The sequence below is a fragment of the Glutamicibacter sp. BW78 genome (genome assembly GCF_002332245.1).
Lineage (GTDB): Bacteria > Actinomycetota > Actinomycetes > Actinomycetales > Micrococcaceae > Arthrobacter_H > Arthrobacter_H rhombi_A.
Window position 1 is genome coordinate 222,035 of record NZ_NRGU01000032.1, and the last position, 56,701, is coordinate 278,735.

53 protein-coding genes and 2 pseudogenes (2 of these 55 cut by a window edge) are annotated in these 56,701 nt (G+C 63.3%); 31 read left to right on the forward strand and 24 right to left on the reverse strand.

Annotated features, from left to right (window positions below):
* Window positions 1-323, forward strand: partial view of a M20 family metallopeptidase gene (locus CIK75_RS09720; RefSeq protein ID WP_096223965.1) — the 3' end only. The gene continues 940 nt to the left of window position 1, outside the view; 323 of the gene's 1,263 nt are visible here — the last part of the coding sequence; its start codon lies off the left edge, out of view; it ends in the stop codon at window positions 321-323.
* Here the strand turns inward: CIK75_RS09720 and CIK75_RS09725 are convergent, their stop codons facing one another.
* A complete protein-coding gene (locus CIK75_RS09725) occupies window positions 324-776 on the reverse strand; it encodes a hypothetical protein (RefSeq protein ID WP_086995997.1) in 453 nt (150 codons plus the stop codon). It lies immediately after the preceding gene.
* Between the two features lie 385 nt (window positions 777-1,161).
* On the opposite strand from CIK75_RS09725, the gene CIK75_RS09730 reads away from it, so the two are divergent.
* From CIK75_RS09730 to lhgO, 6 genes are all read left to right on the forward strand, one after another.
* Window positions 1,162-2,799 (forward strand): ABC transporter substrate-binding protein, encoded by a 1,638-nt coding sequence (locus tag CIK75_RS09730; RefSeq protein WP_096223967.1) that lies wholly within the window; start codon window positions 1,162-1,164, stop codon window positions 2,797-2,799.
* 147 nt (window positions 2,800-2,946) lie between these two features.
* Window positions 2,947-3,873, forward strand: a complete 927-nt coding sequence (locus tag CIK75_RS09735; protein WP_086996003.1) for an ABC transporter permease — start codon at window positions 2,947-2,949, stop codon at window positions 3,871-3,873.
* Window positions 3,866-4,858: an ABC transporter permease gene (locus CIK75_RS09740; RefSeq protein WP_086996006.1), complete on the forward strand. Its 993-nt coding sequence runs from the start codon at window positions 3,866-3,868 to the stop codon at window positions 4,856-4,858. Before CIK75_RS09735 ends, CIK75_RS09740 begins: the two co-directional genes overlap by 8 nt.
* Window positions 4,859-4,869: 11 nt before the next feature.
* Window positions 4,870-6,561 (forward strand): ABC transporter ATP-binding protein, encoded by a 1,692-nt coding sequence (locus CIK75_RS09745; protein ID WP_241895390.1) that lies wholly within the window; start codon window positions 4,870-4,872, stop codon window positions 6,559-6,561.
* Window positions 6,562-6,647: 86 nt separating this feature from the next.
* The gene (locus CIK75_RS09750) at window positions 6,648-7,160 is read left to right on the forward strand and encodes a DinB family protein (protein WP_096223971.1); all 513 of its coding nucleotides are present in this window, start codon (window positions 6,648-6,650) and stop codon (window positions 7,158-7,160) included.
* 19 nt (window positions 7,161-7,179) lie between these two features.
* Complete coding sequence (gene lhgO, locus CIK75_RS09755; RefSeq protein ID WP_096223973.1) at window positions 7,180-8,385, forward strand: L-2-hydroxyglutarate oxidase; 1,206 nt, start codon at window positions 7,180-7,182, stop codon at window positions 8,383-8,385.
* A 14-nt stretch (window positions 8,386-8,399) separates the two neighbouring features.
* Here the strand turns inward: lhgO and CIK75_RS09760 are convergent, their stop codons facing one another.
* On the reverse strand, window positions 8,400-8,984 hold the full coding sequence (locus tag CIK75_RS09760; RefSeq protein WP_086996016.1) for a TetR/AcrR family transcriptional regulator: 585 nt from the start codon (window positions 8,982-8,984) through the stop codon (window positions 8,400-8,402).
* Window positions 8,985-9,079: 95 nt separating this feature from the next.
* On the opposite strand from CIK75_RS09760, the gene CIK75_RS09765 reads away from it, so the two are divergent.
* On the forward strand, window positions 9,080-9,886 hold the full coding sequence (locus CIK75_RS09765) for an SDR family oxidoreductase (RefSeq protein WP_343251897.1): 807 nt from the start codon (window positions 9,080-9,082) through the stop codon (window positions 9,884-9,886).
* Between the two features lie 33 nt (window positions 9,887-9,919).
* Complete coding sequence (locus CIK75_RS09770; protein ID WP_086996021.1) at window positions 9,920-10,678, forward strand: helix-turn-helix domain-containing protein; 759 nt, start codon at window positions 9,920-9,922, stop codon at window positions 10,676-10,678.
* A gap of 31 nt (window positions 10,679-10,709) precedes the next feature.
* Here the strand turns inward: CIK75_RS09770 and CIK75_RS09775 are convergent, their stop codons facing one another.
* Window positions 10,710-11,177 carry a pyridoxamine 5'-phosphate oxidase family protein gene (locus tag CIK75_RS09775; RefSeq protein WP_179204228.1) on the reverse strand — a complete coding sequence of 156 codons (468 nt, stop codon included), beginning with the start codon at window positions 11,175-11,177 and terminating at the stop codon, window positions 10,710-10,712.
* Window positions 11,178-11,234: 57 nt separating this feature from the next.
* The gene (locus tag CIK75_RS09780) at window positions 11,235-11,669 is read right to left on the reverse strand and encodes a hypothetical protein (RefSeq protein WP_086996266.1); all 435 of its coding nucleotides are present in this window, start codon (window positions 11,667-11,669) and stop codon (window positions 11,235-11,237) included.
* A gap of 92 nt (window positions 11,670-11,761) precedes the next feature.
* Between CIK75_RS09780 and CIK75_RS09785 the strand changes: the two genes are divergently transcribed.
* The gene (locus CIK75_RS09785; RefSeq protein WP_086996025.1) at window positions 11,762-12,715 is read left to right on the forward strand and encodes an acyl-CoA thioesterase; all 954 of its coding nucleotides are present in this window, start codon (window positions 11,762-11,764) and stop codon (window positions 12,713-12,715) included.
* A gap of 149 nt (window positions 12,716-12,864) precedes the next feature.
* Here CIK75_RS09785 and CIK75_RS09790 read toward each other — a convergent pair whose 3' ends face one another.
* From CIK75_RS09790 to CIK75_RS09815, 6 genes are all read right to left on the reverse strand, one after another.
* Window positions 12,865-13,635, reverse strand: a complete 771-nt coding sequence (locus CIK75_RS09790) for a YggS family pyridoxal phosphate-dependent enzyme (RefSeq protein ID WP_198962423.1) — start codon at window positions 13,633-13,635, stop codon at window positions 12,865-12,867.
* Window positions 13,636-13,869: 234 nt separating this feature from the next.
* Window positions 13,870-14,445 (reverse strand): DNA starvation/stationary phase protection protein, encoded by a 576-nt coding sequence (locus CIK75_RS09795; protein WP_096223979.1) that lies wholly within the window; start codon window positions 14,443-14,445, stop codon window positions 13,870-13,872.
* Between the two features lie 46 nt (window positions 14,446-14,491).
* Window positions 14,492-15,046: a type 1 glutamine amidotransferase domain-containing protein gene (locus tag CIK75_RS09800; protein ID WP_096223981.1), complete on the reverse strand. Its 555-nt coding sequence runs from the start codon at window positions 15,044-15,046 to the stop codon at window positions 14,492-14,494.
* Between the two features lie 187 nt (window positions 15,047-15,233).
* Window positions 15,234-16,454: a formaldehyde dehydrogenase, glutathione-independent gene (fdhA, locus tag CIK75_RS09805; protein ID WP_096223983.1), complete on the reverse strand. Its 1,221-nt coding sequence runs from the start codon at window positions 16,452-16,454 to the stop codon at window positions 15,234-15,236.
* Between the two features lie 118 nt (window positions 16,455-16,572).
* Complete coding sequence (gene glpK, locus CIK75_RS09810) at window positions 16,573-18,090, reverse strand: glycerol kinase GlpK (RefSeq protein WP_096223985.1); 1,518 nt, start codon at window positions 18,088-18,090, stop codon at window positions 16,573-16,575.
* 212 nt (window positions 18,091-18,302) lie between these two features.
* Entirely contained in the window at window positions 18,303-20,120 is a 1,818-nt protein-coding gene (locus CIK75_RS09815) for a glycerol-3-phosphate dehydrogenase/oxidase (protein WP_096223987.1), read from the reverse strand.
* 421 nt (window positions 20,121-20,541) lie between these two features.
* Here CIK75_RS09815 and CIK75_RS09820 point away from each other — a divergent pair, with 421 nt between their 5' ends.
* The 5 genes from CIK75_RS09820 to CIK75_RS09840 all read left to right on the forward strand — a co-directional run bounded on the left by CIK75_RS09820 (window position 20,542) and on the right by CIK75_RS09840 (window position 25,211).
* Window positions 20,542-21,183: an ABC transporter permease gene (locus CIK75_RS09820; protein ID WP_086996053.1), complete on the forward strand. Its 642-nt coding sequence runs from the start codon at window positions 20,542-20,544 to the stop codon at window positions 21,181-21,183.
* A complete protein-coding gene (locus tag CIK75_RS09825; protein WP_086996056.1) occupies window positions 21,176-22,489 on the forward strand; it encodes an ABC transporter ATP-binding protein in 1,314 nt (437 codons plus the stop codon). Before CIK75_RS09820 ends, CIK75_RS09825 begins: the two co-directional genes overlap by 8 nt.
* Window positions 22,486-23,277 carry an ABC transporter permease gene (locus CIK75_RS09830; protein WP_096223989.1) on the forward strand — a complete coding sequence of 264 codons (792 nt, stop codon included), beginning with the start codon at window positions 22,486-22,488 and terminating at the stop codon, window positions 23,275-23,277. The genes CIK75_RS09825 and CIK75_RS09830 overlap by 4 nt, the downstream gene beginning before the upstream one ends.
* A gap of 2 nt (window positions 23,278-23,279) precedes the next feature.
* Entirely contained in the window at window positions 23,280-24,311 is a 1,032-nt protein-coding gene (locus tag CIK75_RS09835; RefSeq protein WP_343251898.1) for a glycine betaine ABC transporter substrate-binding protein, read from the forward strand.
* 90 nt (window positions 24,312-24,401) lie between these two features.
* On the forward strand, window positions 24,402-25,211 hold the full coding sequence (locus tag CIK75_RS09840) for a glucose 1-dehydrogenase (protein WP_096223992.1): 810 nt from the start codon (window positions 24,402-24,404) through the stop codon (window positions 25,209-25,211).
* A 56-nt stretch (window positions 25,212-25,267) separates the two neighbouring features.
* On the opposite strand, the gene CIK75_RS09845 is transcribed toward CIK75_RS09840, so the two are convergent.
* Together CIK75_RS09845 and argE are read right to left on the reverse strand one after the other, a co-directional pair.
* Window positions 25,268-26,590, reverse strand: a complete 1,323-nt coding sequence (locus CIK75_RS09845) for an MFS transporter (RefSeq protein WP_086996066.1) — start codon at window positions 26,588-26,590, stop codon at window positions 25,268-25,270.
* Complete coding sequence (gene argE, locus CIK75_RS09850) at window positions 26,587-27,765, reverse strand: acetylornithine deacetylase (RefSeq protein ID WP_086996068.1); 1,179 nt, start codon at window positions 27,763-27,765, stop codon at window positions 26,587-26,589. Before argE ends, CIK75_RS09845 begins: the two co-directional genes overlap by 4 nt.
* Window positions 27,766-27,931: 166 nt before the next feature.
* On the opposite strand from argE, the gene CIK75_RS09855 reads away from it, so the two are divergent.
* On the forward strand, window positions 27,932-28,225 hold the full coding sequence (locus tag CIK75_RS09855; protein WP_086996071.1) for an antibiotic biosynthesis monooxygenase: 294 nt from the start codon (window positions 27,932-27,934) through the stop codon (window positions 28,223-28,225).
* Window positions 28,226-28,450: 225 nt separating this feature from the next.
* Window positions 28,451-29,479: an MIP family channel protein gene (locus CIK75_RS09860; protein WP_218778258.1), complete on the forward strand. Its 1,029-nt coding sequence runs from the start codon at window positions 28,451-28,453 to the stop codon at window positions 29,477-29,479.
* Window positions 29,480-29,612: 133 nt separating this feature from the next.
* Here CIK75_RS09860 and CIK75_RS09865 read toward each other — a convergent pair whose 3' ends face one another.
* The 3 genes from CIK75_RS09865 to CIK75_RS09875 form a co-directional block, all read right to left on the reverse strand.
* Window positions 29,613-30,317 (reverse strand): hypothetical protein, encoded by a 705-nt coding sequence (locus CIK75_RS09865; protein WP_086996075.1) that lies wholly within the window; start codon window positions 30,315-30,317, stop codon window positions 29,613-29,615.
* A 127-nt stretch (window positions 30,318-30,444) separates the two neighbouring features.
* Window positions 30,445-30,918 (reverse strand): hemerythrin domain-containing protein, encoded by a 474-nt coding sequence (locus CIK75_RS09870; RefSeq protein WP_086996077.1) that lies wholly within the window; start codon window positions 30,916-30,918, stop codon window positions 30,445-30,447.
* Window positions 30,915-31,394 carry a carboxymuconolactone decarboxylase family protein gene (locus tag CIK75_RS09875; RefSeq protein WP_086996080.1) on the reverse strand — a complete coding sequence of 160 codons (480 nt, stop codon included), beginning with the start codon at window positions 31,392-31,394 and terminating at the stop codon, window positions 30,915-30,917. Before CIK75_RS09875 ends, CIK75_RS09870 begins: the two co-directional genes overlap by 4 nt.
* A gap of 167 nt (window positions 31,395-31,561) precedes the next feature.
* Here CIK75_RS09875 and CIK75_RS09880 point away from each other — a divergent pair.
* Window positions 31,562-32,216 (forward strand): annotated as a pseudogene (locus CIK75_RS09880) (FCD domain-containing protein).
* On the opposite strand, the gene CIK75_RS09885 reads toward CIK75_RS09880, so the two are convergent.
* On the reverse strand, window positions 32,129-32,611 hold the full coding sequence (locus tag CIK75_RS09885; RefSeq protein WP_158225936.1) for an amidohydrolase family protein: 483 nt from the start codon (window positions 32,609-32,611) through the stop codon (window positions 32,129-32,131). The pseudogene CIK75_RS09880 and the gene CIK75_RS09885 sit on opposite strands and share 88 nt — an antisense overlap.
* 12 nt (window positions 32,612-32,623) lie before the next feature.
* On the opposite strand from CIK75_RS09885, the pseudogene CIK75_RS09890 reads away from it, so the two are divergent.
* A pseudogene (locus tag CIK75_RS09890) lies at window positions 32,624-32,911 on the forward strand (SDR family oxidoreductase); the annotation flags it as partial.
* Window positions 32,912-33,084: 173 nt separating this feature from the next.
* Complete coding sequence (locus CIK75_RS09895) at window positions 33,085-33,726, forward strand: DNA alkylation repair protein (RefSeq protein WP_241895398.1); 642 nt, start codon at window positions 33,085-33,087, stop codon at window positions 33,724-33,726.
* 131 nt (window positions 33,727-33,857) lie between these two features.
* Here the strand turns inward: CIK75_RS09895 and CIK75_RS09900 are convergent, their stop codons facing one another.
* From CIK75_RS09900 to CIK75_RS09915, 4 genes are all read right to left on the reverse strand, one after another.
* Window positions 33,858-34,367, reverse strand: a complete 510-nt coding sequence (locus CIK75_RS09900) for a hypothetical protein (protein ID WP_096223995.1) — start codon at window positions 34,365-34,367, stop codon at window positions 33,858-33,860.
* A gap of 83 nt (window positions 34,368-34,450) precedes the next feature.
* Window positions 34,451-36,412, reverse strand: coding sequence for a hypothetical protein (locus tag CIK75_RS09905; RefSeq protein WP_143413313.1), 1,962 nt, complete (start codon window positions 36,410-36,412; stop codon window positions 34,451-34,453).
* Window positions 36,409-36,795 carry a hypothetical protein gene (locus CIK75_RS09910; protein ID WP_096223998.1) on the reverse strand — a complete coding sequence of 129 codons (387 nt, stop codon included), beginning with the start codon at window positions 36,793-36,795 and terminating at the stop codon, window positions 36,409-36,411. The genes CIK75_RS09905 and CIK75_RS09910 overlap by 4 nt, the downstream gene beginning before the upstream one ends.
* A 122-nt stretch (window positions 36,796-36,917) precedes the next feature.
* Window positions 36,918-38,042 carry a hypothetical protein gene (locus tag CIK75_RS09915; protein WP_086996094.1) on the reverse strand — a complete coding sequence of 375 codons (1,125 nt, stop codon included), beginning with the start codon at window positions 38,040-38,042 and terminating at the stop codon, window positions 36,918-36,920.
* A gap of 254 nt (window positions 38,043-38,296) precedes the next feature.
* Between CIK75_RS09915 and CIK75_RS09920 the strand changes: the two genes are divergently transcribed.
* The 6 genes from CIK75_RS09920 to CIK75_RS09945 all read left to right on the forward strand — a co-directional run bounded on the left by CIK75_RS09920 (window position 38,297) and on the right by CIK75_RS09945 (window position 44,429).
* Complete coding sequence (locus CIK75_RS09920; protein ID WP_096224000.1) at window positions 38,297-39,472, forward strand: CoA transferase; 1,176 nt, start codon at window positions 38,297-38,299, stop codon at window positions 39,470-39,472.
* A 71-nt stretch (window positions 39,473-39,543) separates the two neighbouring features.
* The gene (locus CIK75_RS09925; RefSeq protein ID WP_096224064.1) at window positions 39,544-39,936 is read left to right on the forward strand and encodes a VOC family protein; all 393 of its coding nucleotides are present in this window, start codon (window positions 39,544-39,546) and stop codon (window positions 39,934-39,936) included.
* 479 nt (window positions 39,937-40,415) lie between these two features.
* On the forward strand, window positions 40,416-41,480 hold the full coding sequence (locus CIK75_RS09930; RefSeq protein WP_096224002.1) for a LacI family DNA-binding transcriptional regulator: 1,065 nt from the start codon (window positions 40,416-40,418) through the stop codon (window positions 41,478-41,480).
* Between the two features lie 186 nt (window positions 41,481-41,666).
* On the forward strand, window positions 41,667-42,542 hold the full coding sequence (locus tag CIK75_RS09935; protein WP_096224004.1) for an ABC transporter permease: 876 nt from the start codon (window positions 41,667-41,669) through the stop codon (window positions 42,540-42,542).
* Window positions 42,543-42,579: 37 nt separating this feature from the next.
* Window positions 42,580-43,605, forward strand: a complete 1,026-nt coding sequence (locus tag CIK75_RS09940) for an ABC transporter substrate-binding protein (RefSeq protein WP_096224006.1) — start codon at window positions 42,580-42,582, stop codon at window positions 43,603-43,605.
* Window positions 43,606-43,667: 62 nt separating this feature from the next.
* Complete coding sequence (locus CIK75_RS09945; protein WP_241895391.1) at window positions 43,668-44,429, forward strand: ABC transporter ATP-binding protein; 762 nt, start codon at window positions 43,668-43,670, stop codon at window positions 44,427-44,429.
* Window positions 44,430-44,754: 325 nt separating this feature from the next.
* Here CIK75_RS09945 and CIK75_RS09950 read toward each other — a convergent pair whose 3' ends face one another.
* On the reverse strand, window positions 44,755-45,708 hold the full coding sequence (locus CIK75_RS09950) for a hypothetical protein (RefSeq protein WP_096224009.1): 954 nt from the start codon (window positions 45,706-45,708) through the stop codon (window positions 44,755-44,757).
* A 145-nt stretch (window positions 45,709-45,853) separates the two neighbouring features.
* A complete protein-coding gene (locus CIK75_RS09955; RefSeq protein ID WP_096224010.1) occupies window positions 45,854-47,749 on the reverse strand; it encodes an FAD-binding monooxygenase in 1,896 nt (631 codons plus the stop codon).
* A 337-nt stretch (window positions 47,750-48,086) separates the two neighbouring features.
* Here CIK75_RS09955 and CIK75_RS09960 point away from each other — a divergent pair, with 337 nt between their 5' ends.
* Complete coding sequence (locus CIK75_RS09960; protein ID WP_086996108.1) at window positions 48,087-49,646, forward strand: LTA synthase family protein; 1,560 nt, start codon at window positions 48,087-48,089, stop codon at window positions 49,644-49,646.
* 49 nt (window positions 49,647-49,695) lie between these two features.
* On the opposite strand, the gene CIK75_RS09965 is transcribed toward CIK75_RS09960, so the two are convergent.
* Window positions 49,696-50,718 (reverse strand): LLM class flavin-dependent oxidoreductase, encoded by a 1,023-nt coding sequence (locus CIK75_RS09965; protein ID WP_096224012.1) that lies wholly within the window; start codon window positions 50,716-50,718, stop codon window positions 49,696-49,698.
* 104 nt (window positions 50,719-50,822) lie between these two features.
* On the opposite strand from CIK75_RS09965, the gene CIK75_RS09970 reads away from it, so the two are divergent.
* Genes CIK75_RS09970 through CIK75_RS09985 form a run of 4 tightly spaced genes read left to right on the forward strand, consistent with a single transcriptional unit; the run spans window position 50,823 to window position 56,216 of the window.
* Entirely contained in the window at window positions 50,823-51,419 is a 597-nt protein-coding gene (locus tag CIK75_RS09970) for a TetR/AcrR family transcriptional regulator (protein ID WP_086996114.1), read from the forward strand.
* A gap of 2 nt (window positions 51,420-51,421) precedes the next feature.
* A complete protein-coding gene (locus tag CIK75_RS09975; RefSeq protein WP_096224014.1) occupies window positions 51,422-53,155 on the forward strand; it encodes an ABC transporter ATP-binding protein in 1,734 nt (577 codons plus the stop codon).
* Window positions 53,152-55,188: an ABC transporter ATP-binding protein gene (locus tag CIK75_RS09980; protein WP_096224016.1), complete on the forward strand. Its 2,037-nt coding sequence runs from the start codon at window positions 53,152-53,154 to the stop codon at window positions 55,186-55,188. Before CIK75_RS09975 ends, CIK75_RS09980 begins: the two co-directional genes overlap by 4 nt.
* Entirely contained in the window at window positions 55,185-56,216 is a 1,032-nt protein-coding gene (locus CIK75_RS09985; protein WP_096224018.1) for an LLM class flavin-dependent oxidoreductase, read from the forward strand. The genes CIK75_RS09980 and CIK75_RS09985 overlap by 4 nt, the downstream gene beginning before the upstream one ends.
* 27 nt (window positions 56,217-56,243) lie before the next feature.
* Here CIK75_RS09985 and CIK75_RS09990 read toward each other — a convergent pair whose 3' ends face one another.
* Window positions 56,244-56,701: the 3' portion of a Crp/Fnr family transcriptional regulator gene (locus CIK75_RS09990; RefSeq protein ID WP_143413315.1), read on the reverse strand. Its footprint extends 226 nt past the window's final position; 458 of the gene's 684 nt are visible here — the last part of the coding sequence; its start codon lies beyond the right edge, outside the window; its stop codon occupies window positions 56,244-56,246.

Genomic DNA, 56,701 nt, shown 5'->3' on the forward strand with positions numbered 1-56,701 from the left:
TGGATTACCTCCCGGAATACCCGGTCACCGTGAACGACCCCGCCGAGACTGCTGCCGCGACGCAGGTCATCCGGGAGCTTTTCGGGCCGGAACGCCATGTGGAGATGCCCCACCCGTTGGGTGGTTCGGAGGATTTCTCCCGGGTCCTGGATCTGGTGCCCGGTTCCTTCGCGTTCCTGTCTGCCGTGCCCGAGGGCGTCGACCCGGCCACTGCCCCCTATAACCACTCCGCGCAGGCCGTTTTTGCCGACGACGTGCTCCCCGATGGAGCGGCGCTGTATGCGGCCCTGGCGATCAGACGGCTGGCCCGCGGCAAGGGCTGATCAGGGCCGGGCCTCGTGATGGCGTTTGCCGTGGGTCCGGCGTTCCTCCTTCATCCGGGCCTCGTGCAGATGCCTTTTGCCGCTGGCGAGTTCGTTGCGGGCCGCGGCTTCCTGCCGGCGAAATTCCGTGTAATAGCCGTCGTCGTAGTCCTCGATGATCTGGAACGTCCAGCGTCCCTCGATGACGTTGCGGCCCACCAGTTCCTCCTCCAGGCGCGTGGCCACGTCCTCATGACCGGCGGAGCGGAGCATCTCCACGGCCTCGCCGAGGGCAAGATCGGCGCCACCGGTCTTGCGGTGGAAGTTATAGAGGCTTCCGCGCGCGTCCTCGACCAGCTCCAACGCCTCGGAGAGCTTGCCCAGCGCCTCCACGGTCGCGGCATCGACTCCATCGGGGATCCGGTGTTCCGGTGCGGGGCGGTCGTGGTCCTCGGTCCTGTGGTCCTCGTCCATGAGGGCTCCCTTCTCCGGCGGGTGGATCGTCGGTGGGTTCGAGCCTACGGGTCACCGACGGCTCTGTCAGCGGTAGATGTCAGGAGGAGCGGCGGGCGAAGCTCAGATGGCTGGTTCCGGCCTGTCATCCCGCCCATCGAACAGGGCACCCTGCACAGCGACCGGGAGCTGCCTCTGGGGGCTTCCGTGGGCGATATCGCCCGGGGTGGCAGGGTGTGCTGTGACACCCCGGCCGATGATTGGGGTCACATTCAGTGGGCTGAATGCTTTAGGCTACTTGTTAACAAGTGCTTCACAACACGATGAGGGCTTGAAAATACCGACAAGTAGCCGAAGCGGTGTCATGGGTAATCCACCCCGCCGTCCGGCATCACAAGGAGCAAGAATGCGTTATTCGCGCACTTCAAAAATCCTCGGCGTCGCAGCAGCAGTTGCGTTGAGCCTGAGCGCCTGCGGCGGCGGAGGCGACAACGCCGCCGATGGTGGAGGGGACACCAGCCGGGTCATCGTCGTTGATGGCGCCGAGCCACAGAACCCGTTGATTCCCACGAACACCAATGAGGTCGGCGGCGGAGCCGTCCTGGACCTCATCTTCGCCGGCCTGATCAGCTACGACGCTGATGGCAAGCCGCAGAACGAGATGGCCGAGTCGATCGATACCGACGACTCGCAGAACTACACCATCAAGCTCAAGGCCGACCAGAAGTTCACCAACGGTGATCCGGTCACCGCCAGCTCCTTCGTCGACGCCTGGAACTACGGTGCTGCAGCGAAGAACGCCCAGCTCAGCGGATACTTCTTCGAAAGCATCGAGGGCTACGACAAGGCCAGCGCCGAAGGCTCGAAGATCGATGAGATGTCCGGCCTGAAGGTCGTCGACGACACCACGTTCACCGTGAAGCTCAAGCAGCCCGAATCCGACTTCCCGCTGCGTCTGGGCTACAGCGCGTTCTATCCGATGCCGGAAGAGGCGCTGAAGGACCCGAAGAAGTACGGCGAGAACCCGGTCGGCAACGGCCCGTATGAGTTCGACGGCGAGGGCGCCTGGGAGCACGAAACCCAGATCAAGCTGGTCCCCAACGAGGACTACGATGGCCCGCAGAAGCCCAAGAACGGTGGCGTGACGTTCAAGATCTACCAGAACGACACCACCGCCTACCAGGACCTGATCTCCGACAACCTGGATGTCCTCAAGACCATCCCGACCTCGGATATCAAGAACTTCAAGAACGACTTGGGTGACCGCTCCATCGAGTCGCCGTACGCCGGCAACCAGACGATTGCCATCCCGTACTACTTGGACAACTGGAAGGGCGAGGCAGGCAAGCTGCGCCGTCAGGCCATCTCCATGGCCATCAACCGTGAAGAAATCACCGACGTGATCTTCAACGGCGGCCGCACCCCGGCGAAGGAATTCACCGCACCGGTGCTCGACGGCTACTCGGATTCGATCCCGGGCAGCGAGAACCTTGACTACGATCCCGAGAAGGCCAAGGAACTGTGGAAGAAGGCCGAGAAGATCGAGCCGTACGACACGTCGGAGAAGCTGACGATCGCGTACAACGCCGATAAGGGCGACCACAAGACCTGGGTCGAGGCCGTGGTGAACAACATCAAGAACAACCTCGACATCAAGGTCGCCGGCAAGCCGTACGCCACCTTCAAGGAGGTCCGCACGGATGCGACCGCGCAGAAGCTGACCGGTGCCATCCGCTCCGGCTGGCAGGCAGACTACCCGTCGCTGGCCAACTTCCTGGGCCCGATCTACACCACGGGTGCCGGTTCCAATGACGCCGTCTACGAGAATAAGAAGTTCGACGACGCCATCAGCAAGGGCCTGTCCGCCGATAACGTCGAGGACGGCTCCAAGGCGATGAACGAGGCCCAGGAGATGCTCCTGGAGGACCTCCCGGCCATCCCGCTGTGGTACCAGGTGGCCCAGGGCGGCTGGAGCGACAACGTGGACAACGTCGAGTTCGGCTGGAACGGCGTGCCGCTGTACTACGCCATCACCGGCAAGTAGGGGACAGAACACCCCTCAGTCACACGCGGGGCCCGCTTTCGTATCACGGGGGCGGGCCCCGCATTCCTGCCTCACCCAAAAGGTAAAAAGCATGTCAAACTCCCTACGCCCCGATCGGGCGTCTTCAGCACGAAAGGCCCACCGCTGATGGGCAGATTCCTCCTCCGCCGACTGTTGCAGCTGATCCCGGTCTTCCTGGGCGCGACGCTGCTGATCTACTTCCTCGTCTTCAGCCTCCCAGGGGACGCCACCGCCGCCATCTGCGGCGAAAAGGGCTGTACCCCCGCGGTCGAAGCTTCACTGCGTGAGCAGTACAACCTGGACCAGCCCTTCTGGATCCAGTACCTCCTCTACCTCAAGGGCATCTTCACCTTTGACCTGGGCACCAACTTCGCCGGCCAGCCGATCGCTGACATCCTGGCCCGTGTTTTCCCCACCACGGCGCGCCTGGCCCTCATGGCTTTGGCGTTCGAAGCCGTCTTTGGCATCACCATCGGGCTGTTCGCCGGCCTGAAAAAGGGCAAGTTCTTCGACTCGACCGTGTTGGTCTTCTCGCTGCTCGTCATCGCCGTGCCGATCTTCGTCCTGGGCTTCCTGATGCAGTTCGTGGTGGGTGTCAAACTTGAATGGGCCAATCCGACGGTCAGCGGTGACGCAGGGTTCACCGAATTGATCCTGCCCGCTCTCGTTTTGGGGTTGGTGTCCTTCGCCTACGTGTTGCGGCTGACCCGCACCGCGGTCATCGAGAACTCCAGCGCCGACTATGTGCGCACGGCTACCGCCAAGGGGCTGAGCCGCCGCCGCGTGGTGACGGTGCACGTGCTGCGCAACTCCATGATTCCGGTGGTGACGTTCCTGGGTGCCGACCTGGGCGCCCTGATGGGTGGAGCCATCGTCACCGAGGGAATCTTCAACGTCAACGGCGTGGGCAATACCTTGTACCGCGCCGTGCTGAACGGGGAGGCCCCCGTTGTCGTTTCGATCGTCACCGTACTGATTGTGGTCTTCGTCCTGGCCAACCTGCTGGTAGACCTGCTGTACGCGTGGCTGGACCCGAGGATCCGATATGCCTGAGAACACCGAAAACCGTCCCACCGTCCGCGGTGCCAAGATTTCCAAATACCCGATCGAACACTATGTGGCCGACCCGGACGAAACCCCGTTGCAGGCCACCGACAGTTCCGTCTCCGACGCGGCACCGGTCTCCCTCTGGCTCGAAGCGTGGCGGAACCTGCGCACCCAGCCACTGTTCATCATCAGCGCGATCCTGATCATCTCGGTGGTCTTCGTGGCGCTGTTCCCGGGGCTGTTCACCAACGAACAACCCAACGCGAACTGCCAACTGGCCAACTCCGACGGCGGCGCGGTTCCCGGGCATCCGCTGGGCTTCACCCAGCAGGGCTGCGATATTCTCGCCCGCGTGATGTATGGGACGCAGTCCTCGCTGACCATCGGCCTGTTCGCCACGATCGCCATCGTGATCTTCGGCGGGACCGTCGGAGCCATCTCCGGTTTCTTTGGCGGCTGGGTCGATGCCGTGCTGGCACGGTTGGGCGATATCTTCTTCGCACTGCCGCTGATCCTGGGCGCCATCGTCGTGGTGCAGATCCCGTTCTTCCAGGAGAACCGCAACGTCTGGACCATCGTGCTGATCCTCTCGGCCTTCGGCTGGCCGCAGATCGCCCGCATCACCCGGGCAGCGGTGATCGAGGTGCGCGAAGCGGACTTCGTCATCGCCGCCCGATCGCTGGGTGTGAGCCGAACCGGTGCACTGATCCGCCACGTCATCCCGAACTCGCTGGCACCGGTCATCGTGATCGCGACGATCACCCTGGGCATCTTCATCGTGGCCGAGTCCACGCTGTCGTACCTGGGTATCGGACTGCCCCCTGACGTGATGTCCTGGGGCAATGACATCTTCTCGGCCAAGAGCTCGCTGCGCTCCAACCCGATGGCCTTGTTCTGGCCGGCCCTGGCGTTGTCGCTGACGGTGCTGAGCTTCATCATGCTCGGTGACGCGCTGCAGGACGCTCTGGATCCGAAGGCGCGCAAACGATGAACGGTGAAACCATGAACAACGAAACCATCGACGAAGCCTCGATGCCGCGTCCGCTGCTGGAACTGCGTGATCTGGCCATCAGCTTCAAGACCGGAAACGGTGAGGTCGAGGCGGTCCGCCAAGCCAACCTGACCATCCTTCCCGGGGAAACCGTGGCGATCGTCGGCGAATCCGGTTCCGGCAAATCGACCACCGCCCTGGCGGCGATCGGCCTGCTGCCGACCAACGGCCGCATCGCCGGCGGGACCCTGCTCTTCGACGGCGAGGACATCACCAACGCCTCGGAGAAGCGCCGGGTCGAGCTGCGTGGATCCTCCATCGGCATGGTCCCCCAGGACCCGATGTCGAACCTGAACCCGGTCTGGCAGATCGGTTTCCAGGTCAAGGAGACGCTGCGCGCCAATGGCCTTCCGCACCAGAAGAAGGATGTGGCCAAGGTCCTCTCCGAGGCCGGCCTGCCGCGGGCCGAGGAGCGGGCCAACCAGTACCCGCACGAGTTCTCCGGGGGCATGCGCCAGCGGGCGCTGATCGCCATCGGGCTGTCCTGCCGGCCGCGGCTGCTCATCGCCGACGAACCCACCTCGGCCCTCGATGTCACGGTGCAACGCCAGATCCTGGACCATCTGGACACCATGACCGATGACCTGGGCACCGCGGTCCTGCTGATCACCCACGACCTCGGGCTCGCGGCAGAACGCGCCCATAAGGTCGTGGTGATGTACAAGGGCCAGGTCGTCGAGGCAGGGCCCGCCGTGGAACTGATGACCAACCCGCGCCACCCGTATACGCAGCGTCTGGTGGCCTCGGCACCCTCGCTGGCCTCACGCCGGATCGAATCGGCCAAGGAACGCGGGCAGGAAACGGAGGAGGAACTGACGGTTGACCGGCCGCTGGCTGCGGACAATGTCATCGAGGTCAAGGATCTGGTCAAGAACTACAAGATCCGCGGAGGCGTCGGCAAGACCACCGAATTCCGTGCCGTGGACGAAGTGTCGCTGAGCATCAAGCGGGGCACCACGACGGCGGTCGTCGGCGAATCCGGCTCGGGCAAGTCGACGGTGGCCCGGCTGGTGCTGGGGCTGGAGGACGCCTCGGAGGGCAGCATCCTGTTCGACGGCGTGGACATCACCACGCTCTCGCGCAAGGAGATGTTCAAATTCCGGCGTCGGGTTCAACCGATCTTCCAGGACCCGTTCGGTTCGTTGGACCCGATGTACAACATCTTCCGCACCATCGAGGAACCCCTTCGGGTGCATAAGATCGGCGACCGTAAGGTGCGCGAGCAGAAGGTCAGGGCTCTACTGGAACAGGTGGCCCTGCCGGCATCGATGATGCAGCGGTTCCCGAATGAGCTCTCCGGCGGCCAGCGCCAGCGTGTGGCCATCGCCCGGGCGCTCGCACTGGATCCGGAAGTGGTGATCTGTGACGAGGCAGTGTCGGCATTGGACGTGCTCGTGCAGGCCCAGGTGCTCAACCTCTTGGCTGACCTGCAGTCAGAACTGGGGCTGAGCTACCTGTTCATCACTCACGACCTGGCCGTCGTCCGTCAGATCGCTGATCATGTGTGCGTGATGGAGAAGGGGAAGCTGGTGGAGACCGGCAGTACCGACGACGTCTTCGAAAATCCGCAGACGCAGTACACGCGGTCGTTGCTCGACGCCATCCCCGGCGCCGGTCTGATGTTGCCTCCCGAGGTGGCCTGACCCTCGCCAGGACGGCATGGCCCGGCCCGTCATCCCTGCACGGGATGGCGGGCCGAGCTGTCGGTGGCGGATGGCAGGATGGCCCCATGACCACCACCGAGCGCAGCATGCCGCCCCCGAACGCCGCCGAACGAGAAACCCTCGATGCCTGGCTCGACTACTACCGGGCGACCCTGCTGCTCATCTGTGAGGGTGTCGATGCCGAGGCCCTGCGAGAAGCATCTGCAGCACCTTCGACGCTGAGCCTGCAGGGGCTGCTCCAGCACCTCAGTGAGGTGGAACGCCAATGGTTCCGTCGGGTATTGGCCGCAGAGGAACTACCGGCCATCCACCCCGGTGGAAGGACTCCTGAAGGGCACGACGGCGGCTTCGAGGTTGATCCGCACGTCCCGTTCGGCACGGTCGTTGGACTGTGGCAGGCCGAGGTCGCCGCCGCTCGGGCCACGTGTGCGGCGCGTTCCCTGGATGACACCGCAGCCTTCCTGGGCGCCGAGGTGAGCCTGCGATGGATCTACAGCCATATGATCGGTGAGTACGCTCGGCATTGTGGGCATGCGGATATTCTGCGCGAGAGGATTGACGGGGCCACGGGGGTCTGAAACGACGAAAGGCAGGGGCATGGCTGAACGGGTCGGGATCATCGGCGGAGGCATCGTGGGCATCGCCATCGCTCGCGCCCTGGCCAGTACCGCAGACGTTGCGGCGACAGTCATCGAGAAGGAGGCTCGTCTGGCAGCACACCAGACGGGCCATAATTCCGGCGTCGTCCATGCGGGGCTCTACTACCCACCCGGTTCGCTGAAGGCCACCCTCTGTGCCCGCGGCCGGGAGATGACCCGCGACTTCTGCCACGAGCGCTCCCTGCCCTACCGTGAGCTCGGCAAGCTCGTCGTCGCCCTCACCCGGGATGAGCTGCCCCGACTGGACGATATTGAACGGCGGTCCCGCGAAAACCGGGTTCCCGGCGTGCGTCGGCTCGATGCCGGGGCGATGCGCGAGATCGAACCCGAGGTCGCCGGTGTCGCGGCAGTGCATTCACCCCATACCGCCGTCGTGGACTATTCGGCCATCACCGAGGCCCTGGCCGATGACCTCCGTCGTGCCGGAGGGGCCATTCTGCTGGGCCAGGAAGTCACCGCGGTCTCCACCGCCGCCGGCTCGGTGACCGTTTCAACCACGGCAGGAACCCACGTCTTCGACCGGCTCATCGTCTGCGCCGGCCTACAGTCAGACGTGATTGCCCGGATGGTCGGAGCTTCCCCGTCGCCGAAGATCCTGCCCTTCCGCGGAGAATACTGGGCCATGGCCCCGGGCCGTCAAGACCTGGTGAAGGGCATGATCTATCCGGTCCCTGACCCGCGTTTCCCCTTCCTGGGCGTTCACTTCACCCGCGGGGTGTACGACGACGTCCAGGCCGGCCCGAATGCCGTGCCCGCCTTGGCCCGGGAAGGCTACCGGTGGCGGCAGGTGTCGGTGCGGGACACCCTCGAATCCCTCCGCTGGCCCGGGGCGCCGGCCTTGGCCAAGCAACACTGGCTGATGGGGGCCCGAGAAATCTCCGCCTCACTGCTCAAGCCCCTCTACTTCCAGCAGGCCCGCAGGTTCGTCCCCGCCTTGCAGTCCTCCGATCTGGCCTCGAAATCGGCGGCCGGGGTGCGGGCCCAGGCCTGGGATAAGGACGGGTCGTTGGTTGATGACTTCGCCGTCGACCAGGTCGGAGCCGTCACGCTGCTACGCAATGCCCCCTCCCCGGCGGCCACCTCGGCGATGGCGATCGCGGAGCATGTGCTGCAGGAGTATCTGGGCTTCACCCCCGGACGCTGAACAGCGCCGGTCAGCTAGTGTCCCTGATGCTCGGGGACCAAGGTGGACACGACCTGCAGGAGCAGCTCGGGGCTGAACTCCTCCGGCTGGCGCGCCACGTTCATGGCAGCGCCGTAGATCAGCGAAGCCAGGGTCGAACGCAGTGCCTGGGCCGACATTCCGGTGCCTTCCACGATGCGTTCGGTCACCGGTTCCAGGCTGGCTCCGTAGTGGTCCAGTGCCGCGTTGATGGGGGCACGGTACTCATCATGGTGACGCAGGAAGTAGAACTGGAAGATGAGATCCACCTCGCCACGCCGTGACGGTAGTCCCCTGAGTTGCTTGGCCACCATGGCAATCAAGGCGGCACGGGGAGGGAGGTCATCGCCGAACCCGGGAGGTGGGCCACCGAGAATACTGTCCAGCAGATGATCCAGCAGTCCGTGCAGGAGGCCTTCCTTGGAGTCGTAATAAAAGTAGATCAGGCCGATCGATAGACCTGCCTCGGCGGCGACGCTTCTGGAGGTCACCGCCTCGATTCCGCCGCCCAAAGCCACCGATGTGGCGGCGTTCATGATGTCGTTTCGTCTTTCGCCCTCGGGCTTTTTGATTCCCCCCATGGGCCAAGCCTAGCGTTGCAATCCATCGAACACTGGTTCAATGTGGGGTGATGATCGTTAAACCCCACCGGAACGGGAGCACTATGCGCCACCCCTTGAAGAACGAGACAGTCCTGATCACCGGTGGAGGCAGCGGCATCGGCCGACTGCTCGCACTGGGCGCCGCGCGCCGCGGAGCACGCATCATCATCTGGGATCTATCAGAAGCCTCCGGGCGGGCGGTCCGTGACGAAGTGCGGGCCCTGGGCGCCGACTCCGAGTCCTTTGCGGTGGACGTGACCGACCGGGCCGCCGTCCGTGACACCGCCGAGCAGACCGGAGCCGTCGACGTCGTGGTCAATAATGCCGGGGTCGTCAGCGGCAAACGGCTGCTCGACGCCTCCGAAGACGCACTCGAGCGCACCATCCAGGTCAACGTGATGGCCCTGTACTGGGTCACCCGCGCGTTCCTGGGCGGGATGATCGAGCGTCGCAAGGGCACCGTGGTCACCGTATCCAGTGCCGCGGGGATGGTCGGGGTGGCCAAGCAGACCGACTACTCGGCCAGCAAGTTCGCCGCCTTCGGATTCGCCGAATCCTTGAGGGTGGAACTGGCCAAGGATGGTACAGGGGTCAACTCCATGGTGGTGTGCCCCTACTACATCTCCACCGGCATGTTCGAGGGCGTGAAAACCAAATACCCCTTGATCCTGCCGATCCTCAAGCCCGAATACGTCGTGGCCCGGATGCTGGACTCGATCGAGGCCGGGAAGCAGCGGCTCGTCATGCCTCGCGCCGTCCTGTCCCTCCCACCGCTGCGCCTGCTGCCCGTACCGCTCTTCGACAAGGTGGCCAACCTTTTGGGCGTGAACAACACGATGGATGACTTTGTCGGGCGGCGGCAAAAGGCCCCTACTTCTTGACATGTGAGTAAATAGTCACCTATTAATGGTTCCATGGACGACATCTTCAAGGCACTGGGCGACGCGAGCCGCCGGGCCCTGCTGGATGCCCTCAAGGAGGAGGACGGGCAAACGCTCGGACACCTCGCGGAACGGTTGCCGCAGATGACCCGGTTCGGTGTGAGTTCACACCTGGGCATCCTCGAGGCGGCCGGACTCCTCACCACGGTGAAGTCCGGCCGCCGCAAACTGCACTACCTCAATGCCGTCCCGCTTCTCGAGCTCCAGCAACGCTGGCTCTCGAACTACACCCGCGATGCGGCCGCCGGCCTCCTCGCTTTCGGACGCCATCTGGAGGATGCCCCCATGACCGCCATTCACGACAACCGCCCCACCACCGTCTATGCGATCCATATCCGCGCCGCCGCCGAGCGGGTCTTCGAAGCCCTGACGGCCTCCGGTGAACCCCGTCCCTGGCTCTATGGCAGCACCACCGAATCCAGCTGGCTCCCCGGAACCCCCTACACCCAGGCCGCCGACGGCTACACCCTGATCGGCGGCGAGATCCTGGAGATCGATCCACCCGGGCACCTGCGGATGACGTTCGACGCGCGATGGGACGAAGCCACGACCGTCGAACCCGCCGGCATCATCGACTATCTCCTCGAACCAGTGGACGACGCCGGAGCCGTCACCCTGCTCACAGTGACCCTGTTCGATCTGGTGGGAAGCAGTGCCGCCGCAGCGCAACGCGATACGCCCGAGATCTACAGTTCACTGAAATCCTGGCTGGAAACCGGGCAGGCACTTTAGGGGCAGCACCCCAAGAGACCGGGATGATCGACTATTCGTCGGAGGCGTGGGGAGCGCGGGAATTGACGGTCCACCACTCGGTGGGTTCGGAAATGGTGAACCTGCGCCCCGTGGTCGAGGCGGGGGTAATGCGAACGAAGGCGTCCTTATGGCCCGATTCCCACGGGAAGAGCATCAGCGAGAAACTCTCCACGAGCTCCTCCGTGGAGGTCAGGAGTTCGGCCGCACCCTTGAGGTTGACACTCCAGGCGACACCCGTGGACTGGTCGACGCCGTCCACCTCGAAAGCCACCGGATGATCCGCCAGCGCCGCGGAAAGCTTCGTCCCCGCACCAGTGCGAAAGACGACGGTTCCGTGGTCGACGGCGTAGTTGACCGGGAAGATGTCCGGGTGGTCTTCGACCCAGACAGCCAAACGTCCCACCGAGACACTCCGAAGCAACGTCCAGCACTCGTTGACCTCCAGACGTTGTGTGGAGGAACCCTGATCCTTCGTCATGTTCCCGAGCATAGGCTCGGTAGCTCGTTATTGGTAGGTCGGGAGATGACGCAGGAATCAGCGTTCGCGGACCGCCCTGCGCAGTGCCCTCCAAGCCCCCGTGGACCACAGGGCCCAGAGCATCAGGACGGGCTGGAAGAACAGACGGACCAGCCGTGAGCCATCACTATCGAGCCCGAACGCAGACGTACCAGTGACGTACTGCGAGATGTTGCCGGGGAACACAGCCAGGAAGAAGGCCGCGACGGCCCAACCCACGAGAACGCGGCGTCGACGCCACAGCACCAAGGCCGCACCCAGGCCGATCTCCACGACTCCGGAGACCAGGACCACGACATCGGCGTCAAGGGGGACCCACTGCGGCACCTGCGCCGTGAATTCCGTGCGGGCAAAGCTCAGATGACTCGTTCCGGCGAATACCAGGAACGCGCCGAGGAGGACAGCGCCGACGAACCGGCCCCGGGAGACCTTTTCCGTGGCGGGGGCCAGCATGCTCTGGGCCGTTTGGACGAACGGGCGCTTCATGACGAAAGGCTAGCAGGGCAGATGCCCGTAGCGGCGCCTGTCATGGATACGATCAACGGATGAACGACGTGATGAAGCTGCGTTTCCTGGCGGCCCCCACCGATGTGTCCGAGGACGGGGTGACGGTCCAGGCCGGAAGGATCCTGGAATGGATCGACCAGGCAGCCTACGCCTGCGCGGTCGGATACGCCGGTGGCTACTGCGTCACCGCCTATGTCGGGAACGTGCACTTCACCCGACCCATCCGCAATGGCGATCTGATCGAGGTCACCGCCCGCATCGTGCACACCGGGCGCACCAGCATGCAGGTGGTCGTCACCGTCGATGCAGCGGACGTGAGCAAGAGGGAATTCAGGCCCGCGATGGACTGCATTCTGGCCTTCGTCGCCATGGATGAAGAGAAACGGCCGAAACCGGTGAAACCGTGGGAGGCCTCCGACGCAGAGACGGCGCAGCTGGCCCGCTGGGTCGAGGACCGGGTCGAGGCCCGCGCGGCGATCCGCGACCTCATGCGCGCCCAGAAGTACACCGACGCCGGAACTGCCCCGCAGGAAATGTTCAGGTTCCTCGCCTCACCCACCGACGTGAACTGGGGTGGCAACGCCCACGGCGGGATCGTGATGCGGTGGATCGACGAGGTAGCCCGGGCTTGTGCCACGCGCTGGAGCGGAAGGGATTCGGTGGCCGTCTACTCGGGCGGCATCCATTTCCTGAACCCCATCCACATCGGCGACGTCGTCGAACTCGAGGCCCGGCTGATCCATACGGGTCCGCACAGCATGCACATCGCCGTCCACGTCAGGGCCCGGGACCCGCGCTCTGATTCCTGGCGGGAAACCACCCGCTGCATGAGCATCTTCGTCACACGCGACGAGGACGGCCATGCCTCACCGGTCCCGCAGTGGGTTCCGGTCAACGACGAGGACCGGCGGTTGGACGACCATGCCCTGGAACTGATCCTCCGGCGTGCCGAGGTTCCACCGCTACAGTTCGCCACCGAAAGAAAATACTAGGCTTCACCGGAGAACTAGGCTGCAGGTGTCGGGCCATGCCACCGACACCGGTCTATCGTCTGCGGCGTCCCGGGCGGCCTGGCCGCCGGCGAAATACCGGCCAGCCACATCGCCGAGACATGCTCCGGGAAGGACTGGCTCCACTCGGATCAGGAGCCGGTGCCGGCCGCCGGCCAGTAGTAGCTGTCGGGAAGCAGACGCGGCCCGAAGATCGCCTGACCCACCCGGACGACGGTCGCTCCTTCGTCGATGGCCCATTCGAAGTCACCCGACATCCCCATGGATAGTTCCTCCAGGACCGCGGGGTCGGGGGCGTCCTGGCGGATCTGGTCGCGCAGGGTACGTAAGGTGGAGAAACAACGTCGGACTCTGGCCTCGTCGGTGCTGAAGGCCGCGAGCGTCATCAGCCCGCGAACCCGCAAACTGCTGAACGTCGGCAGTTCGGCGATGAAGTCCCCGGCCTCGTGGGGCTCGACACCGTATTTGCTGGCTTCACCGGAGGTGTTCACCTGCACGAAGACGTCCAGGCTACGCCCCTCAACCTGAAGCCGGCGATCTAATGCCTCGGCCAGACGCAAGCTATCCAAGGCCTGGAACTCGCTGGCGAACCGGGCGACAAACTTGGCCTTATTGGTTTGCAGATGTCCGATCACTGACCACTTGACCTCGTCAAGGTCGGACATTGCTTCCCATTTGTGGTGGGCCTCCTGCACCTTATTTTCGCCCAACCAACAGCAGCCGGCATCAACAGCCAGCCGGATGTGGGCTTCGTCGATGGTCTTGCTGACCGGCAGGAGACGGACCTCATCAGTTGCGCGACCGGCCCGTTGCGCAGCGGAGGAAATCCGATCCTGAACGGCCTGCAGATTCTTGGCAAGGTCCTCCCGCGTTTCGGCGGGCGGGTAGTTCGGGGTGCTCATGGTTGAACCATACGCGTTGCACATCTGGTCCACTTGGGAATGTTCGTCGTAGAGGAGGACCCCGCCGACGGCTAGAGACTCGCGGTCAACGCACGCCGAAAATACCGGTTGGCGTCCCGGACGACCCCAGGAGCCACGCCCGTCACGTGCCGGGGACGACAATGGGCCGCGGACACCTCATGTGTCCACGGCCCGACGTCGTACTTCGGAGGACCGGCGAAACCGGCACCGATGCTACTTCTTCGTGGAGCCCTTGACCTTGGCGGCTGCGCCCTTCTCGGTGCGGGCGCCGGCGTCGTCCAACGTCCCCTGGCTATCCTCCAGATGGGAGCGCATGAACCACTGGAAGAGTTCCAGCTCGGCGATCTGGCTGATCAGCATGTCCTCAGTGATGGGGTCAAGGTCCTGCACCGCCGCACGGGCGTCGCGGTGGCTTCCGATGACGCCGTTGTAGACCTGATCCAAAGCGGCGAGATGCTCGGCGGTTCCGGCACGCTGGATGTCGTAGTCATCCCAGTCGCGGGCCTTGGACAGGGCGCCAGCCAGCCCGTTGGGGGAAACACCCAAGGTTGCCATGCGCTCGGCAATGGCGTCGATCATGGCCCTGACCTGATCGATCTGCGGATCGAGCATCTCGTGGACTCCGATGAAGTCACGACCGACGACGTTCCAGTGGGCATGCTTGAGGGTGAGCTGAAGATCGTTCAAAGCATGGAGGCGCATCTGCAGCTTATCGCCGACCTGATGGCCGTCCTTGAGGGTCAGACCCGGGACGGTGTAGCTGGCATGGGTGGTGTTTTTGGAGGCCACGGTATTGCTCCTTCTGTTGAGGATCGGTGGGGTGTTAGGTGCGGGCCTACGCGGAGAGCTCCGCGTCGATGGCGCCCACGAACGCGTCCAGATCGCCCGGGTTTCGAGAGGTGATCAGGGTCCACCCGTCGGCGGGGCAACGGAAGACCTCCTGGTCCTTCCAGGTGCCACCGGAGTTCTGGACATCCGTCTTGATGGAGAGGTATGAGGTGAGCGTCTTGCCACGGGTCAAGCCGGTCTCCACCAGCAGCCACGGGCCGTGGCAGATCGAGGCGACCGGGCGGGACGAGGCGGCGAAGGCCTTCGCGATGCGTTGGGCATCTGCATCCAGTCGGAGCGCATCGGCATTGAGCGTGCCACCGGGCAACAGCAGCAGGTCGTAACCTGCGTCGTCGACATCGGTGAGGGTGGCATCCACCGGAACCCGGTCGCCGGTTTCCCAATCACCGACGAGGGTTTCGACTTCGCCGGGTTTCGGGGCCGCGACGGTGACCTCGGCTCCCGCGGCGCGCAGCCGCTGCAGCGGGACCGTGAGCTCGTCCTGTTCAACGCCGCGGTTCGATACCGCAATGAGGATCGTCTTGCCGTTTAGATCGTTCATGATTGATGCTCCTTTCGAGGGGGAGTCAATAATTCCAAGCCTTTCACTGCGACGCAGTGCTGGCAAGCGGCTGTCCCGGTTTTCGCTGGCTGCGTAGTCGGCAGGAGGGTCGTCCTGGTGTGGTGCCGGGACGCACCGGAAGCCGAGCCGACAGCAGTCCGTCGACCCGGCTTCCGCGGCTATCCGGCTAGTTCTTCAGGTAGCCGTTGGGGTTCAGCACATACTTCGTCGCCGCCCCGGCATCGAACTCCGCGTAGCCACGCGGTGCATCCTCGAGTCCGATGGCCTGTGCGTTCACGGCGTCGGCGATATGGATACGGTCGTGAAGGATCGCCATCATCAGCCCGTGGTTGTATTTCATGACGGGGCACTGCCCGGTGGTGAAGGACAGCGACTTGGCCCAGCCCGTGCCCAGGGACAGGGACAGCGAACCTTTCTGCGACGCCTCGTCGGCGGCGCCCGGATCGCCGGTGACATACAGCCCGGGTATGCCAAGCGATCCGCCGGCCGCTGTGACGTCCATCAGCGAGTTCAGCACGGTGGCGGGAGCCTCTGCTGCTTCCTTGCCGCCGCCGTGCCCGCGTGCCTCAAAACCGACGGCGTCGATGGCACAGTCGACTTCAGGGACGCCCAGCAGCTGCTCGATTTGATCGCCCGGATCGCCATCCCCGACGTTGATGGTTTCGCAGCCGAAGGAACGCGCCTGAGCCAGCCGCTCGTCGTTCATATCCGCGACGATGACCACGGCGGCGCCGAGCAAACGCGCACTGGCGGCAGCTGCCAGACCCACAGGACCCGCCCCGGCGACGTAGACACTGGAGCCGACGCCGACCCCCGCGGTGACAGCGCCGTGGTAGCCGGTGGGCAGGATGTCGGAGAGCATGGTCAGGTCCATCATCTTCTCCAGCGCCTGATCCCGATCCGGGAATTTCAGCAGATTCCAATCGGCGTAGGGGACCAGAACGAACTCGGCCTGACCGCCGACCCAGCCACCCATGTCCACGTAGCCGTAGGCGCTGCCAGGGCGATCGGGGTTCACGTTCAGGCAGATCCCGGTCTTGCGTTCCTTGCAGTTGCGGCAGCGGCCGCAGGAGATGTTGAACGGGACCGAGCAGATGTCCCCGACTTTGATGAACTCCACATCAGGGCCGACCTCGACGACCTCCCCGGTGATTTCGTGACCGAGGACCAAATTGATCGGTGCTGTCGTCCGCCCGCGGACCATGTGCTGGTCCGAGCCGCAGATGTTGGTGGCGACGGTGCGAAGGATGACTCCGTGCGGGACCTTCCGCCCGACGTTGTCCGGGTGGACCCCCGGACCGTCCTGGAGTTCGAAGGTGGGGTAGGCGGTATCGATGACCTCGACCTTGCCGGTTCCCTTATAGGCAACGGCTCTATTTTCAGACATGTGCTTTCGATCCTTTCGGAAGAGCTTTCAAGTGGTTCCCAGCGTGGTTTGGCCCGTGCAAGCGAACGATCACTTCCTTCCGGTGGGGTTGGTTTTTGGAGCTCTGGCCGACAGTGCTTTAGACGACGTCGTCATCGACCCAGTCCAGCGTCTTGGTCACGGCCTTCTTCCAGAGCCGGTACTGCCGATCTCGTTCCGTGGAGCCCAGGGCGGGGCTCCAGCGTTTGCCTTCGCGCCAATTCGCGGTCACGTCCTCCTCGCCGTTCCAGAAGCCGACGGCGATCCCCGCCGCGTAGGCAGCGCCCAGTGCCGTGGTTTCGGCGACTTCGGGACGCACGACGTCGACGTTCAGGATGTCGGCTTGGAACTGCATGAGCAGCTCGTTGGCGACCATGCCACCGTCGACGCGCAGTTCGGTCAGGTCGACACCGGAATCGGCGTTCATCGCATCAAGCACCTCGAGGGTCTGGAACGCCGTCGCCTCCAGGGCGGCGCGCGCGATGTGATTCTTATTCACGAATCGGGTCAGGCCCACCAGCGCGCCACGGGCGTCAGCGCGCCAGTACGGGGCGAAAAGACCAGAGAATGCCGGGACGAAGTAGGCACCTCCGTTGTTGTCGACCTTATTGGCGTAGTACTCGATGTCCTCGGCGTCCTCGAAGAGGCCCAGATTGTCGCGCAGCCACTGCACCAGGGAGCCCGTGACGGCGATCGACCCTTCGAGGGCGTAGACCTGCGGGGCGTCGCCGATCTTGTAGCAGACGGTGGTCAGCAGTCCGTTCTTGCTGGCCACCGGTTCGGTGCCGGTGTTCAGCAGCATGAAGTTGCCGGTGCCGTAGGTGTTCTTCGCCGAGCCCTTTTGGAAGCAGGCCTGGCCGAAGGTGGCCGCCTGCTGGTCGCCGAGGATTCCGGCGATCGGCACGCCGGGGACCATCCCGCGTTTGCGGCCGTGCCCGTAGACCTCGGAGGAGGACCGGATGTCGGGCAACATGGAGAGCGGGACGCCCATGTCGGCGGCGATGTCCTCGTTCCACGTCAGTGAATCGATGTTCATGAGCATGGTGCGTGAGGCGTTGGTGACGTCGGTGACGTGGACGCCGCCATCGGTTCCGCCGGTCATGTTCCACAGCACCCAGGTGTCGGTGTTGCCGAACAGCAGGTCCCCGCGGTCGGCAGCCTCCCGGGCGCCGTCGACGTTGTCGAGGATCCATTTGATCTTCGGGCCGGAGAAGTAGGTGGCCAGCGGCAGCCCCACGCGTGACTTGTACTTCTCAGCGCCTTCGCTGCCGCCGAGCTCCTCGGCGATCTTCTGGGTGCGGGTGTCCTGCCAGACGATCGCGTTGTAGACGGGCTTTCCGGTGTTCTTGTCCCAGACCACCGTGGTTTCGCGCTGGTTGGTGATGCCGACGGCGGCGAGGTCCTGGTGGGAGATGTTGCCGCGGGTCAGGGCCTGGCCGACTGCTTCGCGGACGTTGTCCCAAATTTGTTCCGGGTTGTGTTCAACCCAGCCGGCCCGCGGGAAGATCTGGTCGTGCTCAAGCTGGCCGACGGAATGGATGGTCCCCTCATGCGTGAAGACGATGGCCCGCGAGCTGGTGGTGCCTTGATCGATCGCGAGAACGTATTGGGTGCTCATAGCTGTTCCTTGTCTGGGTGGAAGTGGAAGTTGTGGGCTGGATCAGGATCGCCGTGCCAAGAACCTCCGAAGGGAAAGCCCACCCGGGGGTGTCGTCCATGATTTCCTTTCAGTGCCGGATCCGTTGGTCCGTTTTGTCCGGTGGCCAAGACCCCGGCGTTTCGTTGGTTTCGTTTCCTGCATCCCTGACGGAATGGGCCGCCGTTCAATGACTAGGTGCCGGCGGGGCCCGCGCTGCCTGCCGAATCCTCCGGGGACCCCGGTTTGAGTCCGGCGTCGGGTCGCTGCCCCAGCTTGGCCAGGGGGGCGAGGTCGTCGGCGCCCAACCGCGTCGTTTCGGCGCCCTCGTCGTCCGGCTCCTTCTCGGCTGCTTCCTCTGCCCGGGCACGGGACCTGTACGAGTCCATCTCCCGCTCGCGAGTGTCCTCGTCCCAGCCCAGCACGCCGGCCATCAACGTCGAGATCTCGTCCAAGGCCGCCAGACCTCGGTCGGCGATCTCATAGTTCAGCCGGGTGCGATGGAGCAGGACATCCTCCAGATGCAGCGCGCCCTCATGGCTGGCGGCATAGACGATTTCGGCTCGCAGATAAGCGGGGGCGTCTTCCAGCGGTTGCGCCAGGGTCCCGTCTTCCGAGCAGAGCTCGACGATATCGGAAATGAGCGAACCATACCGGTGCAGCAGGTGGTCAACGATGGACTCGGACCAGCTGAAGGTCTTGGCGTAGCTTCGACTCCAGTTTCTCTGGACGTCAAGGTTGACCGCACCAAGCAAGGGGACGTTGCTGGTGACCGAGGGGTTGCTCTCTGCCTGGGAACCGAGCGCGAAGTCCACGGCATCCTCGGCCATGATGCGGTAGGTCGTCAGCTTTCCCCCGGCGATGACGGTCAGGCCGGGAACCGGGGAGGCGGTGGTGTGTTCACGCGAGACCTTGGCCGAACCGGTTCCTTCCTTGGTGCCCGGTTGCAGCAGGGGACGCAGGCCAGCCCAGGTTCCAATGATGTCCTCGCGGGTGAGGGGCCGGGCAAGTACCACGTTGGCGTGTTCCAGGATGTAGTCGATATCGGCAGAGGTGGCGACCGGGTGCTGGAGTTCCTGATGCCAGGGGGTGTCCGTGGTACCGATGACCCAGTAGCGGGACCAGGGGATAACAAACAGCACGCTCGTTTCGGTCTGCAGGATCAGCCCGACGTCACCCTTGATGCGTTCGCGGGGCACGACGATATGCACGCCTTTGGATGCCAGGACCTTCAGGCCTCCGGTTCCGCCCGCCAGCGCCTCGGTCTCCTCTGTCCATACGCCGGTGGCGTTGATGACGTTGCGGGCGTGTACGCGCAGCTCCTCACCGGTTTCCAGATCGCGCAGCAACGCGCCGTCGACGCGCCCGGTCCCGTCACGCGTGAGGCCGATGACCTGTGTCCGACTGGCGGCATGGGCGCCGTGCGAAGCGGCGGTCCGGATGAGGGTGGAGACCAGCCTGGCGTCGTCCACTGAGGCATCCCAGTAGCGCAGGGCGCCCACGGCGGCATCGTGGCGCAGATCGGGAAAGAGTTTGTTCATGCCTCGTCGGCTGAGGTGCTGGTGGAGTGGCAGCGGGCGCTTTCCGGGAGTGATACTGGCCAGGGTGTCGTACAGGGCGATGCCTGCTCCGACGAAGACGCGTTCCCAAATCCGGTGTTCCAGCGGGTAGAGGAAGGAAACTGGACGCACCAAGTGGGGCGCGAGCTTGGAGATCAGCTGGTCACGTTCGGTGAGCGCCTCATGGACCAGGTGGAAGTCGAGCATCTGCAGGTAGCGCAAGCCGCCGTGAACCAGTTTGCTAGAACGACTTGAAGTCCCCGACGCCCAATCTTGGGCCTCGACGACAGCCGTCGTCAGGCCTCGCGTCACGGCATCAAGAGCTGTCCCGGCCCCCGTCACACCGCCGCCGATCACCAGGATATCCAGGGGTGTGCTTGCCGTTGAGGCACGCATGGCCTCCAAGGCGTTGGTCCGCGACTGTGGGGTCAGCCGGGAGACGGGAGAGATCATTGCTGCCTTTCCTTCAAAGCTTATGTGTGAAGCGTCACACCAATAGCGGATTGGCACAAGAGGGGATTTGATTTAACCGACTCTGACAAGAGGTTTCATGGATGCCCGGGCGCGTCGGACAGGAATGGCGTGCGGGATGGGAGGGCCTGGAGATTTCATGACGATCGCGATCCATCGCTCGGCACGTGACTGCGGACAGGGGAGCAAAACACGATTTTTCCGACCCACGAATTTTCAGTTTAGGGCCCCCGCGCCAACCGGGTAAGCGACGGTGAATCCTAGTCACGAGTCGATAACGGGAAGCTGTTATTCGGAAGGAAAGTCCCCCCGCTCGAAAATACGCGGCTACGGTGGGGCAGGACGAGGCAGCTTCCGGGCCGCGTCGGAAGTCATTCGCAACCATGGTGAAGAGGGTCAGAACGTGTGGGAATTCATTGGCGATAGATACCGCCAAATACTCTATGACTCGTGGCAGCACTTCAGCCTGGTGGTCCAGTGCCTGATTCTGGCGAGCATCATCGCCGTCGTCCTGGCTGCCTTGGTCTACCGCAGCAAGGCAGCCAGCGGTGTCGCCAACAGCGTTTCCGCCATCGGCCTGACCATTCCGTCGTTTGCCATGATCGGCCTGCTCATCGCCCCCATGGGATTCGGCGTCCCGCCCGCGGTCGTGGTCGTGACCTTCTTCGCTGCCCTACCGATCCTGCGCAACTCGGTGGTCGGCCTGGCCGGCATCCCGCCGTCCGTCGTTGAATCAGCGCGGGGGATCGGCATGAGCCGTTTCCGCACCCTGGCCACCGTGGAGATCCCGATGGCCTGGCCCGTCATCCTGGCCGGCGTGCGCGTCTCGGCACAGATGGTCATGGGCATCGCGGCCATCGCCGCCTACTCCCTGGGCCCGGGCCTGGGCGGTTTCATCTTTTCCGGTCTGTCCCGACTCGGGGGCGCCAACGCGCTCGAATCGGTCGTCGTCGGCGTCGTCGGCGTCATCCTGTTGGCCCTCATCCTCGACCTATTGCTTGTTGGCATTGGTCGGCTCACCACACCGCGAGGTATCCGTGTCTGATTTGAAACCCACCACCGAGGGCCCCGGCGACGGGGTCACCGGCGCAGCCATCCTGCTCAAGGAAGTCACCAAACGCTTTCCCGGCCAAGCCACACCGGCCGTGGGCGGCCTGACCCTGGAGATTCCTGCCGGATCGATCGTCATGTTCGTCGGTCCCTCGGGTTGCGGCAAGACCACGACCCTGAAGATGATCAACCGGCTCATCGAACCCAGCGGCGGCGGCATCGTCATCAACGACGAGGACGTCACGGCGATGAACGGGGACAAGCTGCGTCGACAGATTGGCTATGTCATCCAGGCTGGCGGCCTCTTCCCGCATATGACGGTGGCCACCAATATCGGCTTGGTGCCCAAGATGCTGGGCTGGAATAAACAGCGCATCGCCGACCGGGTGGACGAACTGCTGGAACTGGTCTCCCTGGATCCGGAGATCTACCGTGACCGCTACCCCAAGGAGCTTTCCGGTGGGCAGCAGCAGCGGATCGGCGTGGCCCGGGCCTTGGCCGCGGACCCTCCCATCCTCTTGATGGACGAGCCCTTCGGCGCCGTGGACCCGATCACCCGGCAGCGACTGCAGGACGAACTGATCAACATCCAGTCCGAACTGCAGAAGACCATTGTTTGCGTCACCCATGACTTCGACGAGGCGGTGAAACTCGGGGACTGGATCGCCGTGTTCAACGAGGGCGCACAACTCGTCCAATATGACTCCCCGGAGCGTATTCTGGCCAACCCGGCCAACGAATTCGTGGAGAACTTCATCGGCAGCGGCGCCGGACTCAAGCAGCTGACGCTCAACCGCGTCCGTGACGTCACGCTGAAGGAGGCCATCACCGCCTCTCCCGGCGATGCCACCACGGACGTCCTCTCGCGGCTGCAGGGCGCAGGCCTGGACAACGCCGTCGTCGTCGATCGGCGCAACCGGCCCATCCAATGGCTTTCGCGCCGCCAACTCTCCCGGATGGACGTGGTCTCCGATGCCGTCGATACGGATCTGGCGCTGGTCAGCGACCTGTCCACGCTCAACGACGCCCTGGACGCGATGCTGGTAGCCAGTACCAGCGCGGCCTTGGTCACCGGTCGGCGCGACGTCTTCAAGGGGATGGTCACCGTCGACACGGTGATGGATTCCATCCATGCGGCGCAGCAATCGGCCCGGAATGACGCCGATTCGCCGGTGGGGCTGAACAGCGGCGCCATCCCGACCACATCGGTGGACGCAGCGGTTGCTGCGTCCGGACGGGGCAACGGGTCGCGGATGGACGACGAGGCGCCCGGTGAGCCTCAGGATGGTGACCGGCCATGAGTTCCATCGAGACCACCACGGGCGCGGGCGTCGGCGCCGTCGGCGAGGCGTCCCGGGCGGTGGACGGAGGCTCGGCCAAGGCGCTTTGGTGGCAGCTGGGCGGCATCGCCATCGCCTTCTTGCTGCTCATCGGATGGCTGGGACTGAGCGATTTGAGCTCGACGCAAAAGGCGACCCTCGATCCAGGCGAGCTGTGGGGGTACACCCTCGAGCACCTCAAACTCACCGTCGTGGCGGCCGTCATCGTGCTGGTCATCGCCCTCCCGCTGGGTGTGCTGCTCACCCGGGGGCCGTTGCGCAAATTCAGCGGACCGGTGATGGCGGTGGCCAACATCGGTCAGGCGGCACCGGCCATCGGTCTCGTCGTGCTGCTGGCCTTCTGGCTGGGATTCGGCTTCAACGCTGCCGTGGTCTCATTGGTCGCCTACGCGATCCTTCCGGTGCTGCGCAACACGATGGTCGGACTCAGTCAGGTCGACGAGCGACTCATCGAGGCAGGACGCGGCATGGGCATGAGCTCCAGTGCCGTGCTGTTCAAGGTGGAACTGCCGTTGGCCGTGCCGGTGATGCTCGCCGGCATTCGCACCGCACTGGTCCTCCTGGTCGGGACCGCGACGCTGGCCGCCTTCATCAACGGTGGCGGACTGGGGATCCTGATCGTCACCGGTGTCAACCTCAACCTCAGCACCGTGCTGGTGGCCGGCTCGCTGCTGGTGGCACTGCTGGCGCTGGTCATTGACTGGCTGGGACGGCTCGTCGAGCATGTTGCCCGCCCGAAGGGACTCTAGAAATGGCTGTTCATTCCCCTTCCCCGGGTCCGCGGCGCCCCGCGGCCAGGCGGCGCGTCCATATGGCCGCCGCCGCCCTCGCCGTGGGTTCCCTGCTGGCCGGTTGCGGGCTGCAACCGGCGGCGTCCTACGTCCCCAAAGCCGAGCCGGGAATCATCAAACCGGCCGAGGGGCTGCCCGACGATGCGTCGCTGGTGGTGACCGCGAAGAACTATACCGAGGCGCTGACGCTGGGCAAGATGGCCGTCCTGGCCGCCACCGCGGCGGGGTTCAAGGTCACCGACCTGTCCAATGTCCCGGGCAGCCAGCCGTTCCGTGATCTTCTGGTCTCCGGAAAGGCCGATATGGGCTGGGACTACACCGGCACCGGATGGATCATCTATATGGGCCACGAGGAGGGCATTCCCGATAAGGGGAAGCAGTGGCAGGCGGTCCATGACGAGGACCTGGGTAACGGACTGACCTGGGGCGAGCCCTCACCCGAGAACAACACCTACTCGTTCGCGGTGCGCAAGGACGCGGTGAAGAAGCTCGGCGGGATCAGCAAGATGTCCCAGATCGCCAAGCTGCCGGTGAAGGACCGTACGTTCTGCGTGGAGTCCGAGTTCAATTCGCGGTCCGACGGCTTCAACCCGTGGCTGAAGGCCTACGGGATGAAGCGTGGGGCCGCCAACGGGGTGCCCGATGACAACATCGGCATCTACGACACCGGAGCCGTCTACTCGGCCACCGCCAACGGGGATTGCAACTTCGGCGAGGTCTTCACGACCGACGGGCGAATCGACGCGTTGGACCTGGTGGTCTTGGAGGACGACCGCAAGTTCTTCCCGGCCTACAACCTCGCCCCGGTCATCAGCACCGAGACCCTCGAGGAATACCCGCAGCTGGCGGACGTCTTCGAGGAGGTCTCCTCTCGGCTCAATGACGAGGTCATGCGTGGGCTGAACCTCAAGGTCGACGTCAACGGTGAGGAACCTGCAGATGTCGCCTACGACTGGATGATCTCGGAAGGACTGATCACCGAACCTCAGTAGCCCTGTTCCGGCCGTCGGGCAAGCTCGGCAGCGACCGTGGGGTGAGGACTAGGGTGGGTGGACCAAACTCTCGAGTGCAAGGAGCGAACCATGGGTCGGATCCAGGACAAGGTAGCAGTGATCACCGGAGGAGCCAGCGGCATCGGGCTGGCGGCAGCGAAGCTGTTCGCCGCCGAAGGAGCCAAGGTCGTCATCGGGGACCTGAAGCCCGAGCAGGCAGAAGCGGCGGCGGCGGAGATCACCGCCGACGGTGGTACTGCCATCGGGTTGGCGGTCGACGCGATGGACGAGGCCTCGCTGACCGGGCTGGTTGATGCCGCAGTCTCGACGTTCGGCGCCCTGCACATCATGTGTAACCACGTCGGTGGCAGCAACCCGCGCAAGGACCTGGATCTGCTGCGCCTGGACATGGACGAATTCGACCGGACGATGAAGCTGAACGTGCGCAGCACCGTGGTCGGTTCGCGGGCCGCCCTTCCGCATATCATCGCCGCAGGAGGCGGGTCGATCATCAACACTGCGTCCGTTGGCGGGCTCTCCGGGGACTTCCTGCAGGTCTCCTACGGCACGGCGAAGGCCGCGGTGATCCGGCTGACCGAATACATGGCCACCCAATACGGGGCACAGAACGTGCGCTGCAACTCCATTGCCCCGGGCGCCATCATGACCCCCGCACTGCGGGATAACCTGCCGGAGGAGGCCATCGAGTCCATCCGCGGACACAACGCGCTGCCCTACATCGGCGCCGCCGAAGATATCGCCCAGGCCATGCTGTACCTGGCCTCCGAGGAGTCCCGCTACGTCACCGGGCAGTGCCTGGTGGTCGACGGCGGCATGTCCAGCCATTCCTCGATCGCCGAGGACCGCCGCTCCCTGCTGCCCGATACCCCGGGGCAGTAGCCAGCACCCCGCCCGCGGCATCGTCCCTCGGGCGGGGGCCTGGTGGACCCGGCGGCCTACGCCTTCCCGAATACCCGGCGCGCAGCCACCAGCCCGGCGAGTGAGATCAGGCCGATCACGATGTAGTAGAAACTCGGGGCCAATAATGAACCGGTCGTGCTGACCAGCCAGGCCAGGATCAGTGGGGCGAAGCCGCCAAAGAGGGTGACCCCGACGTTATAGGAGATGGACATGCCGGTGGTCCTGATGTTCGTGGGGAACATATCCGCCAGCAGGGCCGGCAGCGGACCGAAGTAGGCGGCCATCAGAATGCCCAGGACCACCTGGACGGCGGTGAGCATCGCGACACTGGGGGCCCCGACGAGGATCAGGAACAGCGGGAACGCAACCACCACGGCCACCACCGCCGCGGAGAGCATGACCTTCACACAGCCGATCCTGTCGGCCAGTTTGCCCGCTATCGGCGCCCCGATCAGGGTGACGATCCCCGAGATGATTCCGCCTAGGTAGCCCGCATAGGAGGGCAGTTCGAGGTTCTGCACCGCATAGGTGGGCATGAACAGGATCAGGTAGACCGACACACTGGCCAGCCCCACAATGGCCGCGGAGGTCAACCAGCGCGGTGCCGCACCGATCAACGTGGCGGCCAGAGGGGATTTGGTGAGGTTCCCGCGGGCTCGTTCGAAATCGGGAGTCTCATCCATCTTCAACCGGATGTAGAGGCCTACAGGGCCGATCAGCAGCCCGAAGAAGAACGGGATCCGCCACCCCCAGCTATACAGGGTGTCGTGGTCCATGAACGTGAACAGGGAGAAGCCGAACGCCGAGGCCAGGAACATCGAAACGCCCTGCGTAGCCACTTGCCAGCTGCCATAGAAGGCCTTCTTGTCCGGGGCGTTCTCGATCAGGAACGCCGTGGCGGTCCCGAATTCGCCGCCCGCCGAGAAGCCCTGGATGAGCCGGGAGAGCAGGATCACCAACGCCGCTGCCGGGCCGATCATCTCCGTGGTGGGGGCCACGGCCATGATCAGGGTGCCGAGCATCATCAGCATGATCGTCAGGGTCAGTGCGCCCTTGCGCCCATGCCGGTCGGCATAGGAACCCAGCACCATGGCACCCAGGGGACGGATCAAGTAGGAGACGGCGAAGGCCCCGAAGGTCAGCAGGATTCCCGTGGTCTGGCCTCCCGCCTCGCCTGCCGGTTCGAAGAACAGGGCTGAGATGACGACGGCGAAGGAGGAGTAGACGATGATGTCGAACCACTCCAAGGCATTGCCGATGGAGGAAGCGATGACGGCACGGCGGGCCCGGGAACGGTCGGCATCGGTGATGGTGTGTGGCGCCGGGGACGTGCCGGGGCCCGCGGAGGTCCCGCTCATGACCGGTCCTGCTCGAGCTCGGTGATGAGGTTGTCCAGGAATGCCTCGCAGGCGGCGAGCTGTTCGAGCTCGACGTATTCGTTGGCTGCATGGGCTACGGCGATTTCTCCGGGCCCGCACACCACCGTCTCGATCCCTGCGCCATGGAATAATCCGGCCTCGGTCCCGTAGGTGACCTTCTCGTCCGTCGGATGACCACCGCAGTCGTGGGCGAGGGCCACGATATCGGCGTCGACGCCGATCTCCAGTCCCGGGCCCTGGGCCTTGATCACCAGTTCGATGCCGGCGGCCTCGTGTTCGGCTTTCATCTGCGGTTCGAGGGTTTGGAAGAGGAATTCGCGGATCTGTGCGACCACCGGCGCGGTGTCCACGGTGCCCAGGGCGCGGAACTCGAACTCGATTTCGCAGGCGTCGGGGACCGTGTTCCCGGCGATGCCACCGGATATCAGGTTGACCCCGCCGGTGGTGAAGGACACCGGGTAGGCCGTATCGAAGGGCCCCTCACTACGCCATTGCTCGGTTAGCTGCCGGTAGAACTCGATGAAACGACCCGCATAGTGGATGGCGTTGACCCCCTGCGGGGTTAGCGAGGAGTGTGCCGCGACGCCGCGGAAGGAGACGGTGAATAGGTTGATTGATTTATGTCCGCGGACCACCCGCATTCCCGAAGGCTCGCCGACGATGCAGGACGCGGGTTTGATGCCATGCTCGGCGAATTGTCCAATCATCCGTTGGGCGCCCAACAGTCCCACTTCTTCGTCATAGGAGAAGGCCAGATGCAACGGCTGGGTCAGTTGTGCGGCGCTGATGGCCTCCAACCGGGACATGATGACCGCCAGGTAGCCCTTCATATCGGCGGTGCCGCGCCCGTAGAGCCGGCCGTCCCGCTCGGTGACGGTGAAGGGGTCGCCATCCCAGTTCTGCCCTTCCACCGGGACGACGTCGGTGTGACCGGAGAGGACCACTCCTCCCTCGGTGGATCCGTCCTGGGCGGGGAAGGTCGCGAAGAGGTTCACCTTGCGCACCCCGTCCTCTTGGTCATGGGGCAGTAGCAGGGGCTCAACGCCGTGCCGAAGCAGTTCAGCGGCTACGCAGTCAATCAGTTCGAGGTTCGAACGATGAGAGGTCGTATCGAAAGCTACCAGGCGTGTGAGCCAGTCCACAGGTGAAGTCATGTGCAGGACTCTACTCCGGGGATCCGGCAGGAACATAGCAATGTTGAGGCGGGTGAACCGACCGTTCGTGCCCCCGGATGAGATGGTCCTCACGGCTCGTCACGACGGTGTGGGGGTAGCGTGGGAGGGGAGCGGTCCGGACGTGCCGGACCTGGAAGGAGTACCTGTGTCTATCGTCGTCATCAACGCCCTGAAGGTCCCAGTCGAGGCCGGATCCGAACTCGAAAAGCGTTTTGCCGCCCGCAAGCATTCGGTCGACGGTTCACCGGGCTTCGAGGGCTTCCAGCTGCTGCGCCCCGTCGCCGGCGACGACCGGTACTTTGTCTACACGCAGTGGGCCACTCGCGAGGATTTCGAGAATTGGCGCGACCAGCGCCCCGGCCACGACCACTCCAAGGGAGCCCCGGTCGCCACCGGCATGGAGTTGCTCGAGTTCGAGGTTGTCGACCTTAGCGATTGAGACCACCGGAGGGCTCGCCGCCACTGACCGGTAGGTATGGGGGGGACTGGCCAACGAACCGATGTTCGGCCGAGGCTTCCTCGCAGTCGATGCAAGACGTTGGAAAGCTCCGGACCCGGAGCATCGTTCCCTAGCTAAGCGGGCCCGTGAGAGCTATTCTTCGTGCATGCCCGTCTACGGTGGCACAAACGGTGCACCGAAACGGGCGGCCAACGGAGGTCTGACGTGAGCGACATCACCCCAATTCGGAAGGCTCTCCGAGGCGCAGTTCGCAATGGTAGCGGGCTCAAACGACTTGGCGGGACGTGGGGGGAAGCCCTCGCAGAGTTTCTGGGGACGTTTGTTCTCATCCTCCTGGGGGACGGCTCCGTAGCCATGGCGGTGGCAGCACTGCCGGGGTCGGGGCGCACCGCAGGAGCCAATATTTTCTTCCAGGGTTCCGGCGACTGGATGCTGATCGCTTGGGGCTGGGCCTTTGCCGTGGCATTCGGCGTGTACATCGCCGGCGGTGTCAGTGGGGCCCATCTCAACCCGGCCGTGACACTGGCCTTCGCGGTACGCCGCAAATTCGCGTGGAAGAAGGTCATCCCGTACATCGTCGCCCAAGTGGTCGGCGCATTTGCTGCTGCTGCCGTGGTCTACGCGGTGTACTGGCAAGCAATCGATGCTTTCAACGAGGCAGCGAAAACCACCCGCGATGCGGCCGGTGGCCTGGCCACGTATTCGATCTTCGCCACCTTCCCGGCGCCGTATTACAACGGCGACAACTTCGGGCCATTAGTGGATCAGATTGTCGGTACTGCGCTTCTTTTGATGCTGATAGCCGGCGTCATCGACATGCGCAATGGCGGTGTGAAAGCAAACCTCGGGCCCCTCATCATCGGGTTCAGCGTCGGGGCGATCGGCATCTCGTTTGGTGCCAACGCCGGATACGCGATCAACCCCGCCCGCGACTTCGGCCCCCGGCTCTTCGCCTGGATGGCGGGTTGGGGAGACACTGCGCTACCGGGCACGATCGACGGGTCGTTCAGTTGGTACTTCTGGGTTCCCATAGTCGGGCCACTCGTGGGCGGTCTCGTCGGTATCTTGCTCTACGACTTGTTTGTCGGCGACATCCTGCACGCCCGTTTCCGACTGCATGAATTGGAGGGGGAGGCCGGGCCAGCAACCGAGGAAGCTGAACCGAAAACATCAGGCGGCACGACGGACACGCAGACGGCGTCAGACCCGCCGAGCCCGTCAGACGAAGAGTAGGGAATCGCCAACACGGCCTCAGCCAGGTGCGGGAGGTCCCGACGTGCCGACGATGATTTCGCCAAGGCTCGAGAAGCGTCCGATTTCGTTGTTCAGAACGACCTTTCGCGCTCAAACTGCGTGAGGCCACCCATCAGCGCCTAGACGTGGCGCTGACGGCCGAGGTGGTCTTCGAATACTGCGGAACCACCGCACGGTAGCTGGCCTTGGAACTGCGGTAGGACCTGTAGCTGGCCTTGCCCTTTTTCAGGTTCACGGTTTTGATCGTCTTCCAGCCGCCGGTGGTCTTGCGCTGGATCTTCACGGACTTCGGGCTGAAGGAGGAGTAGCCGTAGGCGTTGGGGTTGTAGTACTTGGCCGAGACCTTCACCGTGACGTATTTGGCCTTGCGGGACGTGGAGATCCCTGCCTTGGCCTTGCCACGAACAGAGAAGGTCTTGGTGGTGCGGTCCGTGAAATCGAACCAGCTGGTGGTGGTCTCGCCGTACACGTCGGTGGGGCCGACTTTATAGGCGCCAAGTCCCTGCCCATCGCAGAGGAGCATGCGTTCGCTCGTGGAGCTCTTGTCGAAGAAGAGGAGATCCTCCCAGTAGCCATTTCTGGTCACGATGGCGTCGGCATCAAAGTCCTCGACGGTCTTGGACGTCTTGATTCTGGCGGTCACGGTATTGGACTTGCAGCCCGGTTTGGAGAACACCATGTCCTTGACGGTGAAGCCGGTGACGTCCACCGGTCGTGGGGCGGCCGTGGCTGCCGGTGCCGCGATCAGGCCCGCTGCGAGTGAGATGACTGCTCCCGCAGAGAGCAGGCTTGTTTTCTTGCGCGTTGATGAACGCATGGTTCCCCCAGAAAGTGTGAAGCGAGACGATCGCTGTGCCGCATGAAGCCTGCCGTGCGAGGCGGCCCGAAGGGGGCAGCTAAAAGAATATTAGCGTCACCTTCTAGGATGTCAAGAGTTTGTGGAATCAGGTTCCGGCGCGGTTGCAGACCCACCCGTCGGGCATGGTGCCGGAGGCGATGAACTCCTGGAGCTGGACGTTGGCCTGCTCCTCCAACGCGGCATCGGCCTGGGGGTAGATGATCGGTTCCTCCTTGGAATTATGCCGATCCAGCAGGGAGAGCAGCTCCTGGCAAGTCGAGACCAGTTCGGCGGGTGCGGTCCCGCCGTCGTGGGCTGCCTGCACGGTGTCCATCAGCTGCCAGAGTTCTCCGTGTTCGCGTTCCATCACCATGATCGGCATCATCAACCCAGCCTCGCGAAGGGGTGGGAAGAGGAAGACTTCCTCCAGATAGATATGCCGGCGCAGGGCCGAGAGCGCGCGCAGCAACGCCGCGTCGTCGTAATCCCCCGTCGTAGACCCGGCGGTGAAGGCTTCGATGCCGCCGTCGATCTCGCGGTGTTCGCGTTCGAGCGCCGTGCTCAGGATCCCCTCGCTCACGATGCTGATCCTGCGGTGGGTTCACTGCGCTCGGGCAACGGTTGGCGGGTGCTGATGGCCATCCGGTTCCAGGTGTTGATCGCGCAGATGGCCATGATCAAGGTGACGGTGTCCTGCTCCGTGAATTCGGCCCTGACACGTTCCCATGTCTGATCGGAGACACCGGCCTGACCGATCAGGGTGACCTCCTCGGTCAGACCGAGCGCCGCCTCTTCGCGGGCGGAAAACAGGCCAGGGGCTTCACGCCATCCGGCGAGGACGTCGAGGCGGCGGTCATCCACGCCGGCGGCGCGGGCTTCACGGCCGTGCATTTCCAGGCAGAAGGCGCAGCCGTTGAGCTGGGACGCCCGGATCTTGACCAGCGAGAGCAGGTCCTCCCCGAGGCTTCCCGCGTGGATGTACTTCTCCAGCGCGAACAGCGGCTGGTAGGCGGCCGCATCGATGCCGTGGATATCTAGACGTTGAGCTGCGGGCATTTCACTGGGTCCTTCTGACTGGAACGGTGCCGGCGGTAATCCGTCGTCATTTCCACTTTCCCGCCGCTCCCGAGGGTTGTCAATCAGCCTCCGAGGTGCTGTGGAAAGCGGACTTGCCGGAAGCAGATCACCGGCAGAGGTCCGATGATTCACCGTAGGAGGGACTCGTGGCCGTGACTGATGAGGCGATTGACAAGATCAAGGGCATGTTGCTGCGTGAGGAGCTCAAGGCGAGGGGACCGGCTTCCCCCGGAGAAGGAACTCGCCGAACGACTGGGACTGTCGCGCAATTCACTGCGAGAAGCGGTCAAGGCACTGGAACTGATCCGGGTGCTGGACGTCCGCCGCGGCGACGGCACGTACGTGACCTCTCTCGATACGAACCTGTTCAACGGGGCGGTGGCTTTCATCGTGGAACTGCACCAGGATCGGTCGGCGCTTGAACTCTTTGAGGTCCGGCGCATCCGTGAACCGGCCAGCGGCTTCATGGCAGCGTCGAGAATTTTGGCCGAAGAACTCGAATCCCTCCGCGCCACGATGGAGGGCATCGACGAAACCACGGGTATTGAAGACCTCGTGGCCCTCGACCTGAACTTTCACCGCGTTATCGGCCAGGCGGCCGGCAACGAATATTTGGGCAGCCTCGTCGAAGCCCTTTCGGGAGGCACGGTGCGGGCCAGGATCTGGCGGGGGCTGACCCAAGACCACGCGGTGGCGCGCACGCTGGCCGAACATCAGGCCATCGCCGACGCCCCAGAGCTAGGGGATGCCGAATCGACGCGGGCGTTGTTGACCGTACGCATCAGCGGCGTGGAAGCCTGATTGCGCGAGGCCATGTAGCCGGCCCCCGGCCGGGCGAAGCTCTGGCACTTCCCGTCCAGCCGGTAAACCCTGGCCGCCGTGCCGCGCAGCACGGACTCTTGCTCGTTCACGGAGAGCGTGGAGATCAATTCGAACAGCGGTCCAGCGGTCTGAACGTAGGAACCACCCAGCCGGCTGATGGGCCAGTCACCGCCGAACATGAGCCGCTCTGGCCCGAAGGCCTCATCCCACGCCTGGCGGAGAGCATCCGCCGTATAGGGCAGCCCCGGAACGAACAGTCCGGAAACCTTCGCGACGGTTTGGGGAAGCTCGGCCAAGGCCCTGACCTCCTGTCGCCAACGAGGCATCGCCTCTTCGTCGGAGCGTGGTGGCTTGCCCAGATGGTCCAGAACCACAGTCAGGGAGTCGATATTGAGGCCAAGGAGGACGCCGAATGGGCCCGGGTGCTCAACATCAACGTGATCGGTATCGCTCGGGTCAGCCGCGCCGCACTTCCCCACCTGCGCACGTCGGACTCGGCGGCCATCGTCAACACCTGCTCGATTGCCGCCACTGCCGGGCTACCGCAGCGTGCGCTGTATTCGGCGTCGAAGGGCGCCGTGGCCTACCTCGCGAGCCCGCTCTCCGACTCGGTGGCCGGGACGTCCATGGTCGTCGATAGCGGGATGCAGGAGCTGCGCCTCCGCCAGGAGTAAGTTGGTTGTTTTTAGCTGTTCGGGGCGTTGGCGGTATCTTCTCCACCGGCGCCCCGCATGCATAATGGCCAGAGCCTCGACCGCTGGTTGATACCCATGCGTCAACGTAGTCTGAATCCCTCGAGTGCAGATGGATGGAGGACGACGTGTCGGAGAACAACCTGCCCGCAGTAATGGCCGAACTGGCCGACCTTGAAAACCCCAGGATGCGGGAGGTCAACGAACGTCACGGGGATGATCATGGGGTCAAACTTTCCGCGCTGCGCGCCATCGCCAAACGGCTGAAGCGGCAGCAGGATATGGCCCGCGAACTATGGGCCACCGACGATACAGCTGCACGCCTGCTGGCCCTGCTGATCTGCAAGCCCCAAGAGTTCACTCGCCAAGAGCTGGACACGATGGTGCGCGAGTCGCGGGCTCCGAAGGTCCATGACTGGCTGGTGAACTACGTAGTCAAGAAGAGCCCGTACGCCGAGCTGCTGCGGCTGAACTGGATGATGGATCCCGATCAGGAGGCTGCCAGTGCGGGCTGGTCGCTCACCTCGGATCGTGTCGCCAAATCACCTGACGGGCTGGACTTGCCCGGTCTATTGGCTGACATCGAGGCCAAAATACGGGAGGCCCCCGATCGGTTGCAGTGGGCGATGAACACGTGCCTAGCGATGATCGGCATCCATCACGAAGAACTTCGGGCCCGGGCACTGGAGATCGGTGAACGGTTTGAAGTCCTCAAGGATTACCCGACTCCGCCCAACTGCACGTCCCCCTATGCCCCGATCTGGATCAACGAGATGGTCCGCCGGCAAAAGAACTGAATGAGCAACGGGAACCGGAAAACATAGAACGGCGTCCGGACTGCCTCCACCGGCCGGCCTCTTCGGGCAACCACAGAGCCTCCTGCCCGCGACGACATCGTCGGCAGGTTGTGGAAGCCGTGGTCGCGTCCCTATTTCCCGTCGTCGTAGTACTGACTGCTCTTGCCGTAGCCGGGGTCAAGTTCCGAACGTTGCATCCGATGCTCTGCCGGGTGGTCGGAGCACGGGGTGTCGATCATGATCTCCAGCGACTGTCTGGTGGATCCGCCCACCAATTCGGCGGTGATGCCCAGATCGCCGTTGTCGAAGTAGAGGCTGCGGGTTTCTCCCTGTCGGTGTGTGACCTCGTTGAGTTTCTCCCAGCCATCGGCTTGCAGATGGGCGTCGAGGCGATCGAGGGCGCCGTGGGCCTTACCCCGCTCATTTCGCTTGACCGGAGTGGTGGCCAGACCGACCCAACGGGTATTCGTCTGCGGGGCGTCGTTTTCCGGACGCAGGCAGGTCTCCTCCTTGGCGGTGTGGATCGCCAATCCCGGTTCGTCCCCGGCGACCTTGATGAGCTGGGGCAAAAGGGAAGAGATCTTCTGTCCCAGTGCCGAGGAGGCACCGGAGGCATCTTGAGGGTCCGGCGTTGTGTTCATGGAACAACCTCCCAATACTGATGTGATGAGGGCTGCGGCAAGCAGCGCCAAGGATGGTCGCGGGCGACCCGCCGGATTTCGGCTCATGGTGCTTCCAGGCTCTCGGTGCTCACGGTCTCCAGCTTGCCATAGGCATAGTCTTCGGGATGTTGCTCCAAGGGGGAGTACGGGTGCCCGCCGGGACCGGCCCCCCGTTGGTCCTCCACGTATAAGCTGACGTCTCCACCTTCGATGACGGAACGGATATTCGCTGCGGCCGTCGACTTCTTCCCGAAGTAGTCCGTATGGCCATTCATGATCGAGTCCGGATTTTTTGGGTTTTCGAACCCCGATTCCAAGCGGATGGCACCCATCTGGTGATCTGGCTGGCTGCCTGACCAGAAGGATGACCCGTGGTAGCCGCCGCCCCAGTCCTGGGCGTGGTGGATCGGGTCGTCTCGGATTTGGACCCAGTAGCGATGTGCCTCTGAGTTATTGGCGGTGTCTTCGGGGCTGCCGACGTCGTGGCCTGTCCCGGCAGGGGCTACATAGACGATGTTGGATGACGTCAGGCCCTCGCGTTCGGCAGTGCCCAGCATCGAGCCGCCGGCACTGTATCCCACATAGGTGCTGCGGGCGCTGCGGGGAACCTCGGCGTCGACAGCATAATCAAAGGCAGCCAGACGTTCTCCGCCGTCCTCGTTGTATTTGCTCGTGGCGTTGTCGAGGATCTCGTCGGGGAGATCGGCACCCTGCCAGTAGAAGGAGACGGCCTCCGGATCGGCGACACCGTTGATGGCGTCCAGCCGCTCGGTATAGCTATCCAATTGGCTGAGGTCGGCGCCCGTGCCCGGGACCAAGGTGGAAACGTTGCTGGTGGAGGAGGTGGGAGTCCCCTGCATGGAGACGACGCGACCGTCGCCTTCCAAGGAGAGGAGGACAACCTGTGAGCCATTTTCTGTGGCGAAGTCGAGTCCCTGGGCCAAAGAGTCCAGTCGCTTGCTCTCGGCGTTCCAGGCGGCCACGTCATTGATGAACTCGCCGGTGCCCTGATCACCGAGGATGCTCCCGCGTCCACTGGGCCTCTCCCGGCTGTAGTCGTCGCGAACCGGCTTATCACCCAGATTTTGGCGCTTGATTCGCACGATTTCGCGGAATCCGGCGACGGTGATGATGTTCGCGCTGGCCCGTGCGGCCATCGATACCCCGTTCAGGCTCCCGAATTGTCCCGGGTAGAGCATGAGCAGCCTCTCCTGGTCTGCGGAGTCCAAGCCCAGCCAGGCGTTCCGGATGCCATCGATGCCCTCGGGCGTGAGCTCGTCGTTGTTTTGCACTACCTCCCACATGATGGCTTCCGCGGAACCGGGGGTGGATCCGGCGGTGAGTTCATTGTTGGCCAGGACTGCGGCGGCTTCGGGGTTGGCAACAGCCCATGTCCGCAACTCCTCGGTCGACAAGCCCCGCAAGGAAGCCAGCAAGTCCTCGGGTCTGACCTCTCCGAAGTCCTCATCGAGTCCGGAGGTGAAGTCGGCCCAGGACACCTTCGGCAGGGAGGGCCCACCGAGCGTCTCTGACATCGGCAGGGTGCTGCCTGTCCCCGCGGTAATACCGTCCAACGTGTCCGCCGCCGTTGATTGCGCCACTTTCCAGTCGCTTCGCAACTGCCGCGCACGTTCGTTGAAGTCGTTCACCGCTGCACTGGTTTCGGAGTCTTCTCCGTCCGGATCGGCCTCGACCTTGGCTTTCAGGCCCGGCAAGGCAGCGGTCAGGGATCCGGACTCCTTCTGCAGCTTTCGGCCGGTGTCGACGAAATCGCCGATAGCAGTTTTTGCTGTGCCTAGGGCATCACTCCAGTTTTCCATCGGCGTCGTCAGGTCATCGAGGGCGGTATACACCGTGGCCTGGGTTTCATCATGCTCATAAGCGCCGGAAAGACGCTTCCACGCCGTTTGCGCGTCCTTCAGATAGCTTGACGTGGTGCCCGCTCGGGTACCCATATCCATCGCGGAGTCTTCGAGGTTGTCCCAGGGGACGTCGATATGGGGAAAGGTCCCGAGCATTGTCATCGGCCCGACCAGGAGAAGCTGAACTGAGGCACCGGCCGGCCAGCTTCCCAGATCGGCGGTGCATGATATTCGACCGGTACGCGGTCCAAAGCCGATGATGCTTCGCCGGACATCTTCCCGTCGGCGTCGATCAAGGCCAGTGCTGCGTCGGAAACGGAGGTGGTTTTACGGAACACTAAGCTGGCCGCCCGTTGGCCGATGTCATCGCGGGGGGTCCAGAAACGGGCGAACGCTGCCGAGACGGTGGTGGCGGTCCCGAAGTCTCCACTGGCCTCGTCACCTGATGTCTTGGTGTCCTGTGCCGCCAAACGAAGCGATTCCCCGTCAGCAGCAACATCAACGAGGAAGGCATGCAATTGCCCAGGATCGATTTTGTAGGCCATGGCTTTCTCCGGAAAGTCGTTGCTGTGCGGACAGGCGTGGCCCGTCTGGTCTTCATCACCGTCTCAGGCGCACCGCGCCGAGGTCCATGGGGAGAACTCCCGATGGACCTCGGCACCCGGAGTTATACAGGCCGGCGCCGAGAGAAGCGCGTACCGGTCTTGACGAGCATGAGAACCAACAGCAGGATGCCGACGTAGCCGTTGATCACGTAGACGATGTTGACCATTTGAGAGAAGGGCAGCACCAGTCCGACGAGTGTTCCGACGGCGGCCAAGATCAGGGTGAGGTACCTGAAGCGCGGTGTCCTGTCCGCGAAGAACCGTGAGGAAACCGTCCACAGCAGCGGGGTCGCCGTGGTGTAGATCCCGGCGATGATCATGCCTGAGATTCCCGCACCCAGAACCGTGTTCACGTCGGTGGCCAGCACCAGCATGGGGATCTCCGTGCCGTTGACCTGCACGATATTCGCCAGCAGTCCCAAGCCCACGATGATGCAGGCTATTGAGAATGCCGTGGCGCCGAGTACGCCGCCGGCCGCGGCCTCTTTCCGGCTGCGCGCGGTCTTGCCCAGAGCGGTCAGGAAGGCGGCCAACCAGAGCATGCAGAAGCCGACGTAGGACAAACCTGACATGAACCAGTTGGTGGAGGCTTGGGTCAGATCAAGGCCTTGCAACAGGGCGTTGCCCTCGGAGATGCCGCCGGGGTTGCGCACAATGCCCAGAATGCCCAGCGCTACGGCGATCAGCACGATCAACGGTCCGATTTTTCCAATGACATCCACCAGGTTGTTCAGGCCGAACCATACGGTGACTCCCACGGCGACGGCCAGCCCGATGCCACCGATGTACTTGGACAGCCCGTAGTGCTCCTGGAAGACGGCGCCGGCACCGGAAATCATGACCGAGAAGCTGAGGAACACGAAGAGGATCGAGAAGAAGTCGAAGAATGTGCCCAGATGTTTGCCACAATAGTAATGGAAGATTCTGGACGGACGGTCGAACTTCTTGGCCTGCCCGACCGTGAAGAACTCGACGGCGACATAGGTCATGAGGACCAAGACCAGCAGACCCGTTCCGAAGATTCCCCAGTAGCCGTAGGACGTGAAGTACTGCAGGATCTCCTGGCCGGTCGCAAAGCCGGAACCGATGAGGAAGGCGAGAATCGCCCCGGCATAGGTAAGTATCCGGAGGATACTCGTCTTTTCGACGGTTCCCATCTGGTTCCGGGTGAGCTGTGTTTCGGCCATGGTGGCTCCTTCGCGCAGGTGGGGCGCATTCGTTGTGGCTAGTGTTTCGGGGGAGCGGATGACGACGATGTCATCTATAGCTGTCACGACACGCGATTGCCGACAAGTGATATATCAGGTCAGTCGAAACACTAGGATCATTGGTGTGAGCCAGTCAACATATGACGTGGTGGCGACCGGTGATCAGTACTGCAGGGGCCGCCCGGATAGGGTTGCAGGCAACATGCCATGGGAGGTGTTCACCGTTGAAACCGATGTCATCAGCAGAGCATCGTGGAACCGGGCCCTTATCCGGTATCCGCGTCGCCGACTTCACCCGCGTCTTGGCAGGGCCGCTGTGCACCATGTCGCTGGCCGACTATGGGGCCGAGGTCATCAAGATCGAGAGCCCTGCCGGCGATGAGACTCGGGCGTGGACTCCGCCGACCACTTGTGACGGACTGGGCACCTATTACGCCACCGTGAACCGGAATAAGTATTCGGTCTGCTGCGACCTGAAGTCAGAGGAAGGGTTGGCCCATGCCCGGGAAATCGTTGAGGGATGCGACGTCGTGGTGGAGAACTTCCGCCCGGGAGTCATGGCCCGTCACGGTCTGGACGATGCCACGCTACGGGCCCAACGGCCCGGCCTGGTCTACTGTTCCATCTCCGGATTCGGCGACGGCGCCGGAGCTGACCTGCCGGGCTACGACCTGCTCGTGCAGGCGTTGGGTGGACTGATGAGCATCACCGGCCAACCCGAGGGCGAGCCCTCCAAGGTCGGTGTTGCGCTCGTTGACGTACTCACGGGCCAGAACGCTCTGGCGGGAATCCTGCTGGCCCTGCGCCAACGTGATCAGACCGGAGAAGGACAGACGGTCACAGTTTCGTTGCTCTCATCCCTGCTGGCGGGGCTGTCCAACCAGGCCAGCAGCACCCTCGCCACCGGCACCTCGCCGGAACGGCTCGGCAACGCCCATGCCAGCATCGCCCCCTACGACACTTTCAGTACGCGGAACGGGAAACTAGCCATCGGTGCCGGAAACGATCGGCAATTCCTGGCCTTGGTCACGGAGCTGGGGTTACCGGAACTGGGCAATGATCCACGATTCTCCACGAACGCCCTACGGGTGGAGCACCAGGGCGAACTCAAGCGCGAACTCGAGAACGCCCTGGACGCCGACTCCGCCGCCGTCTGGCAGGACCGGTTGATGCGCGCTGGAGTCCCGGCGGGGAAGGTGAACAACATCGCCGAAGCCATCGAACTGGCCCAGAACCTCGGCCTGGAACCCGTTGTCTCGGTGGAGGACTCGGCCTCCGGGCGCCGTTATGACCAGCTGAGCAGCCCCATCCGCCTTTCGGCCACTCCGGCGAGCTACCGGATGGTCCCGCCGGCCCTGGGCGAACACCAAGCAGTCACGTTCACTGACCACTCGGCTGGCGTCACCTGAGGACCACCATGAGGGACTCGCCGCAGCAGGACGGCTGGCCTTCGACGGGGCGAGCGCGGCAGACTCGGGTCATGGATATCCTTTCGAGCCGCGTGCTCCTGCGCCCAGTGAACCTGCAGCAAACCCAGGCGTTTTATCGAGACGTCCTCGATCTGGGGATCGCCCGGGAATTCGGTACCGGAGAGCAGACGGGCATCGTGTTTTTCCTAGGCAACGGACTGCTGGAGGTCTCCGGTGTCAGGGAGTCGGGTGCGCCGTCGTCCTTGGTCCTGTGGCTGCAAGTGCGCGACGTCGTTGCCGAGCTGGAGCGGATCGCTGCCCGCGGCGTCCAAGCGGTGCGGGAGGCGCGTCAGGAACCGTGGGGACTCATCGAGGCGTGGGTCGAGGACCCCGATGGAACGCGGATTGTGCTGGTCCAGATTCCGCAGGACCACCCGATCCGGCGTGATCAGCGAGGGTTGTAGTACTACGACGGAACGTGGAAGCGATCTTTAGGCTCCGGCCTCGTGCTGCTGGGTTTACCCGAGCAGTTGACAAGTGCTGGATCGGTGGACGCGGTGCTGGCCGAGACTTCCTGCTCCGTTGCACTTGGTTCGTCTTTGGCTGTCCTGCAGCAGGCAACTCTTATCCGGAATGCTGCGCGGTGCCGTTGTCGGGACGCCGCCCCTCAAGCTGTGAGCGGAGGCTAGCCGCAGAGCAATTTGCGCGTATCTCGAATATTGGGCCAGTGCAGAGTCGAACCTGTGGCAAGCAAAGCCCTTCGCAGATTCGACCCTGTCTCGCTTTAGCTGACGGGATTCTGTCGTCGACAAACCGCTAGTGCGCTTGGTCCAGTAGTTGATGGTGTCAGCGAACCTAGGTGATGTTATTGGAACGTAGGGCAGAATCAATGAATAAGCGCCAGTTATGGAGTGCTGATGCGCCATTCATGAATTGAGGATCGATGCCTGCTATAAAACTCTCTGATGTAGCGCTGAGGGCACAAGTGTCACAGGCGACGGCATCTCGAGTGATAAACGGTTCGACGCGCAGACCCGCAGAGCACATAGCTAAGAGGGTTCGAGCTGCTGCTGTGGAGCTCGGCTATGTGGCGAATGCTCAAGCCCAGGCCCTCGTTCGGTCCTCAACTGGTTTGCTGGGATTGGTAGTGCACGACCTCGCAGACCCTTATTTTTCCACGATAGCCAGCGGAGTTCAGGCCGGCTCACATGAACACGGGAGTTTGGTCTTGGTGGCCAGTACGGGGCGTCACCCGGAGGGTGAAACTGAAGCTGCTGCAGCATTTGCGTCCTATAGGACGGATGCAATTATCTTGGCAGGGTCACGTGAAACTTCCGCGAACATAGGCCTCGAGAAAGTCCTATCTCGGTACATGGCCAATGGCGGCAAAGTAGTGACGATTGGTGAATCCGAGATCGAAGGTGTCCGCAGCATCCTCATGCCAAACCGGCGGGGTGGACGGGAAATCGTCAAGGTTCTGCTATCCAGGGGCATCGATCGTTTCGTGATCCTTGGTGGACCGAAGCACCTTAAAACGGTGAGGGACAGGGAAGCTGGATACCTGGAAGAGTTGGCCACCGTTGGGCTGATGCCGATCCTTTCTCTCAACGGTGATTTCACCAGGAATGGTGGATACGAGTCGGCCCACAGATGCGCTCAAATTCTTTTGGAAGCCGGAGAGCTACCTCAAGTCACTAGGGCAGATGCGGCCAAGGACGGTGGCCAGGATGTTCCGAAACCCGCTATCTGCCTCCTGGTCGGCAACGACATCATGGCCATAGGTGCCATTGCTGCCTTGCGTGAATTGGGAATCGATGTCCCGGAACAGGTTCAGGTCGTAGGATTCGACGATATTCCGACCCTGGGTGATTATTGGCCCGGGCTGACTACATATCGGTTGCCACTATCGAGTATCGGCGAGTATGCAGCGGCTTTCGCTCTAGCAGCCGAAGAGCCACGTCAGCCCCCCATCGCAGGGGAAGTCTTGGTAAGGGCTAGTGCCGGCTAAGAATACCCGCGCAGCCTGCCGCTATCCGCGATGATCGGGTAGGCCGTCGGGAGAATTTTTCGACAACTCGTTGACACGTGTCGTACCTCACTCTAAGTTGAATGCAACGGGAAAGCGTATTCCCAACTTTGACTTGACCCCCGGATGCGATCCGGCGGTCGCCACTTCGATCATGTGGAGAGCACCATGTCCCCTGCTGTCAACGAAGTCCGCTCGAGAACGACCAGCGGCGAACACGGCGTTCAGGTATCACCCAAGCTCCAATACAAGTCGGGATTCGTCTCGCGCTGGGTTACCGAGCTGTGGCGTCCAGCTGTGTTCGTTGTCGGGCTCGCCCTGGTGTGGTGGCTGGTGACAGCCCAGAAATGGGTAGAGCCTTATATTCTGCCCAGTCCTCAAGCGACAGTTAGCGCACTGACGGACAACGCCGCATATCTCACGCAGCACACAGGAATCACAACGCTGGAAACTGTCCTAGGCTTCATCATTGCGGTCGTGCTTGGTGAACTTGTGGCAGTCCTCATGGTCTACTCGCGGTCGATGGAAAAGACCATGTATCCCGTAATTCTGTTCGCACAGGTCATACCCAAAATCGCCATCGCGCCGCTCTTCGTCGTTTGGCTGGGGTTCGGAATCGAGCCGAAGATCTTGATTGCGGTCCTGATGGCGTTCTTCCCCATCGTCATATCCGGCATGGCCGGGCTTCGTTCCGTCGACCCGGAAATCCTTGAACTGACATCCACCATGGGTGCAAACCCGATCAAGACCTTCTTGAAGATCCGTTTTCCAGCTTCTCTGCCGCAACTGTTTTCCGGTTTGAAGGTCGCAGCCACCCTTGCGGTGACCGGTGCAGTGGTGGGCGAGTTTGTTGGTGCGAATGAAGGACTTGGATACGTCATTCTGCAAGCAAACGGAAATATTGATACGGCCATGCTTTTTGCTGCGCTTATCATCATGTCGGTTTTGGGCATCCTGCTTTTCGCATTGATCCAAATTGCCGAATGGTTCATGATCCCGTGGCACTCATCACGGCGCGCAAACGGCGCATCAACTACTGCATGATCCTGACTGTCGTACCAACCAAACATTGGAGAAGACCATGAAATTCAGCCACAAGAGACTTTTGGCAGTCTTGGCAGCCGGCACCCTGACACTTTCCGCATGCGGCGGTGCAGGATCTTCTGAGGCCGGAGGTGACGCATCGAACGGCGAAAACCAGGCTGTCAGCCTGATGCTCAATTGGTATCCGTATGGTGAGCATGCTCCGTTCTACTACGGCGTAGAAAAGGGCATCTTCAAGGACCACGGAATCGATCTGGAGATTAAGGCCGGCCAGGGCTCGACTAAGACGGTCCAAGCTGCTGGACAACAACAAGTCGACTTCGGTTGGGCAGATACTCCAGCGGTCCTGTCCAACATCGACAAGGGTGTCAAGGTCAAGAGTATGGGTGTTTACCTCCAGACGACCCCATCTGCTGTGCAGGTTTTTGCGGACTCGGGTATTGAAACCGCGGCCGACTTGAAGGGAAAAACCATCGCTGTCTCCGCTGGGGATGCTCCGACCGTCACCTTCCCACTTTTCTTGAAGGCTGCAGGCCTTCAAGAAAGTGACGTCAAGCAGCAAAACTTGGATGCTGCAGGGAAGATGGCAGCTGTGCTTTCGGACAAGGTCGATGGCTTGATTGGGTTTGCCCACGACCAAGGTCCGACGATGGCAGCCAAGAGCGGCAAGGAGATGCGGTACCTGCGCTACGCGGATGAAGGAGTCAACTTCTATTCGAATGGTTTAATCTCCTCCGACGCCTACCTGTCAGAGAACCCTGAGCTTTCTAAGGAGATGATGGCAGCAGTGTCAGAGTCCTTCGAAGCCGCAGTTGCGGATCCCGAGGCGGCCGCGAAATCAATGGAGGGGAAAGACCCTCAGATTCCGGCACAGCCGGTTGTCCTGGAGCAGTGGAAGCAGACCATCAAACTCCTGCACACCGACGCTACGGAGGGTATGGAGCCGGGCGTGAATGATTCGGCCGACTGGACGGCCACGATCAAGACGCTCTCTGATGCGGGCCTTCTCGAAGACGCCGGTAAAACGTCCAAATACTACGACTCCCAGTACCAGCCCAAGTGAATTCGGAGAACGACGTGACAGCAGCACTCCGTGAACGACCAACGTCTCTTACCAGGCCAGTGGTGTCCATCGAAAACCTGAACGTCACCTTTTCCTCCAAGAGAGGGCAGGTTACGGCTGTCGATGGTGTCAATCTAGATGTTGCCCAGGGTGAGTTCATCTCCATCGCTGGACCATCTGGTTGCGGCAAATCGACATTGCTTAAGGTAGTTGCGGGTCTGACCAAGGCAACCAGCGGTAGTGCCCAATTGCGAGGGAAGACCGTCCAGGGCCCGCGGCGGGATATTGGCTATGTATTTCAACGTGCGGCCCTCCTTGAATGGCGAAACGTCCGAGGCAACATCCTGCTGCAGGGAGAGATGCGTGGGATGGACAAAGCCAAGGCTGCTAAACGGGCAGACGAGCTAATCGAAATGACCGGCTTGCGAGGTTTCGAGAAATCACTTCCTCATGAGCTTTCGGGGGGGATGCAACAACGGGTGTCGCTGTGCAGGGCCCTCCTGCACGAACCTGACGTTCTCCTCATGGATGAGCCTTTTGGGGCTCTTGACGCATTGACTCGCGAACGGATGAACGTTGAGTTGCATCGGATATGGCGTGAGACTGGTACTACGGTCATTCTGGTGACACACTCCGTGGCAGAAGCGGTTTATCTGGCCAATAGGGTCGTAGTCATGAGTGCCCGTCCCGGGAAGATTTTAGAAACGCTCGAGGTGCCACTGGGTGCAGACCGGGACTACGCCGAAAGTATGGAAGACCCGGAATTTGTCCGAATTGCCGGGCGCGTGCGGGATCTGCTCGGTGCCTCGCATGCAGGCGACTGAGGTTACCTTCGAATAAATTGGGCACGAGCGTCGTCCGCATCAGTGCTGGATGTGGCGGAGCCGACTTTGTCGGTTCCGCCATTTTCGTGCTCAGGCTGTCCGAGGGCTTGCACCATTCACTATTGGATTCGGCAAGTGATTCGCTGCGTTGGGTGTTCGGTCCGTCTCCTGTCCGGTTCATTCTCTGCCTGAGTCATAGGCTCGATGGAGACGATCGACAGGAGAATCTTCTTCCGCGGGCCGCCGTCAGTGACCGAGACTCCACCATGGAATGCCAAGGAATCCGCGGATCCGGCGACGGGCACGACGTCGAGTGCGTCGTGGGTTAGTTTGGGGATCCGAAGGCTCCATAGGGCCGAAAGTGATCCGAACCGGAATCGATAGAGGCCAAGATGCCGCGGAATGTTTCTTCCAAGGCGATGGCCCGAAAGGCCTGGTCCTGAACAATCAGGTCATGGCACAGCAGGTCGTGCAGGGCGTCGAGCGTTTGGGTGCAATGCGCGAGCTGCTCGTCCTTCATATCGTCGTCCTCGCAGCCATGAACCGCCTGAACCTTGCGGAGATCGCCGATCCGCCCGATATCGAGGGCTTCGACGTTATCGATGAGCAATAGCTCGTAGAACCGCCCTTCAGGCCCCAATTCGTCGCATTCGTCGGCCTCGGTGATCGCCAACCCGAGGGAGATCTCGCCGGGCAGGATCACGAAGTACTGTCCTTGAAGGCGTCGTGCCGTCCCGACCTGGCGCCAGACGAGGCGACCCTGAAGGGTTTGTTGGTGCACGACATCGACCAGCTCATGCCATTGAGGAGCGTCGAAGTCGAAGTGTCCGTGAAATTCGCCCCCACCGAACTCCCGAACAGAGAGATACTGATCGATGGAATCGCGTCCGTGGATGGCGTCCATCAGCTGACGGAACGTGATGTCGGCATTCTGCTGTGCCCGCAAGCGGCGGGCGGCAGCAACCGTTTCCTGTACCGTCTGGTGCAGCACTTCGAGCGGAACAAACGGGTCGGTGTTGGTGCCGTTGGTGCGAAGGGTGTCAACGAACTCCTGTCCGCTCGGATCCCGAGTTCTCACGCACAGTTCGACGGCATTTTCGGCGGCGAGGCTGCGGACGGAGAACCGCATCCGGCTGGCCTTGAAATGGCAGCTATAGCCCCATTCCCACTCCGCGTCGTCGCCTTCCTCATGGGGGAACCAGACCACCCACTCCGTGCGTGTTCGCTCGATCAGTTCCCCCACGATGTCCCGCCAATGCGCCGTTTCGAGGCTGAGCATGATTCCTCCTTCGTTGCCCGTCACTTTCGAAGGTAGTCATCACGACCGACAAGTTGGATCGGTCGTCATCCAAACATGGCAGGACGCCGGAAGTCAGAGACGGTTCCGGCGTCCTGCCGCTTATTTTGTGGGCGGGGTGGTGCGTCTACTTCGTGGCGTCGACCGTCAGCAGGGGTGCGAAGAACGCTGCAAGCTCGTCGGTGGCGGTCAGCGGCAGCACGTTGGCCACATACTGGTCAGGCCGCACGACGACGATGGCTCCGTCGCGGGACACTCCGCGCTCGACGAAAATGTCATCCTCGGGCACGACGCCGAAGACCTTCTCCAAGTAGTCGAGCTTGAACGGGCCGACCTTGGGCTTGAAGACCTTCGGCACGGCATTGATGTCGATGTCCTCATGGCGCTGCTGGTAGATGACACGCACATCGAACCAGGCGTCGAGGTCCATCCCCTCGGGGGTCGCCGCCAGCGGGGAGTCGGATGAGGTGGCCAGCCACTCGGCCAGCTCAGTGGTGGGGGAGTCGGCCCCTGCGACGGCCTCGTCGGCGAAGACGTAGATGCGCCAGCGGCCATCCGCGGTGGCCTGGTGACCCAGGTGGAGCGGGTTGGTATCGCAGACCCGGGAGGCCATGGCCGATTTGAAGCGCTTGCCCACCGGGTAACCGGTGGCCAAGTCCTGGTGCGTGGCCTCGCCGGTGACCACCGAGGGGGCATATTCGGTCATGAAGCCTGCGGGGAATTCGGCGGTGGCGACGTAGAAGTCCTCGAGGTCCGAAGGGCTGTCGAATTCCTCCGGCTTCTTCGCCATCATGGTGGACCATTCCTTATCGAAATCGATGAGGTTCTTGGCCACGACCTGGCGTTCTGCCGAGTAGGTGGAGAGCAAGGCCTCGGGGCTGCGGCCCTCCAACACGTGGGCGAGCTTCCAGGCAATGTTGAAGCCGTCCTGCATTGAGACGTTCATACCCTGTCCGGCCTTGGCCGAGTGGGTGTGGCAGGCGTCGCCGGTGATGAACACGCGGGGGGTGTCGATGCCGATCCGCTCGGGGGCCACGTCGTCGAACCGGTCGGTGAGTCGGTGTCCGACCTCGTACACGCTGTTCCAGGCGACGTGGCGGACATCGAGGGTATAGGGGTGCAGGATGTCGTTCGCCTTGGAGATGACCTCCTCGATGGAGGTGGTGCGGACCTTGCCATGGTCATCCTCGGGCACCACGCCCAGGTCGACATACATCCGGAACAGGTGCCCGCCTTCGCGCGGGATCAACAGGATTGATCCGCCGTCGTGCGATTGGATGGCGCATTTGGTGCGGATATCGGGGAAATCGGTTTTGGCCAGGACGTCCATGACGCCCCAGGCGTGGTTGGCCTTGTCCCCGGCCATGGTGCAGCCGATCGCCGAACGGACCTTGGAGCGGGCGCCGTCGCAACCGATGACGTATTTGGCGTGGACGATCTTCTGGGAGCCTTCGTCCTCACCGGCGCTGCGCACCAGGGAAACCTTGACCGGGTAGTCGCCGTCCCCGGTGACCTCGAGGTCCTCGAACTCCCAGCCGAAATCGGGCGTCAACCGGGCGGGGGCGTGGGCTGCGACCTCGGCGAAGTAGTCCAGCACCCGGGCCTGGTTGACGATCAGGTGCGGGAACTCGCTGACGCCCGTGGCGTCGTCCACGGCGCGGCCGCCCCGGTTGATATGGGTGGGGTTCGTTTCGTCGGGGCGCCAGAAGGCCATCTCGGTGATCTGGTAGGCCTCGGAGGTGATCCGCTCGGCGAAGCCGAAGGCCTGGAAGGTTTCGACGCTGCGGGCCTGGATGCCATCCGCCTGCCCGATCTCCAGGCGGCCTCCGCGGCGCTCGATGATGCGGGTGTTGATGTTCGGGAATTCGGCCAACTGGGCTGCGGCAAGCATGCCGGCGGGGCCGGAGCCGACGATGAGCACATCGACCTGCTCGGGCAGCTCCTCTGGGCGGTCGACGCCAACGCCTGCGGCGGCCTCGATACGCGGGTCGCCGGAAACGTAGCCGTGGTGGTGGAACTGCACGGGATGTCCTCACTTCGTTGTGCTGATCGTCTGAGCGTGTTCTATATTTGAACTTCATATTCGATAGTTGAACACGCAATCTGCTGGACACTATACGGGGAGTATGACGTGGCTAACAAGTGTTGGCCACTCTTTTGTCTCGGAAGGCCGCGCTGACCTGTGCCTCGCTGACGTTCGGTACACCCGAGCGTGTTGTGGTAAATGACGGGTGGACGGCAGGTGAAGTATCCTTGAACGGATGGCCTAGCATCACTAGGCTACTTTTTGCCCGAAAATGGGTTGGATGTCTAGGGTGATCGGCCAACGCGCGGGCATCTGGAATGCGAGGTGTGCAGCTATGTCTTCTCCGATTGTTCACGTGACCCGCCGGGCCGGTGTGGTCGCCGGACGGATCCTGATCTATGCCCTGATCTTCGCCGGACTCTCATTGCTCTTCGCCGCCATCGGCATTCGGGTGTTCTTCGGGAAGATCTCCGTGGGGCAGATGCTGCTGAACCTCGTTTCCGTGGAGACCGACGGAGGCGGCGGATCCCTGGTGTGGATCGGCATCCTGTTGGTCGTTGTCCTGCCCCTGCTCATCACGGTCGGGATCGCCTTCTGGCACTTCACCCGGTTGCGCAAACGCTTCCGCAACCCCTCCGAGCCGCGTCAGCAGCGCTCGCCGTGGATCGTCCGGACCGTCTCCACCGTCGCGGTGGCCGGATTGGTCGTGGGCGGAACCACTGCCTTCTCCACCACCGTCGGCATGGCCGACTACATCAAGTCCGGCAACTCCCAGTACGACATCGATGACTACTACGCTGCGCCGACCATCACCAGCGATAAGGACCAGCGCAACCTGGTGGTGATCTACCTCGAATCCGGTGAGGCCACCCTCGCCGATGACCAGCTCTTCGAGAAGAATGCCTTCGAGCCCTTGGAGGATGTCACCCAAGCCAAGGACGGCTGGCAGTCCGTGAAGGACTTCCAGCAGTACGACGGCGGTGGCTGGACCATGTCGGGCATCACCTCGACACAGTGCGGCATCCCGCTGAAGGGCATGGACTCCGCTGTCGGCAGCGGCGCCCTCAATAAGCTGGGCAGCGACGTGGAGTCCTACCTCGGAGGAATCACCTGCCTGGGTGACGTCTTGGACGAGCACGGATATAAGAACGTCTTCCTCGGCGGTGCCAACGGCAAATTCTCCGCCAAGGACACCTTCCTGGAGGGCCACGGCTACTCCGACGTCAAGGGTCTGACCGACTGGCGTGCCGCCGGTGAACCGCAGAGCCACTTCCGCAGCGACTGGGGCCTGAGCGATAAGAGCCTCATGGGCCACGCCAAGAACGAGATCGACGAACTCCACGCCGAGTCGAAGAAGTCCGGCCAGCCGTTCAACCTCTCCATGCTGACCCTGGATACCCATGAGCCGGCCCATATCTACGACTACTGCGATCAGGACACGGAGAGTGAAGTGACCTCGATGTTCTTCTGCTCCATGACGCAGGTGGCTGGATTCGTGGACTATATGGAGGAGAAGGGTTACCTCGAGGACACCGCAGTGGTGATCATGGGCGACCACCTCAAGCACATGGGCGGTGGCGATGCCTTCCACGAGGAGCTGGACAACCACCCGAACCGCACCATCTTCAACCGGTTCTGGATTCCGGGCGATGATAAGAAGACCAAGCTGCGCCCCCGCGTGGACCAGCTGAATATGTACCCCACGCTGCTGGAGGCCGCCGGCCTGAAGGTGAAGAAGCACGAAGCCGGACTGGGTGTCTCGGCCTTCACCAGCGCTATCCCGGAGGACTCGGCGCAGGCCATGGACCCCGATGCGTATATCGACCTGTTGCGCTCACGTTCGGCACGGTTCTTCGCTAAGGCCTGGGCCGGGGCGGATATCCCGAAGGAGTAACACGCGGACCCGGGGCCGGCCACTGGCCGGACCCGGGGGCTGCTCCGTCTTAGCGCCAGCCCAATTGTGGGGCGACATGCTTCAAAATAGACTCGATGACGTGCGCGTTGTAATCGACGCCCAACTGGTTCGGGACCGTCAGGAGCAAGGTGTCCGCGGCGGTCACCGCCTCGTCCTGCGCCAGCTTCTCGATGAGTTCCTCGGGGGAGCCGGCGTAGGAACGGCCGAAGATGGCACGCGTTTTCTCATCGATATTGCCGACCTGGTCTGAGCTGTGGCGGTCGTGGCCAAAGTACTGCCAATCTCGCTCCTCCGTCAGCGCGAAGATGCTGCGGCTGACCGAGACGCGGGGCTCCCGTTGGTGCCCCGCTTCCTTGAACGCCTGCCGGTAGAGCTCGATCTGCTCGGCCTGCTGGATGTGGAAGGGTTTGCCCGACTCGTCGTCCTTGAGGGTCGAGCTTTGCAGGTTCATGCCCAACTCTCCCGCCCAGACGGCGGTGGCGTTCGAACCCGACCCCCACCAGATGCGCTCGCGCAAGCCCGGGGAATGTGGTTCCACCCGGAGCAACCCGGGAGGATTGGGGAACATCGGATGCGGGCTGGGCTCCGCGAAACCCTCACCGGTGAGTACCTCGAGCAGGCGCTCGGTATGACGGCGGCCCATCTCGGCGTTGGTTTCGTTCTCCAGCGGTGAGAAGCCGAAGTGCCTCCACCCGTCGATGACCTGCTCGGGGGAGCCCCGGCTGATACCCAGTTGCAGGCGTCCTTGGGAGATCAGGTCTGCGGCCCCGGCGTCCTCTGCCATGTAGAGGGGGTTCTCATACCTCATGTCGATCACCCCGGTGCCGATCTCGATCCGGCTGGTTTTCGCCCCGATGGCGGCGAGCAGCGGGAACGGGGAGGCGTATTGCTGGGCAAAGTGGTGGACGCGGAAGTAGGCGCCGTCGGCACCGAGTTCCTCCGCCGCGACCGCGAGGTCGATGCCCTGCAGGAGAGCATCGGAGGCGTTGCGGGTGGCGGACTGGGGGTGGTCGGTCCAATGACCGAAGGACAGGAATCCAATGTTCTTCACGGTGGTATCAACCCGATGGCGGAGTGTCCTATTCCTGCTGGATCGGAGAACGGAAACCCTTCGGCGACATTGCGGAGTGAGTGCTCACTCACTAACCTGAAAGGGTGGATGCAACCGATGTTCCCAAACCTGCCCGTGCCCGGCCCATGTCTGCTGAAGAACGGCGGACGATGATCGCCACCTCGGCGATCCCCCTCTACCTGGAGCAGGGGGCCTCGGTGACCTCCCGCCAGCTGGCCGACCACCTGGGCATCGCCGAGGGGACCATCTTCCGGGTCTTCGGAGATAAGGCGGCGCTGGTCCGCAGCGTCGTCGATGCCTTCTTCGACCAGACCCACCAGGGGCTGGGCCCGGAACTGGAGGATCCGGACCTGGACGTGGAGCAAAAACTGCGAGTACTCATCCGTAATGCGCGGGCCCGCGCCCGCGGCGTGTTCACGATGATCTCGCTCCTGGAACCCGGAGAAGCCCACGAATACATGAAGCACCGCCGCGAAGGCCATTTCGAACAAACCGCCGCCGCAGCCTTCGCCGCCGACGCAGCGCAGCTGAACATTCCCCCACAGAAGCTCGGCGCACTGATCCGCCTGCTCGTGATCGCCGCCTCCGCGCCGCGCATGGGCGGAGGAGACCCGCTGAGCGACGATGAACTGGTGGACTTCGCACTGCACGGAATCATCGGGCAGGCCGGGAAGGATTGAGCATGCTCTGGAAACTCATGGTCCGCTACATCAAACCCGCCTGGCCGCTGCTGGTCGGGGTACTGGTCTTCCAACTGGCGCAGTCCTTCGCCTCGCTGCTGCTTCCCACCATGAACGCCGACATCATCGACCAGGGGGTGGTCACCGGCGATATCGGCTATATCTGGTCCACCGGCGCGATGATGCTCGCCGTCACGCTGGTCCAGGTCGTCTGCGCCATCGTCGCCGTGTACTTCGGCTCAAAACTCGCGATGGGGATGGGCCGGGACCTCCGCGATGGGCTCTTCCACCGCGTGGTCGGCTTCTCCCAACGCGAGGTCGGACACTTCGGGGCGCCGTCGCTGATCACCCGCAACACCAATGACGTCCAACAGGTCCAGCGGATGGTGCAGATGACCTCCACGCTGATGGTCTCCGCCCCCATGCTCGCCATCGGCGGGGTCATCATGGCCGTGCGGCAGGACGTCGGGCTGTCCTGGCTGATGATCGTGAGCATCCCGGTCCTGCTGCTCATCGTGGGCCTGGTCATCGTGCGCATGGTGCCTGCCTTCCAACTGATGCAGCAGCGGATCGACCGGTTGAACCAGATCATGCGCGAACAACTCACCGGCATCCGGGTGATCCGCGCCTTCGTCCGCGAAAAGGAGGAGCGTGCCCGCTTCGGGACGGCCAGCGAGGGCGTGGCCGAGGTCGGCATCCGCGCAGGCAACCTGATGGCCCTGATGATGCCGGCGATCATGCTGGTCATGAACGTCTCCAGCGTCGCGGTCATCTGGTTCGGTGCCTCCGAGGTGCAAGACGGCAACGCCCAGATCGGCACCCTCTTCGCCTTCCTCCAATACATGATGCAGATCCTCATGGGCGTGATGATGGCCGCCCTCATGTTCGTGATGATCCCTCGCGCGGCCGTCAGCGCCACCCGCATCGCCGACGTGCTGGACACCGACACCTCAGTGCTCGCCCCCGCCGAACCGGTCAGCCCGGGCCGGCGCACCGGCACGGTCGCCTTCGAGCATGTGGAATTCACCTACCCCGGAGCAGACCAACCGGTGCTGAAGGACATCTCCTTCACCGTGGCCCCGGGAACGACGACGGCGATCATCGGCTCCACCGGTGCCGGCAAATCAACCCTCATCGGTCTGGTGCCACGGCTCTTCGACGTCACCGGCGGCACCGTGTCCGTGGACGACGCCGATGTGCGCGGCCTCGACCCGGATGAGCTGTGGGAACGGATCGGGCTGATCCCGCAACGGGCCTTCCTGTTTTCCGGGACCATCGCCTCGAACCTGCGCTACGGCAACCGGCAGGCCACCGACGAGGAGCTCTGGCAGGCCCTGGAGATCGCCCAGGCCCGCGACTTCGTCGAAGCCAAACCGCTGGGCTTGGACACGGAGATCGCGCAGGGAGGCACGAACGTCTCCGGCGGGCAACGCCAGCGTCTGGCGATCGCCCGGGCCCTGGTTAAACGCCCAGAGATCTACATCTTCGACGACTCCTTCTCAGCCCTGGATGTGGCCACCGACGCCGCACTGCGCCGGGCGCTGGACGCCGAACTGCCTGAGGCGACCCGCATCGTGGTCGCCCAACGGGTCAGTACCATCCGCGACGCCGACCAGATCATCGTGCTCGACCACGGCGAGGTCGTCGGGACAGGGCCGCACGAGCAGCTGCTGGACAGCTGCGAAACCTACCGCGAGATCGTCGAATCCCAGCAGAGCGTGGAGGCGGCATCATGAGCGGGCACCAGGCAGCGGCCCAGCCGGCACCGGCACCCCGGAGCGGACCCATGGGGCGGGGACCGGCCGGCGGCGGGGCCCCCACAGCGAAGGCGCTGAACTTCTTTCCCTCGGCGAAACGACTGCTGGGCACCCTGCGGCAGGACATGTCCAGGATCGTGTGGGTCATCATCCTCGGGGTCATCAGCGTCGGGCTGACCGTCATCGGCCCCAAACTGTTGGGCGAGGGCACCAATGTCGTCTTCGCCGGGTTCATTTCCCTGCGCTTCCCCGCAGGCACCAGCAAGGCCGACGTCGTGAACCAACTCGTGGCCAACGGACAGACCACGCAGGCCGACATGCTCCGGTCGATGGACTTCGTCCCCGGAGCAGGGATCGACTTCACCCAGCTGGGCATGATCCTGGCGGTGGTCCTGGCGGTTTACCTTTTCGGCAGCGCCTTCCGGCTGGTGCAAGCCCGCATCCTCAACGTCGTCGTCCAGCGGGTGGCCCACCGGCTGCGGGTCCAAGTCGAAGACAAGCTCCACCGGCTGCCGCTGCGCTACTTCGATCGCGTCCAACGCGGTGAACTACTCTCTCGGGTCACGAACGACGTCGATAATATCGGCCAATCTCTGCAGCAGACCCTTTCGCAGGTCATCACCTCCCTGCTGACGGTGATCGGCGTGCTGCTGATGATGTTCCTGATTTCGCCGACCCTGGCCTTCATCGCCCTGGTGACGATCCCGCTGACCATCCTGATCACCGTGCTGGTGGCCAGAAGGTCGCAGCGGATGTTCGCCGAACAGTGGAAGCAGACAGGCATCCTGAACGCCCGGGTCGAGGAAACCTACTCCGGGCACGCCATCGTCAAGGTCTTCGGCCACCAGCAGGAGGTCGAGCAGGCCTTCCGTGAAGAGAATGCGAAGGTCTACCGGGCCAGCTTCGGCGCCCAGTTCGTCTCCGGAATCATCATGCCCAGCATGACCTTCATCGGAAACCTCGTCTATGTGGCCATCGCCGTCGTCGGCGGCCTGCGGGTGGCCTCCGGCCAGCTGTCCATCGGTGACGTGCAGGCCTTCACCCAGTACGCCCGGCAGTTCACCCAGCCGCTGAGCCAACTCGGCTCGATGGCGAACCTGCTCCAATCGGGGGTGGCCAGCGCCGAGCGGGTGTTCGAGCTGCTCGACGAGGAAGAACAAAGCCCCGAAGCCGATCCCGCGGATACCGTGCCCGAACGGGCCAGCCACCTGGAGTTCACGGACGTGTCCTTCCGCTACGACGCCGACACCCCGCTGATCGATGGGCTGAACCTCACGGCCAGCCCCGGCAGCACCGTGGCCATCGTCGGGCCCACCGGCGCCGGGAAAACCACTCTGGTCAACCTCATCATGCGGTTCTACGATATCGACTCCGGGTCGATCAGCCTGGGCTGCGCCGAGGACGGATCCGACGCCGTCGAAACGCGGTCGATGACCCGGCACGATCTGCGGGCCCGGACCGGGATGGTGCTGCAGGATACGTGGCTATTCGCCGGAACCATCCGCGAGAACATCATGTATGGTCGGCCCGACGCGAGCGAGGAGGACATGGTTCAGGCGGCCTCGGCAGCCTATGTGGACCGCTTCGTGCACGCGCTCCCCGATGGTTATGAGACGGTGCTCGACGACGAGGCCACCAACCTCAGCGTGGGCGAACGCCAACTGGTGACCATCGCCCGGGCGTTCCTGGCCGATCCGCGGCTGCTGATCCTGGATGAGGCGACCTCTTCGGTGGATACCCGCACCGAGCTACTCATCCAGCGGGCCATGCTCAAGCTGCGTGAAGACCGCACGGCGTTCGTGATCGCCCACCGGCTCTCCACCATCCGCGACGCTGACCTGATCCTGGTCATGAAGGACGGGGCCATCGTCGAACAAGGCAACCACCACGAACTGCTGGCCGCCCGCGGCGCCTACTGGCGGCTGACCAACGCCGAAGTCGACGCCCCCATGGACGATGAGACGCTGGAGGACCCGGCGGATGCCGCCACCACACCAGGAGGTCCGGAATGAACCAGACACCCACCCCCAAAATGAAGCTCTCCATCCTGGAGGGCGTCGGACTGTATAACGGCGAATCGGCCGAACAGGCCTTGCGGCATGCGACCGAGGCGGCCCAACAGGCTGATGAGCTGGGCTTCACGCGGTTGTGGTTCACCGAGCACCACAGCAGCAAACACCAGATGTCCACCTCGCCTGACCTGTTGATTGCCCATGCCGCGGCGCTGACGAAGAACATCCGGGTCGGCTCCGGTGGGGTCATGTTGCCCAACCATAGCCCGTTGCGCGTGGTGGAGAACTTCTCGATCCTCGAGGCGCTGCACCCAGGTCGGATCGACCTGGGGATGGGCCGGGCCTCGGGGACCAGTGCGATGACCAACGCCGCACTCCGCAACAGCCAGGAGCCACTGACCGGCCAGGGGCTGATGAACCTGCTGCTCGAGGTGCTGGCGTTCTTTGACCGGGATTTCCCCGACGACCACCCGTATCAGGACATCACCCCGTCCCCGGCAACCTCCCTGCGCCCGGACCTGTACATGCTCGGGTCCAGCGATGGGGGCATGCGGATCGCCTCGCAACTGGGCATGGGCTTCGCCTTCGCCGGGCAGATCAACCCGGAGATGGCGATTCCGGTGCTGCGCGCCTACCGGGAGGCTTTCCAGCCGTCGAAGTATCTGGCTCAGCCCTATTCCATCCTGTCGACCATCGTGGTCTGTGCCGAGACCGACGAGGAAGCGCAGTATCTGGCAGGACCCGCCGAATTGCAGTGGGCGCGTTGGGGGACCGGACAGATCCACCACGCCCCGCCGACGTTGGAGGAGGCGGCAACCCACCGGTACACCGCAGCGGAGGAACAGGCACGGGCCGGCTCGGAAGGGCGCTTCATCGTGGGCAGCCCTCAACGGGTGAAGGACCGGTTGATGCAGCTCGCCGAAGCCGGACAGGTTGATGAGTTGATGGCGATGAACATGATGACGGACCGCCAAGCGCAGATGACGTCGCATGCGCTGCTCGCCGAGGCCTTCGACCTGAAGCCCTAAGAACCAGCACGGTGGCCCGCGGCCGGTTCAGGCCCGGGCCAGGGCTCCCCGGTCCAGGACGTGGATCCGTCCGCCGGAAGACTGGTTGATCCACCCGGAGTCGGTGAAGGAGGCCAGCCGCCGGCTGAGTGTCTCCGGGGTGGTGCCCAACAGCGAGGCGAGATCCCGTTTGGACATCGGCAGGTTCAAGAGGCCGGTGGCCGGGTCGGCGTTCTCCAGCAGGTATCCGGCGAGCCGGGATCCGGCATCCTCGCCCGTATAGGAACTAAGCGTCCGTTCGGTCTGCTCGAGCCGTTCGGTGACGGTTTCGAGCATCTTCAGCGCAATCGTCGGGTAGCTGACCAAAAACCCGCGGATGTCCTCGTGGTGCAGAGAGCAGATTTCCGCGTCCTCCAACGCCAACGCGTAGTGATCCGCCTGCCCGGCATGCAGGAAGGCGGTCTCGCCGATGAAGCTGCCCGGTTCCAGGACCCGCAGGATCTGTT

Excerpts from the sequence above, each read along its gene's own strand:
- CIK75_RS09725 (WP_086995997.1), bottom strand. The coding sequence starts at position 776 with ATGGACGAGGACCACAGGACCGAGGACCACGACCGCCCCGCACCGGAA.
- CIK75_RS09730 (WP_096223967.1), top strand. The coding sequence starts at position 1,162 with ATGCGTTATTCGCGCACTTCAAAAATCCTCGGCGTCGCAGCAGCAGTT.
- CIK75_RS09735 (WP_086996003.1), top strand. The coding sequence starts at position 2,947 with ATGGGCAGATTCCTCCTCCGCCGACTGTTGCAGCTGATCCCGGTCTTC.
- CIK75_RS09740 (WP_086996006.1), top strand. The coding sequence starts at position 3,866 with ATGCCTGAGAACACCGAAAACCGTCCCACCGTCCGCGGTGCCAAGATT.
- CIK75_RS09745 (WP_241895390.1), top strand. The coding sequence starts at position 4,870 with ATGAACAACGAAACCATCGACGAAGCCTCGATGCCGCGTCCGCTGCTG.
- CIK75_RS09750 (WP_096223971.1), top strand. The coding sequence starts at position 6,648 with ATGACCACCACCGAGCGCAGCATGCCGCCCCCGAACGCCGCCGAACGA.
- lhgO (WP_096223973.1), top strand. The coding sequence starts at position 7,180 with ATGGCTGAACGGGTCGGGATCATCGGCGGAGGCATCGTGGGCATCGCC.
- CIK75_RS09760 (WP_086996016.1), bottom strand. The coding sequence starts at position 8,984 with ATGGGGGGAATCAAAAAGCCCGAGGGCGAAAGACGAAACGACATCATG.
- CIK75_RS09770 (WP_086996021.1), top strand. The coding sequence starts at position 9,920 with ATGGACGACATCTTCAAGGCACTGGGCGACGCGAGCCGCCGGGCCCTG.
- CIK75_RS09775 (WP_179204228.1), bottom strand. The coding sequence starts at position 11,177 with ATGACGAAGGATCAGGGTTCCTCCACACAACGTCTGGAGGTCAACGAG.
- CIK75_RS09780 (WP_086996266.1), bottom strand. The coding sequence starts at position 11,669 with ATGCTGGCCCCCGCCACGGAAAAGGTCTCCCGGGGCCGGTTCGTCGGC.
- CIK75_RS09785 (WP_086996025.1), top strand. The coding sequence starts at position 11,762 with ATGAACGACGTGATGAAGCTGCGTTTCCTGGCGGCCCCCACCGATGTG.
- CIK75_RS09790 (WP_198962423.1), bottom strand. The coding sequence starts at position 13,635 with ATGAGCACCCCGAACTACCCGCCCGCCGAAACGCGGGAGGACCTTGCC.
- CIK75_RS09800 (WP_096223981.1), bottom strand. The coding sequence starts at position 15,046 with ATGAACGATCTAAACGGCAAGACGATCCTCATTGCGGTATCGAACCGC.
- fdhA (WP_096223983.1), bottom strand. The coding sequence starts at position 16,454 with ATGTCTGAAAATAGAGCCGTTGCCTATAAGGGAACCGGCAAGGTCGAG.
- glpK (WP_096223985.1), bottom strand. The coding sequence starts at position 18,090 with ATGAGCACCCAATACGTTCTCGCGATCGATCAAGGCACCACCAGCTCG.
- CIK75_RS09815 (WP_096223987.1), bottom strand. The coding sequence starts at position 20,120 with ATGATCTCTCCCGTCTCCCGGCTGACCCCACAGTCGCGGACCAACGCC.
- CIK75_RS09830 (WP_096223989.1), top strand. The coding sequence starts at position 22,486 with ATGAGTTCCATCGAGACCACCACGGGCGCGGGCGTCGGCGCCGTCGGC.
- CIK75_RS09835 (WP_343251898.1), top strand. The coding sequence starts at position 23,280 with ATGGCTGTTCATTCCCCTTCCCCGGGTCCGCGGCGCCCCGCGGCCAGG.
- CIK75_RS09840 (WP_096223992.1), top strand. The coding sequence starts at position 24,402 with ATGGGTCGGATCCAGGACAAGGTAGCAGTGATCACCGGAGGAGCCAGC.
- CIK75_RS09845 (WP_086996066.1), bottom strand. The coding sequence starts at position 26,590 with ATGAGCGGGACCTCCGCGGGCCCCGGCACGTCCCCGGCGCCACACACC.
- argE (WP_086996068.1), bottom strand. The coding sequence starts at position 27,765 with ATGACTTCACCTGTGGACTGGCTCACACGCCTGGTAGCTTTCGATACG.
- CIK75_RS09865 (WP_086996075.1), bottom strand. The coding sequence starts at position 30,317 with ATGCGTTCATCAACGCGCAAGAAAACAAGCCTGCTCTCTGCGGGAGCA.
- CIK75_RS09875 (WP_086996080.1), bottom strand. The coding sequence starts at position 31,394 with ATGCCCGCAGCTCAACGTCTAGATATCCACGGCATCGATGCGGCCGCC.
- CIK75_RS09895 (WP_241895398.1), top strand. The coding sequence starts at position 33,085 with ATGGCCGAACTGGCCGACCTTGAAAACCCCAGGATGCGGGAGGTCAAC.
- CIK75_RS09900 (WP_096223995.1), bottom strand. The coding sequence starts at position 34,367 with ATGAACACAACGCCGGACCCTCAAGATGCCTCCGGTGCCTCCTCGGCA.
- CIK75_RS09905 (WP_143413313.1), bottom strand. The coding sequence starts at position 36,412 with ATGACAATGCTCGGGACCTTTCCCCATATCGACGTCCCCTGGGACAAC.
- CIK75_RS09910 (WP_096223998.1), bottom strand. The coding sequence starts at position 36,795 with ATGGCCTACAAAATCGATCCTGGGCAATTGCATGCCTTCCTCGTTGAT.
- CIK75_RS09915 (WP_086996094.1), bottom strand. The coding sequence starts at position 38,042 with ATGGCCGAAACACAGCTCACCCGGAACCAGATGGGAACCGTCGAAAAG.
- CIK75_RS09920 (WP_096224000.1), top strand. The coding sequence starts at position 38,297 with ATGTCATCAGCAGAGCATCGTGGAACCGGGCCCTTATCCGGTATCCGC.
- CIK75_RS09925 (WP_096224064.1), top strand. The coding sequence starts at position 39,544 with ATGGATATCCTTTCGAGCCGCGTGCTCCTGCGCCCAGTGAACCTGCAG.
- CIK75_RS09930 (WP_096224002.1), top strand. The coding sequence starts at position 40,416 with ATGCCTGCTATAAAACTCTCTGATGTAGCGCTGAGGGCACAAGTGTCA.
- CIK75_RS09935 (WP_096224004.1), top strand. The coding sequence starts at position 41,667 with ATGTCCCCTGCTGTCAACGAAGTCCGCTCGAGAACGACCAGCGGCGAA.
- CIK75_RS09940 (WP_096224006.1), top strand. The coding sequence starts at position 42,580 with ATGAAATTCAGCCACAAGAGACTTTTGGCAGTCTTGGCAGCCGGCACC.
- CIK75_RS09950 (WP_096224009.1), bottom strand. The coding sequence starts at position 45,708 with ATGCTCAGCCTCGAAACGGCGCATTGGCGGGACATCGTGGGGGAACTG.
- CIK75_RS09960 (WP_086996108.1), top strand. The coding sequence starts at position 48,087 with ATGTCTTCTCCGATTGTTCACGTGACCCGCCGGGCCGGTGTGGTCGCC.
- CIK75_RS09975 (WP_096224014.1), top strand. The coding sequence starts at position 51,422 with ATGCTCTGGAAACTCATGGTCCGCTACATCAAACCCGCCTGGCCGCTG.
- CIK75_RS09980 (WP_096224016.1), top strand. The coding sequence starts at position 53,152 with ATGAGCGGGCACCAGGCAGCGGCCCAGCCGGCACCGGCACCCCGGAGC.
- CIK75_RS09985 (WP_096224018.1), top strand. The coding sequence starts at position 55,185 with ATGAACCAGACACCCACCCCCAAAATGAAGCTCTCCATCCTGGAGGGC.